At 62.0% G+C, this 57,671-nt stretch carries 50 protein-coding genes (2 of these 50 cut by a window edge); 34 read left to right on the top strand and 16 right to left on the bottom strand.

All coding sequences use genetic code 11. The features are described from left to right. The 5 genes from ilvD to ACTV8E_RS01825 form a co-directional block, all read left to right on the top strand. Positions 1 to 188 carry the 3' portion of a dihydroxy-acid dehydratase gene (gene ilvD, locus ACTV8E_RS01845; protein ID WP_443198268.1) on the top strand. Its footprint begins 1,651 nt before the window's first position, so only the last 188 of its 1,839 coding nucleotides appear in the window; its start codon lies beyond the left edge, outside the window; its stop codon occupies positions 186 to 188. A gap of 324 nt (positions 189 to 512) precedes the next feature. Continuing rightward, on the top strand, positions 513 to 1,448 hold the full coding sequence (locus ACTV8E_RS01840; RefSeq protein ID WP_251835730.1) for an LPP20 family lipoprotein: 936 nt from the start codon (positions 513 to 515) through the stop codon (positions 1,446 to 1,448). Positions 1,449 to 1,495: 47 nt separating this feature from the next. Next, a complete protein-coding gene (locus tag ACTV8E_RS01835; protein WP_251835729.1) occupies positions 1,496 to 2,509 on the top strand; it encodes a hypothetical protein in 1,014 nt (337 codons plus the stop codon). Between the two features lie 66 nt (positions 2,510 to 2,575). After that, positions 2,576 to 3,784, top strand: coding sequence for a transglycosylase SLT domain-containing protein (locus tag ACTV8E_RS01830; RefSeq protein WP_251835728.1), 1,209 nt, complete (start codon positions 2,576 to 2,578; stop codon positions 3,782 to 3,784). 71 nt (positions 3,785 to 3,855) lie between these two features. After that, positions 3,856 to 4,428: a hypothetical protein gene (locus tag ACTV8E_RS01825; RefSeq protein WP_251835727.1), complete on the top strand. Its 573-nt coding sequence runs from the start codon at positions 3,856 to 3,858 to the stop codon at positions 4,426 to 4,428. A 96-nt stretch (positions 4,429 to 4,524) separates the two neighbouring features. Here ACTV8E_RS01825 and ACTV8E_RS01820 read toward each other — a convergent pair whose 3' ends face one another. Further along, positions 4,525 to 4,833: a hypothetical protein gene (locus ACTV8E_RS01820; RefSeq protein WP_251835726.1), complete on the bottom strand. Its 309-nt coding sequence runs from the start codon at positions 4,831 to 4,833 to the stop codon at positions 4,525 to 4,527. Positions 4,834 to 5,078: 245 nt separating this feature from the next. Here ACTV8E_RS01820 and ACTV8E_RS01815 point away from each other — a divergent pair, with 245 nt between their 5' ends. Together ACTV8E_RS01815 and ACTV8E_RS01810 are read left to right on the top strand one after the other, a co-directional pair. After that, positions 5,079 to 5,450, top strand: coding sequence for a VOC family protein (locus ACTV8E_RS01815; RefSeq protein ID WP_443198267.1), 372 nt, complete (start codon positions 5,079 to 5,081; stop codon positions 5,448 to 5,450). Between the two features lie 153 nt (positions 5,451 to 5,603). Beyond that, a complete protein-coding gene (locus ACTV8E_RS01810) occupies positions 5,604 to 6,992 on the top strand; it encodes a uracil-xanthine permease family protein (RefSeq protein WP_251835724.1) in 1,389 nt (462 codons plus the stop codon). 47 nt (positions 6,993 to 7,039) lie between these two features. Here the strand turns inward: ACTV8E_RS01810 and ACTV8E_RS01805 are convergent, their stop codons facing one another. Further along, the gene (locus tag ACTV8E_RS01805) at positions 7,040 to 7,576 is read right to left on the bottom strand and encodes a dihydrofolate reductase (protein ID WP_443198266.1); all 537 of its coding nucleotides are present in this window, start codon (positions 7,574 to 7,576) and stop codon (positions 7,040 to 7,042) included. Between the two features lie 104 nt (positions 7,577 to 7,680). On the opposite strand from ACTV8E_RS01805, the gene ACTV8E_RS01800 reads away from it, so the two are divergent. Continuing rightward, positions 7,681 to 9,078 (top strand): DUF2868 domain-containing protein, encoded by a 1,398-nt coding sequence (locus ACTV8E_RS01800; protein WP_443198265.1) that lies wholly within the window; start codon positions 7,681 to 7,683, stop codon positions 9,076 to 9,078. Further along, complete coding sequence (locus tag ACTV8E_RS01795) at positions 9,071 to 10,447, top strand: GTPase/DUF3482 domain-containing protein (RefSeq protein ID WP_443198264.1); 1,377 nt, start codon at positions 9,071 to 9,073, stop codon at positions 10,445 to 10,447. The genes ACTV8E_RS01800 and ACTV8E_RS01795 overlap by 8 nt, the downstream gene beginning before the upstream one ends. 260 nt (positions 10,448 to 10,707) lie before the next feature. On the opposite strand, the gene ACTV8E_RS01790 is transcribed toward ACTV8E_RS01795, so the two are convergent. From ACTV8E_RS01790 to ACTV8E_RS01780, 3 genes are all read right to left on the bottom strand, one after another. Continuing rightward, the gene (locus ACTV8E_RS01790) at positions 10,708 to 11,502 is read right to left on the bottom strand and encodes a thymidylate synthase (protein ID WP_273538201.1); all 795 of its coding nucleotides are present in this window, start codon (positions 11,500 to 11,502) and stop codon (positions 10,708 to 10,710) included. 81 nt (positions 11,503 to 11,583) lie between these two features. Then, the gene (lgt, locus tag ACTV8E_RS01785; protein WP_273538202.1) at positions 11,584 to 12,378 is read right to left on the bottom strand and encodes a prolipoprotein diacylglyceryl transferase; all 795 of its coding nucleotides are present in this window, start codon (positions 12,376 to 12,378) and stop codon (positions 11,584 to 11,586) included. Between the two features lie 10 nt (positions 12,379 to 12,388). Beyond that, positions 12,389 to 13,171 carry a sulfite exporter TauE/SafE family protein gene (locus ACTV8E_RS01780; RefSeq protein WP_443198329.1) on the bottom strand — a complete coding sequence of 261 codons (783 nt, stop codon included), beginning with the start codon at positions 13,169 to 13,171 and terminating at the stop codon, positions 12,389 to 12,391. 157 nt (positions 13,172 to 13,328) lie between these two features. Here ACTV8E_RS01780 and ACTV8E_RS01775 point away from each other — a divergent pair, with 157 nt between their 5' ends. From ACTV8E_RS01775 to ACTV8E_RS01765, 3 genes are all read left to right on the top strand, one after another. Continuing rightward, the gene (locus ACTV8E_RS01775) at positions 13,329 to 14,075 is read left to right on the top strand and encodes an NRDE family protein (protein ID WP_251835717.1); all 747 of its coding nucleotides are present in this window, start codon (positions 13,329 to 13,331) and stop codon (positions 14,073 to 14,075) included. 326 nt (positions 14,076 to 14,401) lie between these two features. Continuing rightward, positions 14,402 to 14,584, top strand: coding sequence for a hypothetical protein (locus ACTV8E_RS01770; protein WP_443198263.1), 183 nt, complete (start codon positions 14,402 to 14,404; stop codon positions 14,582 to 14,584). Positions 14,585 to 14,753: 169 nt separating this feature from the next. Further along, the gene (locus ACTV8E_RS01765; protein ID WP_443198262.1) at positions 14,754 to 15,959 is read left to right on the top strand and encodes a diguanylate cyclase; all 1,206 of its coding nucleotides are present in this window, start codon (positions 14,754 to 14,756) and stop codon (positions 15,957 to 15,959) included. Here the strand turns inward: ACTV8E_RS01765 and ACTV8E_RS01760 are convergent. From ACTV8E_RS01760 to hslO, 7 genes are all read right to left on the bottom strand, one after another. Next, on the bottom strand, positions 15,956 to 17,266 hold the full coding sequence (locus ACTV8E_RS01760) for an NTP/NDP exchange transporter (RefSeq protein WP_251835714.1): 1,311 nt from the start codon (positions 17,264 to 17,266) through the stop codon (positions 15,956 to 15,958). The two genes, ACTV8E_RS01765 and ACTV8E_RS01760, sit on opposite strands and share 4 nt — an antisense overlap. Positions 17,267 to 17,305: 39 nt before the next feature. Then, positions 17,306 to 18,226: an aldo/keto reductase gene (locus tag ACTV8E_RS01755; protein ID WP_443198261.1), complete on the bottom strand. Its 921-nt coding sequence runs from the start codon at positions 18,224 to 18,226 to the stop codon at positions 17,306 to 17,308. A 125-nt stretch (positions 18,227 to 18,351) separates the two neighbouring features. Beyond that, a complete protein-coding gene (dsdC, locus tag ACTV8E_RS01750) occupies positions 18,352 to 19,293 on the bottom strand; it encodes a DNA-binding transcriptional regulator DsdC (RefSeq protein WP_443198260.1) in 942 nt (313 codons plus the stop codon). A gap of 64 nt (positions 19,294 to 19,357) precedes the next feature. Continuing rightward, entirely contained in the window at positions 19,358 to 20,710 is a 1,353-nt protein-coding gene (gene dsdA, locus ACTV8E_RS01745) for a D-serine ammonia-lyase (RefSeq protein WP_443198259.1), read from the bottom strand. A gap of 212 nt (positions 20,711 to 20,922) precedes the next feature. Then, a complete protein-coding gene (locus tag ACTV8E_RS01740; RefSeq protein ID WP_443198258.1) occupies positions 20,923 to 22,857 on the bottom strand; it encodes a RecQ family ATP-dependent DNA helicase in 1,935 nt (644 codons plus the stop codon). 115 nt (positions 22,858 to 22,972) lie between these two features. Beyond that, positions 22,973 to 24,514: a phosphoenolpyruvate carboxykinase gene (locus ACTV8E_RS01735; RefSeq protein ID WP_443198257.1), complete on the bottom strand. Its 1,542-nt coding sequence runs from the start codon at positions 24,512 to 24,514 to the stop codon at positions 22,973 to 22,975. A gap of 188 nt (positions 24,515 to 24,702) precedes the next feature. After that, complete coding sequence (hslO, locus tag ACTV8E_RS01730) at positions 24,703 to 25,596, bottom strand: Hsp33 family molecular chaperone HslO (RefSeq protein WP_251835708.1); 894 nt, start codon at positions 25,594 to 25,596, stop codon at positions 24,703 to 24,705. A gap of 336 nt (positions 25,597 to 25,932) precedes the next feature. Here hslO and ACTV8E_RS01725 point away from each other — a divergent pair, with 336 nt between their 5' ends. Genes ACTV8E_RS01725 through ACTV8E_RS01660 form a run of 14 tightly spaced genes read left to right on the top strand, consistent with a single transcriptional unit; the run spans position 25,933 to position 41,887 of the window. After that, a complete protein-coding gene (locus tag ACTV8E_RS01725; protein WP_251835707.1) occupies positions 25,933 to 27,285 on the top strand; it encodes a UDP-glucose dehydrogenase family protein in 1,353 nt (450 codons plus the stop codon). Then, a complete protein-coding gene (locus ACTV8E_RS01720) occupies positions 27,282 to 28,352 on the top strand; it encodes an NAD-dependent epimerase (protein WP_251835706.1) in 1,071 nt (356 codons plus the stop codon). Before ACTV8E_RS01725 ends, ACTV8E_RS01720 begins: the two co-directional genes overlap by 4 nt. Positions 28,353 to 28,366: 14 nt before the next feature. Beyond that, positions 28,367 to 29,113 carry a sugar transferase gene (locus ACTV8E_RS01715; RefSeq protein WP_251835705.1) on the top strand — a complete coding sequence of 249 codons (747 nt, stop codon included), beginning with the start codon at positions 28,367 to 28,369 and terminating at the stop codon, positions 29,111 to 29,113. Between the two features lie 37 nt (positions 29,114 to 29,150). After that, a complete protein-coding gene (locus ACTV8E_RS01710) occupies positions 29,151 to 29,822 on the top strand; it encodes a CpsD/CapB family tyrosine-protein kinase (RefSeq protein ID WP_433962678.1) in 672 nt (223 codons plus the stop codon). Between the two features lie 23 nt (positions 29,823 to 29,845). Further along, positions 29,846 to 30,844, top strand: coding sequence for a polysaccharide biosynthesis/export family protein (locus tag ACTV8E_RS01705; protein WP_251835704.1), 999 nt, complete (start codon positions 29,846 to 29,848; stop codon positions 30,842 to 30,844). 2 nt (positions 30,845 to 30,846) lie between these two features. Continuing rightward, positions 30,847 to 32,439, top strand: coding sequence for a GumC family protein (locus ACTV8E_RS01700; protein ID WP_251835703.1), 1,593 nt, complete (start codon positions 30,847 to 30,849; stop codon positions 32,437 to 32,439). Next, positions 32,412 to 33,518, top strand: coding sequence for a glycosyltransferase family 4 protein (locus ACTV8E_RS01695; protein ID WP_251835702.1), 1,107 nt, complete (start codon positions 32,412 to 32,414; stop codon positions 33,516 to 33,518). Before ACTV8E_RS01700 ends, ACTV8E_RS01695 begins: the two co-directional genes overlap by 28 nt. A 2-nt stretch (positions 33,519 to 33,520) precedes the next feature. Next, positions 33,521 to 34,891 carry an O-antigen ligase family protein gene (locus tag ACTV8E_RS01690; protein ID WP_251835701.1) on the top strand — a complete coding sequence of 457 codons (1,371 nt, stop codon included), beginning with the start codon at positions 33,521 to 33,523 and terminating at the stop codon, positions 34,889 to 34,891. Further along, complete coding sequence (locus tag ACTV8E_RS01685; RefSeq protein ID WP_251835700.1) at positions 34,888 to 35,853, top strand: glycosyltransferase; 966 nt, start codon at positions 34,888 to 34,890, stop codon at positions 35,851 to 35,853. Before ACTV8E_RS01690 ends, ACTV8E_RS01685 begins: the two co-directional genes overlap by 4 nt. Beyond that, entirely contained in the window at positions 35,846 to 36,982 is a 1,137-nt protein-coding gene (locus ACTV8E_RS01680; RefSeq protein ID WP_251835699.1) for a glycosyltransferase family 2 protein, read from the top strand. The genes ACTV8E_RS01685 and ACTV8E_RS01680 overlap by 8 nt, the downstream gene beginning before the upstream one ends. 9 nt (positions 36,983 to 36,991) lie before the next feature. Next, entirely contained in the window at positions 36,992 to 37,996 is a 1,005-nt protein-coding gene (locus ACTV8E_RS01675) for a polysaccharide deacetylase family protein (protein ID WP_251835698.1), read from the top strand. After that, the gene (locus ACTV8E_RS01670) at positions 37,993 to 39,315 is read left to right on the top strand and encodes a lipopolysaccharide biosynthesis protein (protein ID WP_251835697.1); all 1,323 of its coding nucleotides are present in this window, start codon (positions 37,993 to 37,995) and stop codon (positions 39,313 to 39,315) included. The genes ACTV8E_RS01675 and ACTV8E_RS01670 overlap by 4 nt, the downstream gene beginning before the upstream one ends. Further along, on the top strand, positions 39,294 to 41,216 hold the full coding sequence (locus ACTV8E_RS01665) for a hypothetical protein (RefSeq protein WP_251835696.1): 1,923 nt from the start codon (positions 39,294 to 39,296) through the stop codon (positions 41,214 to 41,216). Before ACTV8E_RS01670 ends, ACTV8E_RS01665 begins: the two co-directional genes overlap by 22 nt. Next, complete coding sequence (locus ACTV8E_RS01660) at positions 41,213 to 41,887, top strand: GNAT family N-acetyltransferase (RefSeq protein ID WP_251835695.1); 675 nt, start codon at positions 41,213 to 41,215, stop codon at positions 41,885 to 41,887. Before ACTV8E_RS01665 ends, ACTV8E_RS01660 begins: the two co-directional genes overlap by 4 nt. A gap of 13 nt (positions 41,888 to 41,900) precedes the next feature. Here ACTV8E_RS01660 and ACTV8E_RS01655 read toward each other — a convergent pair whose 3' ends face one another. Beyond that, positions 41,901 to 43,070 carry a GNAT family N-acetyltransferase gene (locus ACTV8E_RS01655; RefSeq protein WP_443198256.1) on the bottom strand — a complete coding sequence of 390 codons (1,170 nt, stop codon included), beginning with the start codon at positions 43,068 to 43,070 and terminating at the stop codon, positions 41,901 to 41,903. A 358-nt stretch (positions 43,071 to 43,428) separates the two neighbouring features. On the opposite strand from ACTV8E_RS01655, the gene ACTV8E_RS01650 reads away from it, so the two are divergent. Together ACTV8E_RS01650 and ACTV8E_RS01645 are read left to right on the top strand one after the other, a co-directional pair. Beyond that, on the top strand, positions 43,429 to 44,553 hold the full coding sequence (locus ACTV8E_RS01650; RefSeq protein ID WP_443198255.1) for a GNAT family N-acetyltransferase: 1,125 nt from the start codon (positions 43,429 to 43,431) through the stop codon (positions 44,551 to 44,553). Then, a complete protein-coding gene (locus ACTV8E_RS01645) occupies positions 44,550 to 45,320 on the top strand; it encodes a ChbG/HpnK family deacetylase (RefSeq protein ID WP_443198254.1) in 771 nt (256 codons plus the stop codon). The genes ACTV8E_RS01650 and ACTV8E_RS01645 overlap by 4 nt, the downstream gene beginning before the upstream one ends. Here ACTV8E_RS01645 and ACTV8E_RS01640 read toward each other — a convergent pair. Then, on the bottom strand, positions 45,314 to 45,706 hold the full coding sequence (locus ACTV8E_RS01640) for an RNA-binding S4 domain-containing protein (RefSeq protein WP_251835691.1): 393 nt from the start codon (positions 45,704 to 45,706) through the stop codon (positions 45,314 to 45,316). The two genes, ACTV8E_RS01645 and ACTV8E_RS01640, sit on opposite strands and share 7 nt — an antisense overlap. A 253-nt stretch (positions 45,707 to 45,959) precedes the next feature. On the opposite strand from ACTV8E_RS01640, the gene rimB reads away from it, so the two are divergent. After that, complete coding sequence (gene rimB, locus ACTV8E_RS01635) at positions 45,960 to 46,427, top strand: retropepsin-like aspartic endopeptidase RimB (protein ID WP_443198328.1); 468 nt, start codon at positions 45,960 to 45,962, stop codon at positions 46,425 to 46,427. Further along, the gene (gene rimK / locus ACTV8E_RS01630) at positions 46,424 to 47,329 is read left to right on the top strand and encodes a 30S ribosomal protein S6--L-glutamate ligase (protein ID WP_251835690.1); all 906 of its coding nucleotides are present in this window, start codon (positions 46,424 to 46,426) and stop codon (positions 47,327 to 47,329) included. The genes rimB and rimK overlap by 4 nt, the downstream gene beginning before the upstream one ends. Positions 47,330 to 47,343: 14 nt before the next feature. Here rimK and ACTV8E_RS01625 read toward each other — a convergent pair whose 3' ends face one another. Continuing rightward, on the bottom strand, positions 47,344 to 48,657 hold the full coding sequence (locus ACTV8E_RS01625) for an ATP-binding protein (RefSeq protein ID WP_251835689.1): 1,314 nt from the start codon (positions 48,655 to 48,657) through the stop codon (positions 47,344 to 47,346). Positions 48,658 to 48,742: 85 nt separating this feature from the next. Beyond that, positions 48,743 to 49,480, bottom strand: a complete 738-nt coding sequence (gene ompR / locus ACTV8E_RS01620; RefSeq protein WP_251835688.1) for an osmolarity response regulator transcription factor OmpR — start codon at positions 49,478 to 49,480, stop codon at positions 48,743 to 48,745. Positions 49,481 to 49,699: 219 nt separating this feature from the next. Here ompR and ACTV8E_RS01615 point away from each other — a divergent pair, with 219 nt between their 5' ends. The 4 genes from ACTV8E_RS01615 to putA all read left to right on the top strand — a co-directional run. Then, positions 49,700 to 52,033, top strand: coding sequence for a Tex family protein (locus ACTV8E_RS01615; protein WP_443198253.1), 2,334 nt, complete (start codon positions 49,700 to 49,702; stop codon positions 52,031 to 52,033). Between the two features lie 2 nt (positions 52,034 to 52,035). Beyond that, the gene (locus tag ACTV8E_RS01610) at positions 52,036 to 52,425 is read left to right on the top strand and encodes a PaaI family thioesterase (RefSeq protein ID WP_251835686.1); all 390 of its coding nucleotides are present in this window, start codon (positions 52,036 to 52,038) and stop codon (positions 52,423 to 52,425) included. Positions 52,426 to 52,578: 153 nt separating this feature from the next. Beyond that, positions 52,579 to 54,162 carry a glutamate--cysteine ligase gene (gshA, locus tag ACTV8E_RS01605; protein WP_443198252.1) on the top strand — a complete coding sequence of 528 codons (1,584 nt, stop codon included), beginning with the start codon at positions 52,579 to 52,581 and terminating at the stop codon, positions 54,160 to 54,162. Positions 54,163 to 54,370: 208 nt separating this feature from the next. Beyond that, on the top strand, positions 54,371 to 57,671 hold the 5' portion of the coding sequence (gene putA, locus ACTV8E_RS01600) for a trifunctional transcriptional regulator/proline dehydrogenase/L-glutamate gamma-semialdehyde dehydrogenase (RefSeq protein WP_443198251.1). 671 nt of this gene lie beyond the right edge of the window; 3,301 of the gene's 3,972 nt are visible here — the first part of the coding sequence; it begins with the start codon at positions 54,371 to 54,373; its stop codon lies beyond the right edge, outside the window.

The raw sequence follows: 57,671 nt of genomic DNA, 5'->3' as shown, positions 1-57,671 counted from the left end.
AGCGCTCCATCAACCTGCTGGTTTCCGATGAAGAGCTCGCCGCCCGCCGCGTCGAGCAGGACAAGAAAGGCTGGAAACCCGCCGCGCCGCGCGCGCGCAAGGTAACCACCGCCCTCAAGGCCTACGCCCTGCTGGCCACCAGTGCCGACAAGGGCGCGGTGCGCAACAAGGCGATGCTGGACGGCTGATTCACTGGTCCACCTCTAAAAGGCCCGCTCCGGCATCTCCCGGAGCGGGCCTTTTTTGTTCCTGATCATCTTGATTGAGCCGCTATAAACCGCACGGCATCAAGCGTGGATTACTCATAAAAAATGGACATGCGTCACACTTTTGTGATGATATTTCGCCACCACGGATGTTATCGATACGGCAAAAAGCCGCAATGGATCGCCGGTGCCGCGTACCGCATGGCGTTCCCGCAGCATACGGATGGCACATTAATAGATTTGGAGCATGCGGGAATGGCAGTCTCTTCCAAGCGCACGGCAGGCCGATTCGTTTCTGGCTTGGCAATGTATTTCTCTCTTCTGGGCGCCTTTCTCACTTCTGCCTGCGTAGCAGCGCCGCTGCCCAGCTGGGTCAGTTCCCCGCCGCAGGATTCCCTCGTCGCCCTCTATGGCATCGGCGAAGGTCCATCCCTCAATGAATCAACCCAGCAGGCGCTGCGCTCGATTGCCGGCAAACTGAGCACGCGCATCCGCAGCGACGCCGTTTCCCAAGGCGGTATCTCCGGTGGCACCGTCACCCGCAGTTACCAGGAAACCGTCGAGGCTTATATCCAGGACATCAAATTATCCGCTTATAACGTGCGCCAGACCGAACTGGTCGGTGGACGCTATTTCTCGCTGGTCGAAATGTCCCGCGAAGATTTTGTCCGCGACACCCAGCTGCAACTGGACAACCTCGAGGCGGAGCTGAAGCGCAAGCTGGATTGGCAAACCGTGGCGCGTCCGTTTGAACGTTTCCTGGCCTGCCAGAACACCTCCCCGCTCATCGAACAGGGTCGTTTGCTGACGCTGGCGCTCTCCACTACAGCCCTTGAGTTCGATGCGAGCACGCCGCTGCGCCGCTTCGACGCTTACCAAAATCAATGTGATCAGGTGCTGCAGGGCGTGACGGTGCATCTCCAGGCCGAACCCGAATTCGCCCCGCTAGCCGAAGCCCTGGGCCGCGAGCTCACCGTGCGCACCGTGTCGCGCGGTCGCGCTGACGGCCGCCTGGAGCTGAGCGCAAAAGTGACCAATCGCGAGATGTTTGGCAGCAAGAATGCCGTCATCGACCTTTCCATCGCCCTGCTGGATGACCGCAACAGCGCAATTGCCCGGCAGAGCTACCGACTGAATGGCGTATCCATGATCGGTTACGAGGCCGCGCTGGACGACGCACTGCGCAAGTTCCTGGCCGCCGATGGCGTAGAGCGTGTCTTGCGCGATTTGAGTCTTCGGTAACGTCTGCGAAGCGTTTTTTGGCTGGTTTGGCCTAGATGGGGAGTTATATGAAAAAAGTTGCACTACTCAGCGTTCTGGCGCTGGCAATGACTGGCTGCGCAGGCACCAGCATCAAGAACTTCGACGCGATGGCTCCGGTAAGCCTGCAGCCCAGCGAGATCATGCCGAGCAAGGCGGAGCTGGCAGGCAGCAAGCCTCGCGTCGTGGTATTCGAAGCTGACCACGGTGAGATCACCCTGGCCAAATCGGCCCGCGTGGGCGGCACCATCGCCGGGGAGCTGGAAAAGCATTTGGGTGCCACCCATAGCGAGCTGGTCGACCGCAAGCTTGCCACCCGTCTGCAGAAGGAGCTGGCGCTGGCGGAAATGCACGGCAAATCCGGCTACACCGGCCCCGAAGTTGCCGATATCGCGATTGTTGGCGTGGTCACCCAAGCCTCCGCTGGATCCTCGTTCACCGAAGCCCAACGCTGGCAGGACAAGAACGGCAAATGGTACGAAAGCGCGGCCAAGTGCAACTACAGCGGCGAGATCGCTGGCAGCATCCGGGTATATCAGATGCCGGAAATGCAGCCGGTGAAGTCCCTGGAACTGAAGGGCAGCGCCAGCAGCAGCCAGGAAACCCGCAACAGCAACTGCCCGCTGAGCGAGAACGGTGCACAGCGACTGGTACAAGCTGCCGCGAGCCGCGGCGTCAATGCCCTGCGGGTCGATCTGCAGAACATTTTCGCGCCTCGTGGCTATGTGATCGAACACCGCTCCGGCAACGGCCAGAACATCATTAAGGTCAGCATGGGCAGCAATCATGGCTTGAAGCCGGGCAACAGCCTGGAAATTCTCAATCTCACCCATTCGACCAACCCGCTGACCAACAAAACCTCGGTCGACGTCTTCAAGCTTGGCACCGCGCGGGTGTCCGACCAAATTGGCAGCGACACCTCCTGGATGATCATCGACAGCGAGATTGCCGACAAGATTCGCCTTGGCCAACCCGTGCAGATGCAGTTCAAGAAGAGCTTTCTTGAGCAAGTCGGCTTGGACATGAGCAGCCTGAGTCTCTAAGCCCTCTGCCGCCAGGTGACTCCGGCCGCGCGCCGGTGTCACCCGCGCCGTCACCCCGGTGGCCACATGAAAAGACGTGTTTTTTTAACGACTTCGCTCGGCACGTTGGCCGGCCTGGCATGGACCAGCGCGCGCGCCGAAAGTGAATTCGAAGCGTATCGCCGCTCGCAACTGGCTGCACAGCAGAGGTTCCGCGATGGCCGCTCCGCCGAGTTCGATATCTATCAACGTGATTTTGCAGCGGCCTTCGACACCTACCGCAGCAGCTACGCCGACGCGGTAAAAGCACGGCAACAGGAACTCGCCGCTTACTGGCGCAATGCCGAACTCAGCAGTCAGACCCGTTGGGTGGAATACAGCGACAACAAGGCCATTCAGCGCATCGTCGACTTCGATGCCAACCAGATTACCCTTCGCTTGCGACCCGAAGCCGGGACACCGAACCAGGCGCTGATCCGTCGCGAATTGCACACCCTGCTGTCAACCGATTTGGCCAGCGCCTTCAACAACGATCCGGTATCGCAGACGGTCGAAGAGGCCGTGGCGAAAGCCGCCCCCGGTCTCGCTGAACAGACACCGGTCAAGCACGCCCTGGTGCTTGGCGAACTGTTCGACAGTGCTCGTCCCTCGCCCGCCCAGGTCGAACAGGTTGCCCAGCAACTGGCAACCGGCGCCGTGCACAGCACCTCCGCAGCCGAAGGTGTTGTCACGATTACCGTTGCCCTGCCTGCCGAACGCCCGGCGCGCAAGGCTCAGGACTTTCTGGCGGAGGTAAACGCCTCTGCCCGAAAATGGCAGGTGGAGCCCGCCCTGGTGCTGGCGGTCATGCACACCGAGAGCGCTTTCAATCCGCTGGCACGCTCGCCGGTACCGGCGTACGGCCTGATGCAAATCGTACCGGGCTCCGCGGGTAAAGATGCTACCGAACTCGTCTACGGCAAGGCTCGGGTGGTGACACCGTCCTACCTGTATGACGCGGGTAAGAACATCCAGCTCGGCGCAGCCTATCTGCACATTCTGCAGACGCGCTATCTGCGCGCAATTACCCATCCGGAAAGCCGCCTCTACTGCATGATCGCGGCCTACAACACAGGCGCCGGTAACGTTGCACGCAGCTACACCGGCACCACCAACATCACCAAGGCGGCAACGCTGATCAACCAGCGCTCGCCCCAAGCGAACTACGAGCACTTGCGCATCAAGCTGCCGTACCAGGAAACACGCGACTACCTCAAACGCGTCGTTGCCCGCCTGCCGGGTTACCGCGAGCTGTAATCCATCGGCCTTCCAAGGCCGACATGCATTTCTCAGTCAGTACACGCGTTGCAATAACCAGGAGCATATGAATGAAGCGTTTCACCACATTGTTTTGCCTGTCCGCAGTCAGCATCGCATTGTTGAGCGGTTGCGCCAGCACTCCGGCCGACAAGGCCAACTCCAGCTCCGGCAGCCTGCCTGACTGGGTCATGGCGCCGATGGTTGACGGCGGCATCGCCTCCACCAGCTGCGTGCGCGACACCGGCAACTTCAGCCTGGACCGTGCCCAGGCCACCGCCAACGCCCGCGCCAGTCTGACCAAGGAAATTGGCGTCAAGGTGCAAGCCATGGATAAGGAATACATGCGCAACTCCACTGGCGGCGGCCAAAGCGAACAGGGCGGCACCTTCGAGTCGGTGTCACGCCAGGTGGCGAACGAGTTCATCGTGGGCTCGCGTCCCGCCAAGGTGGATTACGTCAACATCAACGATCAGCGCAACCTGTGTGTCATGGTGGCCATGCAGCCTGAAGCGACCAAGGGCCTGTTCGAAAGCATCATGCGCCAGAGCAAGCGCAAGCTGTCGCCGCAAAACGAAGAAATCCTCCTTGAGGAATTCCGCGCCGCCAAGGCCCAGAACGAGCTGATCGAAGCGACTCGCTGATCGCCATTGACGCCGTGAAGAGGCGATAAGCCTCGCTATATAACGCCGTTTCTCTTCAAGGGGAAACGGCGTTTTTCGTGGGAGGTCCTGCCGTGATCAGGACTGTTCCATGTCTAGATCCATTTTCCGGTCCAAATCCTCCCCGGGCAGTTGCTCGGTGCCGGGCATGTCCGCATCCGGTACGCCGTCATGATCGGTGTCGGGCGGCAGCCCCTCACGTCCTCTGTCCTCACCGCGGCGGCGCGGATCTTCGCCGGAGCTGCCCGGCCCGCCATCCAACGGCGGTGAAAGAGCCGGCCCCTGTTCATCGATCGGATCGGCGGGCCCTGGGGTTTGCGCCTGCACTAGCGGCATGGCCATAAGCAGCCCACCCAGCATGGCTCCGGTCAACGTTGCCTTGTTCATGGGGTTCTCCCGAATCGGTGGCGGTATGGGGTTGAGTCCGCGCATGGCCGTTTGGTGCCCGTCGCACGATATCCGGTTCTGCCGATCAGCTAAGGCCTTTCATCCGATCCCTTTGGCTCTCTGGAGCAAAGGGTGCTTGCCTGAACACGGCCCAGGCTTGAGCGGCTATCGAGCCGTTTGATGGCGCTCCCTGGTCACCTCACTACAACCGGCTCTCGGAAGACCGCGAGCCGTGGGAGACCGCCATGAAAAATAATCCAGTAGTCTGGTTCGAAATCCATGTGCAGGATCTGCAACGGGCCAAAGCCTTCTATGAACAGGTATTCCAGACCCAGCTCACCAATCTGGGTGACGAGACCATGGAATACTGGACCTTCCCCGGTGACATGGAAACCAGCGGCGCCGCCGGCGCCTTGGTAAAAGAGGATGCCGTGCCGCCCGGCGGCAACAGCGTGACCGTCTATTTCAGTTGCCAGGACTGCGCCGTGGAGGCTGAGCGCGCCAAAGCCGCCGGCGGTCAGATCCGCGAAGCCAAGATGGCCATCGGCGAGCACGGCTTCATCAGCCTGGTGACCGACACCGAAGGCAATGTGATCGGCCTGCATTCGATGCAGTAGCCGTGATCCAGGTGAGGCATGTCAGCCGGCAGGTTGCATTGAGCGCAGCGAAAGCCCCATCGCTATTGGTTGGAAAAACCGCCCACGCACGCAATCAGTGGGCGGCATTCTTCGCTCGCAGTAGAATCGCGGTTTTTTCGCGGACATCCCTCCATGAGTTCACTTGATAACACGCCTGCCAGCGAGGCACCGCCGGATCTGGTGCTTGGCCTCAACGACCGCCCACGCCCCTGGGTCGCCTTTCTCGCCGCCGTGCAGCATTTGTTGGCGATCATTGTGCCGATCGTCACGCCAGGCCTTTTGATCTGCCAAGCCATTGGCGTGTCGGCGCGCGACACCAACCTGATCGTGTCCATGTCGCTGGTCATCTCCGGCATCGCCACCTTCGTTCAGTGCAAGCGCTTCGGCCCGTTCGGCGCGGGTCTGCTGATCGTGCAGGGCACCAGTTTCAACTTCGTCGGCCCGCTGATTGCCGGCGGCGTGTTGATGGTCGGCCAGGGCACGCCGGTCGAGTCGGTAATGGCGGCCATCTTCGGCGTGGTGATCGCCGGCTCGTTCATCGAGATGGGCGTGTCGCGCATCCTGCCGTTCGTCAAACGCCTGATCACCCCGCTGGTGACCGGCATCGTGGTGCTGATGATCGGCCTGACCCTGATCAAGGTCGGCCTGATCAGCATGGGCGGCGGCTACGCGGCCATGGGCGACGGCACCTTCGCCAACGGCGAGAACCTGTTGCTGTCCGGCGTGGTGCTGGCCGCCATCGTCATTATCAACCGCCTGCCGGTGGTGTGGATGCGCAGCTGCGCCATCATCATCGCCTTGGCCATCGGCTACGCGCTGGCCGCCTATCTGGGGCGCCTGGATTTCACCGGCATGCGCGAGGCCGAGCTGTTCCAGGTGCCGATGCCGCTGCACTTCGGCCTGGGCTTTTCCTGGGGCCTGTTCATTCCGCTGGTGGTGATCTACCTGGTCACCTCGCTGGAAGCCATCGGCGACGTCACCGCCACCAGCCAGCTCTCGCGCCAGCCGGTCGTCGGTCCGCTGTGGATGCAGCGCATCAAGGGCGGCGTGCTGGTCAACGGCGCCAACTCGCTGCTGGCCGGCGTGTTCAACACCTTCCCCAGCTCGGTGTTCGCGCAGAACAACGGCATCATCCAGTTGACCGGCATCGCCAGCCGCTACGTAGGGATGTGGATCGCCGCCATGCTGGTTGTCCTCGGCCTGTTTCCGGCCGTGGCGGGCGTGCTGCAAGCCGTGCCCGAGCCAGTGCTCGGCGGCGCCGCGCTGGTGATGTTCGGCGCCGTGGCGGCGGCCGGCATCAACATCCTCGCCGGTATCCAGCTGGATCGCCGCGCGCTGCTGATCATCTCGGTATCGCTGGCCCTCGGCCTGGGCTTCTCCCAGGTACCGGAATTCCTCGCTCACCTACCGGCTGGACTGCGCAGCGTGTTGGAATCCGGTGTGGCCACCGGCGGCATCTGTGCCCTGGTAATGAACTGGTTCTTGCCGGAAACCCCGAAGAGCACCGAACAGACGCATTGATCAGCGTGGCGAGTAGCGCGGCCTCGAACCGCGCTGCTCGCCAGCAATCAAGCGCGTACCCAGGTCTCGAACGTATAAGCAGGTGCCGGCTCAACGGCGTCATGCTCCTCCCGCTCAGTGAGCTTCCACTCGGCGGCAATCCGCTCCGGGAAGAACGCATCGCCCTGCGGTTCCAGCTCGATGCGCGTCAGGTACAAGCGCTCGGCCAGCGGCAGCGCCTGGGCGTATAGCTGTGCGCCACCGATCAGCATCAACTCGTCAACGCCCTGCGCGCGCGCCCACTCGTCAGCGCGTACCAGCGCCGCTTCCAGCGAAGCGAAGACTTCGGCGCCTTCGAGCTGTAGGTCGGGCTGGCGGCTGATGACCAGATTGAGCCGTCCCGGCAGCGGCCTACCCAAAGAATCCCAAGTTTTGCGGCCCATGATGATCGGCTTGCCGAGCGTCTTGGCCTTGAAGTGCTTGAGGTCCGCCGGCAGGTGCCAGGGCATGCTGTTGTCGAGGCCGATTACGCCGTTGCGGGCAAGAGCGGCGATCATCGCGAGGGGGAGATAGGTCGTATTCATGGGCGCGAGAATAACGTCCATTGCGGCTGGCTGGAATCCCAACAGAGTCACCCGCTTGTACGCCTTGAGCGCTCTTCGCGGCTTTTCCGTTATCCTCTTCAGGCCCCCTGGCCGTGAGTATTGCCGTGAGCTCAACCCCATCCGCGTCCAATTTATCCCATCTTGATCGTCTGTGGCTGTGCGAAGCCATTCGCCTGCGCGAGGAACAGGCCGGTCCTCTGGAAGACGGCGAAGCCATCCGCCGTGCTCGCCAAGCCGGCGAGAGCCTGGAACAACGCATCGACGCCCGCGCCCTGTTGCTCGCCGAGCGCGACGGCCAGCTTGCCGCGCTGCGCCACTGGCACCAAGGCGCACGCCTGGCGTTGATCGTCCTGCTGCTGCTCGCCCTGTTCAGCGGCGCCGGCCTGGCGTTTGCCGCCCTGGGCGATGGCCAGCGCCCGGTCAACGTGTTCTGGGCCCTGGGCAGCCTGCTCGGCTTGCACCTGCTGACTCTACTCGGCTGGGCGCTGGGCTTGCTGCTGACCGGCGACAGCGGCGGCGCGCTGGGCCGGCTGTGGCTGTGGCTCAGCGAAAAATTTGCCCGCGATGCCCAGGCCGCGCAGCTCGCGCCGGCCCTGATGCTCCTGCTGCAGCGCCGCCGCCTGGCCCGCTGGGGCCTGGGCGCCGTGGTGCACGGTCTGTGGCTGCTGGCGTTGCTGGCCGCGTTGGTCCTGCTGCTGGCGATGCTGTCCACGCGCCGCTACGGCTTCGTCTGGGAAACGACCATTCTTGGCGGCGACAGCTTCGTTGCCCTGACCCAGGCGCTGGGCGCCCTGCCGGCGCTGCTCGGTTTCAGCCTGCCGGACATTGAACAGATCCGCGCCAGTGGCACTGCTGCTCTGGCCGAGGAAAGCGCCCGCCAGGCCTGGGCCGGCTGGCTGCTCGGCGTGCTGCTGGTGTATGGCCTGCTGCCGCGCCTGCTGCTCGGCCTGTTTTGCCTGTGGCGCTGGAAGCACGGCGTTACTCGCCTGCATCTGGACCCCGCCGCCCCCGGCTACGCGCTGTTGCGCGAACGCCTGAACCCGCCCAGCGAACGCCTGGGCATCAGCGACGCGGCGCCAGACTCCTTGCCGTTGGTCCACGCCGGCAGCCATCCCGAACACGCCGACGGCGCCGTGCTGGTGGCCGTCGAGCTGGATACCAGCCGAGCTTGGCCGCCCGCATTGCCAAAGGGTGTCGCCGATGCCGGCATACTCGACGACCGCGAACAGCGCCGGCGCCTGCTCGACCAACTGACCCGATTTCCACCGGCGCGCCTGCTGATCGCCTGCGACCCACGCCGCTCGCCGGATCGCGGCACCCTGGCGCTGCTGGGCGAACTGTCGCGCTGCGCCGCGATGACCCGTGTCTGGCTGCTGCAGGCACCGCCCGGCGAAGCGCTGGACAGCCTGCGCCTGGCTGACTGGCACACGGCCCTCGAACAGCTGGGCCTGCCCCATGGCTGTGCCGCACCGCTGGCCTGGCTGGAGACCGGACATGACTAAACCGCTGAAACTCGCCGTGGTCGGCCACACCAATGTGGGCAAGACCTCGCTGCTACGCACCCTGACCCGCGATGTCGGCTTCGGCGAAGTCTCCCACCGCCCGAGTACCACCCGGCATGTCGAGGGCGCACGCCTATCCGTGGATGGCCAGGCGGTGCTGGAGCTGTACGACACCCCCGGCCTGGAAGATGCCATCGCCCTGCTGGACTACCTGGAGCGACTGGAACGCCCCGGCGAACGCCTCGACGGCCCGGCACGCATTAGCCGCTTTCTCGACGCCGCCGAGGCACGCCAGCGCTTCGAACAGGAAGCCAAGGTGCTGCGCCAACTGCTGGCCAGCGACGCGGGGTTCTACGTCATCGATGCCCGCGAGCCGGTGCTGGCCAAGTATCGCGACGAATTGGCGGTGCTCGCCGATTGCGGCAAGCCTCTGCTGCCGGTGCTGAACTTCGTGCGCGACGCCCAGCAGCGCGAAGAGGAGTGGCGCACCGCCCTGGCCCGTCTCGGCCTGCATGCTCTGGTGCGCTTCGATACCGTGGCGCCGCCGGAAGACGGCGAGCGGCGCCTGTATGAAAGCCTGGCGCTGCTGCTGGAGTCAGCCCGCGCGCCGCTGGAGCGTCTGATCGCCGACCGCGAAGCCCAGGCCGAGCAACGCCGACAAAGCGGTGCGCGACTGATCGCCGAACTGCTGCTGGACGTGGCCGCCTGCCGGCGCAGCGTGGAAGCCCAGCCGGAACGGGAACAGGCCGCGATCGGTGCACTGCACGACGCCGTGCGCCAGCGTGAGCAGCGCTGCGTCGATGCGCTGCTGCGCCTCTATGCGTTTCGCCCCGAGGATGCCGCGACCGGCGCACTGCCTCTGCTGGGCGGGCGCTGGGGGGACGACCTGTTCAACCCGGAAACCCTCAAGCAGATGGGCGTGAAGATCGGCAGCGGCATGGCCGCGGGTGCTGCGGCCGGAGCCGGCGTCGACCTGTTGGTGGGCGGCATCACCCTGGGCGCCGCCGCCCTGCTCGGCGCACTTGCTGGCGGCGGCGCGCAAACCGCCCGCCATTACGGCAATCGCCTGCTGGGCAAATTAAAAGGCCAGCGCGAACTCACCGTGGACGACGCCGTGCTGCGCCTGCTCGCCCTGCGCCAGAAACAGCTGCTCGATGCCCTGCACGCGCGCGGCCATGCCGCGACCACGGCGATCCACTTGAAAAACCCGCAGGATATAAACTGGCGCGAAGGCAAGCTGCCCGAGGCCCTGCACAAGGCCCGCGCTCACCCGGAATGGTCGTCGTTGAACAGCGGCGCGAAGTTGCAGGAGGAAGAGCGTCAGACGCAATTGGCCGCCTTGAGCAACACACTGGTGGATGCCACGTAAGATGGATTGATGCGCTTCTTCGTTATGCGTGGTAAGCAGCCTTGGTAGGGGTCAGATTGCTGGCGATGTTTTGATGCCGTGATCGCCAGTACGCACGCCTACAGAAACGGATGCCAGCAACGCAGGGTAGTAACGATACGTAGGGTGGATCGCGCTTCATCGATCCACCGGGGGGCGATCCACGGGGTGGCGGCCCACCGAGCGGAGCCAGGGTGGATGTAAAAAACGACATCCACCCTACAAGCGTCCGAACGCCGCGACTACACCGCGACCGGTGCCTTGATGTGCGGGTGGCTCTGGTAGCCCACCAGTTCGAAGTCCTCGAACGTGAAATCGAACAGGTCCTTCACCTGGGGATTGAGCTTCATCTGCGGCAGCGGCAGCGGCTCACGAGTGAGTTGCAGGTCGGTCTGCTCGATATGGTTGGCGTACAGGTGGCAATCACCGCCGCTCCAGATGAACTCGCCCGGTTGCAGGCCGGTGACCTGCGCCACCATCAGCGTCAACAGTGCGTAGCTGGCAATGTTGAAGGGCACGCCGAGGAAAATGTCCGCCGAGCGCTGGTACAGCTGGCAACTGAGCTTGCCGTCGGCGACGTAGAACTGGAACAGCGCATGGCACGGCGGCAGGGCCATCTGGTCAACCAGCGCCGGGTTCCACGCAGATACGATCAACCGACGCGAGTCCGGGTTGGTCTTGATCATCTGGATCAGCTTGGCGATCTGGTCGATGGACTCGCCATTGGGCGCCGGCCAGCTGCGCCACTGGTAGCCGTACACCGGGCCCAGTTCGCCGTTCTCGTCGGCCCACTCGTCCCAGATACGCACGCCGTTTTCCTGCAAGTACTTGATATTGGTATCGCCCTGCAGGAACCACAGCAACTCGTGAATGATGGATTTCAGGTGGCACTTCTTGGTGGTGACCAGCGGAAAGCCATCAGCCAGGTTGAAGCGCATCTGATGGCCGAACACGCTGTAGGTGCCGGTGCCGGTGCGGTCGCTCTTGAAGGTGCCGTGTTCGCGCACATGGCGCATCAGGTCGAGGTACTGTTTCATCGTTGACTCGTAAAAACGTGGCTGGGGCGCATGGTATCCCATGTGCCCCGGTTACGGCTTGAGCGGGTTAACGCCAACTGATCAGGCGTAGCGTGCGTCGCGTTTGTAAGCCCAGAGCATCATGCTGCCGCCCAGCAGGATCATCGGAATACACAGTACCTGGCCCATGGTCAGCCAGTCGAAGGCCAGATAGCCGAGCTGGGCATCCGGCACGCGGACAAACTCGACGATAAAGCGGAAGATGCCGTAGCACACCGCAAACAACCCGGACACCGCCATGGTCGGCCGTGGCTTGCGCGAATACAGCCAGAGGATGACGAACAGCGCCACGCCTTCCAGGGCGAACTGGTACAGCTGCGAGGGATGGCGCGCCAGTTGCTGCGGATCGGTGGGGAAGATCATCGCCCAGGGCAGATCGGTGGCCTTGCCCCAAAGCTCAGCATTGATGAAGTTGCCAATGCGTCCGGCACCCAGGCCAATCGGCACCAGCGGAGCGATGAAGTCCATCAGCTCAAAGAACGACTTGCCGTTGCGCCGGGCAAAGATCCAGCTGCACAGCAGCACGCCGATCAGCCCGCCATGGAACGACATGCCACCCTTCCACACCTGCAGGATCAGGCTCGGATCGTTCAGATAGGCCGCCAGGTCGTAGAACAGCACGTAGCCCAACCGCCCGCCGACGATCACCCCCATGGCCACCCAGAACACCAGGTCGGAGAGCTTCTCCTTGTTCCACTCTGGGGCGAAGCGCTGCACCCGGCGCGAGGCCAGCCACCAGGCGCCACCGATGCCAATCAGGTACATCAACCCGTACCAGTGGATTTTCAGCGGGCCGAGGGCGATGGCCACCGGGTCGATCTGCGGGTAAGGCAGCATGCAAGACTCCTTAAATCAGAAAACTGATGCCAACGGACAGCAGTAGTAGGGCAAACAGCCGCTTGAGCAACTTCGGCGACAACCGGTGCGCCAGCTGCGCGCCGAAACGGGCAAAGAACATGCTGGTCAGCGCGATGCCGAGCACAGCCGGCAAATAGACGTAACCGACACTCCACTCGGGGAGAGGTTCCACGTTCCAGCCCAGCACCATGAAACTCAGCGCACTGATCAGCGCGATCGGCAGGCCGCAGGCCGCCGAGGTGGCCACCGCCTGCTGCATGGGTACGCTGTTCCAGGCCAGGAAGGGCACGGTCAACGAACCGCCGCCGACGCCGATGATTGCCGAAACCCAACCAATCACCCCGCCGGCGGCGGTCAGTCCGGGCTTGCCCGGTACCTCGCGGTGGGCCTTGGGGCGCAGATCGAAGCCCATCTGGATGGCGATGCAGATGGCGAACACGCCAATGACCTTTTGCAGCAGCGGACCTTGCAGCGCCAAGGCGGTCAGCGCACCGAATACGCCGCCGACCAAAATGCCCAGGCTCAGCCAGACGAAGATCGGCCAGCGCACCGCGCCACGGCGGTGGTGCTCGCGAATCGAGCTGATCGAGGTGAACGCGATGGTGGCCAGCGAGGTGCCGACCGCCAGGTGGGTGAGCACTTCGGGTGCCACGCCCTGGGCGGTGAAGCTGAAGATCAGCACCGGGACGATGACCATCCCGCCACCGACCCCGAACAGGCCGGCCAGCACACCGGCGCAAGCACCAAGTACGAGATAGAGCGCGAATACCATGACAGCCCCCACGACGAAAGCGGCATGGTAGCGAACCCATGACGGGCTGACCACGCGAATGAAGAGATAGAAGGTTAATCCGCCCTGAGCGCGAACGCGCTTGCCGGCACGCCTCGGCTGCCATAGCGTGTAGGCGTCTCTCACACTGGAACCTGTCATGTGCCTGATCGTATTCGCCTGGCGCCCCGGCCATGCCTTGCCGTTGCTGGTCGCGGCCAATCGCGACGAATTCCATGCTCGTCCGAGCCTGCCCCTGGCCCGCTGGGAAGACGCGCCGAGCGTGTACGCCGGGCGCGATCTGGAAGCCGGTGGCACCTGGCTGGGGATCGGCGCTGGGGGTCGCTTTGCCGCGCTGACCAATATCCGCGACCCCGACCAGCCACAGGGGCTGCGCTCGCGCGGCGAATTGACCGCCACGTTCCTGAAGGGCGACCAGTCGCCGCTGGACTATCTGAACGGCTTGGCACGCCAGGCCACCCAGTACTCCGGCTTCAATTTGCTGGTCGGTGATCCTCGGCAATTGTGCTATTTCAATTCCCGCGAGGGCGAACCCCGTGTGTTGCCGGCCGGCATATACGGCCTGTCCAATGCCCGCCTGGACACGCCCTGGCCAAAACTGCAGCGTGCCAAACAAGCCCTGACCGAGTGCCTGGATGCTGCCGATAGCGAGCAGCTGTTGAAATTGCTGGCCGATCCACAGCCCGCTGCCGACGCCCAGTTGCCAGACACCGGTGTCGGCCTTGCCACCGAACGCTTGTTATCCAGTGTGTTTATCGCTGGCGCTCACTACGGCACGCGGGCCAGCACCACCTTGCTGGTAGCTGCCAACGGCCAGCGGGAAATGCGTGAGCGCAGCTTTGGGCCGGCTGGCGCTCACCTGGGTGAAGTCCGTCTCCAGCTGTAGGCCCCCGCGCAAGAAGCCTCAGCAGTTACCAACAGTTTTCCGGGAGAAATCTGTGGATAAGCTGTTGGATAAGCCCTTCAGGGCAGCGCTCATGCGGCCTCGCTGGCCTTAGGTCTTTTTCAGCCAACCCGTTGGTGCCTATGTTTCTCCATAACCTGGGCAAAAGCTGTGGGCCAGCGGTCAGCGCAGCGCTGTAGCCCTTGATTCCATCGGGTTACGACGGTGCGATGAGTTTTGACCCAGGTGGCGATTATCCCCTCGCACGCGTGATACAGGCCCGGTACGCGCCTGTTGGCAAGCCATCCCCAGAAGCCGTGGATCACCCTGTGGATAAGCTGTTTGTGGGCGGGCGAAATGCAGTCATCACGCAGTCTGGCGGTCACTGGTGGGGAATTGACCAGCCGCTCGACCAGGCCCGGAACACAGTTGAACAACATAACCGTCAAGCGCTCGCCGGATTAACCGCGAAGAAGCCAATGGCGGATGGTTGCAGTAATTATCAGTATTGATCTGGAGCAGTAACCGGCCCGCACAAACATGCCAAGGTTCTCCCCCTCTTCACACGTAGACCGGGCAACGCGGAACGTTCGCGGCATGCGCACCTGCAATTGAGCAGCATGCTTTGAGCAGGCTCCGGCAGCCCACATTACCTAGGGATACCTCGGGTCAATAACAATAATGACGACTCTTTTTGTGGCGCTTAGCAAGCGCTTGTCTTCGCTACTTCCCAGCGAGCTTCATGCGAGCGAAACGCCTCAGTTGCTCCTGCCACAACGGCATTCGCTGTTACTCAGCCAGCGCCGTGCAATGATGATCATCAATCGGGTACGGCTGTTCGCCTTTTTGTTCGCGGTACTCACGCCATTGTGGAGCATCGTCGACTTCATGGTCTTCAGTTACCCGTTATGGACCGGCCTGGCCATGTTCCGCCTCCTGGCCTGCGGGGCCTTTGCCAGCCTGTTGTTTATGTATCGGCCCAGCGGCCGTCTGACAGATGCCTACCTGGCCATCGCCATTCTGTTCGCCATCCCCACCTTGTTTTACATCGCCTCGCATACGTTGCTGCGCGGACACGAGCTGACCCAGTTCTCCGCAGCAGTGGCCACCGGCTACGCATTCTTGCCCTTCGTGCTGATGGCGGGATTGGCAATATTCCCCCTGACGCTGCTGGAAAATCTGCTGCTTGCCACCCTGCTGCTCATCGCCCAGGGGGTGGCCGGCTATATGAACTGGTCGACGTTGAACTGGCCGTCGTTTGCGGGTGGTTTCTGGCTGCTGATATTGATCGCCGGGGTGACGGCCTTGGCATCCATGAGCCAGTTGGCCTTCATGATCGCCCTGGTGCGTCAGGCCATCCGCGATCCGCTGACCGGCATCCTGTCCCGCGGCAGCGGAGAAGAAATTCTCGACCTGCAATGGAACCTCGTTGATCGCAGCAATGGCACCCTGGCGCTGGCCTTCATCGACCTTGACCATTTCAAGAGCATCAATGACACCTATGGCCATGAAGCCGGCGACCGCACCCTGCGCAACTTCACCGAGACCTTGACCGCCAAGCTACGCAGCTCCGACAGCCTGCTTCGCTGGGGAGGTGAAGAGTTTCTACTGCTCATGCCCAATACTGACCTTGCTCAGGCCAACCGTGCCTTGCAGCGCATCGTGAGCAACGGCCTTGGTCAGCGACCCGATGGCAAGCCGCTGACCGCCAGCATCGGGTTGGCCGAGCGCTGTCATGACCGTATCCGGACTCCTCAGGAGTTGCTCGAACGGGCCGACCAACGCATGTACTTGGCCAAAAGCAACGGGCGCAATCAAGTGGTGTGCAGCGACTCGCCAGAGACACAGCAGGCAACCGACGCACCTGCGCTCACCGCCAGCGTCTAACGGGCTACGGTTACAGCCGCCTTGCCCGCCGTGCGATCGGCACGCCCACCCAGGTACCAACCCAGCACGCCCCATACCGCCGCACACACCGCACCGACCAGGGCGATCAGTGTCGTGCCCTGGCCCAGCGTATCCAGCGCGCTCTTGACCCAGGCACTGAGCACGTCACCGCCGCGATAAACCACGGTGTCGATGACGTTTTTCGCCTTGTACTTGCTCTCGGCGTCCAGCGGTGCGAAGAGCATTTCCCGACCGGGTCGGATAAAGGCGTATTCGCCGATGCGCCGTACAATCATCAGCCCCGCCAGCATGGCAAATACCGGCGCCAGCGCCAGACCGAGAAACCCCAGGCACACCAGTGCCGGCACGGCCGTCAGCAGCACCCTGATGCCCAGCTGCTGGGCAACCCGTCCGGTAACGAACAGCTGTGCCAGTAATGCACCGGCCTGGACAGTGAAATCAATGGCGCCGAACACCCGCACTTGGGTATCCCGCTCAGGGAACAATTCAGCCACCAGGCGTGCCTGCTCGAAATACAAAAACGTGGTGACCGTGGCCAGCAGGATCACGAAGCTAGAGATACCCAGCAAGTAGCGCGAGCCAAGCACGCGAGTCAGGCCACTGAACGGATTGCCCGGCACCGGCTTGCGGGTATGTTCCGTCTGGGGCGCACCCGGGCGCCCGGCGCCGCCGCGCTCTCGCCACCCCATCAGGTAATGCTTGAACCCCACCGCCAGGAGCAACAACGCGGCAGCCAGGGCCATCAGCCCGGCTTCGCCCAGCGCGCCGATCAGCAGCGCGCTGAACGCCGGCCCCGCCAGCCCGCCGACACTCGCCCCCGCGGCAATGAACGCAAACAGCCGCTTCGCCTGGCGAGCGTCGAACACATCGGCCATCAGGCTCCAGGCCACCGACACCACGAACAGGTTGTACACCGAGATCCACACGTAAAAGGCGCGCGCCAGCCAGACGCTGTCGCGCAGCACGGCGAACAGCCCGGCAAACAGCAACAGGTTCAGGCCGAAGAAGCCGTACACCCAATCGATGTAGTGAATGCGCGCCACCGTCGAGTTGAGCCAGGCAAACACCGGCACCGCCAGCAACATGGCCACGAAGGTGGCGGTAAACAGCCATTGCAGGTTTTCCACCCCACCCTGAATGCCCATGGATTCGCGGATCGGCCGCAGCATGAAATACCCGGCGAACAGGCAGAAGAACAGTGCAAAACCCGCCAGTGCCGGCCAGAACTCACCCGCTTCGGCGTTGATCAGACGCGCCAGGCGTGATGGTGACGTAGCGTCAGGCATGCAGTCGCTCCCAAAGCCTAGCGGTCAGTGCGTGGCACCTTATGCAAACGCCTCGACGATCCGCGCCCGCTGCTGTGCATCCGGCAAGCGGCCCTGGCCGGCCAGCAGGTTGTCGGCCATGTAGCGCGGAGTAGACGTGGCCGGGATGACCGCGGTGACCGCCGGCTCGGCAAGGATGAATTTGAGCAGCAGCTGCGCCCAGGAGGTGGCATCGATCTCGATGGCCCAATCCGGCAGCGGACGGTCCCTGACCCGCGACAGCAGATTGCCGCGCGTAAAGGGTCGGTTGATCAGCGTGGCGATGCCATGGTCCGCGCAATACGGCAGCAGGCGCTTTTGCGCATTGCGCTCGGCAACCGAGTAATTGACCTGCATGAAATCGATACCCGGCTCGCGCTGCAGCACGGCCAACAGCTCATCATGGGCCGACTCGCTGGAATGGGTAATGCCCACATAGCGCACGCGGCCTTGCTCTTTGAGTTCGCGCAGCATCTGCAGCTGAGTGGCAGTGTCCTGCAGGTTGTGAACCTGGATCAGGTCGACCTTATCGGTCTGCAAGGCCTTGAAGCTCGCCTCGACCTGCCGGCGTCCGGCCTCGCGCCCCGTGGAGGACACCTTGGTGGCGAGAAATACCTTGTCGCGCGCCGCCATTCGCTGCACCAGCTCGCCCGTCACGCGTTCGGCGTTGCCGTAGCTGGGCGCCGTGTCAATCACCCGCGCCCCGCCGTTGACCAGGGCTTGCAGCACCTCGATCAGCGGTTGCAGGTCGTCATCATCAAGCCCGACGTTATGGGTGCGCGAGGTGCCCAGGCCGATCACCGGCAGCATCTCGCCTGACGAGGGAATCTTGCGCTGCAACAGGCCCTGCCCGGGCACTGTGGCGGCTGCCAACCACGGCGGCAGGGCGGCCAGCGCTGCGGCAAGGGCGCTGTACTGGAGAAAGTGACGACGCTTGTGCATGGAAACCTCCGGTGTGTGGCCCACGGACTCCTCGCAGCCCGTCCAATACAGCACCGACACACGTGCGCGCGTAGCGTTCCGTGAGCCGTTAACTCACCGGAAAAACACCCGACCCGTTGCGCCATTTATGCAGTAGCTTCTGCGCATTTCTTCAGCCAATCAATTACCACCTGCACCCGCTTGGGCATGGGTTCGCGGTGCGGGTGGACGAGGAAATACTCGTAGCGGCCCGGCTGGGTAAAACCGCCCAGCGGAAGCACCAGCTCGCCGTGATCCAGATGCTGTTGCACCAGGCGCTGTCGACCCAGTGCGATTCCGGCACCGTGCATGGCGGCGCTTACGCACAGGTCGGAGCGATCAAAGGTCAGGCTTTTGGCAGGCAACCCATCCAGCTGGCCGTTATGGTGTGCCCATAAGCGCCACTCTGCATCGAACGCCGCATTTTCCCAGGCCTGAGAATCGTGCAGCAGTGTGCAGTCACGGAGATTTTCGGGTTGTTCCAGCAGGCGGTGCTTGCGAGCGTATGTCGGGCTACAGATCGGCGCGATACGCTCATCCATCAGCCTGTGGCTGACCAGGCCTGGGAACTCGCCGTTGGCATACAGCAAGAGCAAATCGACCGTCTGCGTACGGAAATCAATGCTGTCGTTGCCGACACGGATATCCAGTGCGATCTGCGGGTAGCGCTCGTGAAAGTCGGCCAAGCGGGGAACCAGCCAGCACGCCGCGACCGACGGGTGAGAATACAGCGCGACCGAACCGGACACCTCGGAGCCCGGGGACTGCTGCACGGCCTCGCTCAGCTGGTCGATGACCCCTTGCAGGATCAAGAAGACGCGCTCCCCTTCCTCGGTGAGCCGCACCTTGCGTGTCAACCGCTCGAACAGGCGCAGCGACAGGGCCTGCTCAAGCCGACGGATGCGGTGACTGACAGCGCTTGGCGTAAGACACAGCTCCTGGGCGGCCAGTGAAAAGCTCAAATGTCGCGCGGCCACCCAGAACGTATGCAGGTTGGCGAACTGCGCACTGTTGAGACTCGCGCCCAATCGGGGAGGCAGGTTCAGCATCGCTTGAATTCTCCGCTAGCGGCACGTGCGATCCCGTACGCAGGGGCCAAGCCGGACGATGAAGTTACCGCTCAGCCAGAAGTGCTCGGCCCTTTTCCAGGTAGGCGTTCATTTCCTCGCGAGGCACCATGCTGCCCCCGGTTCCCCAGATCAGGTGAGTGGCATTGGCCAGACGGCGCTCGGATAGCTGCAGGCGTTCCCGGTAGCCCTGCCGCTCCGTTAAAACCCGAATCATTCCCGGCACGCCGGCCACCGCAGAAGGCTCCAGCCTGATGCCTTCGGTCGACTCGAGCAACGCCAGCAGGCGGTACAACTCATCGTCGTCAACGGTGTAGTAGCCATCGATCAGGCGCTGCATGGATCGGCCCACGAAGCCGGAGGGGCGGCCCACCGCCAGACCATCGGCAGCCGTGAGGTTATCGATGCCGAAATCGTACACGGACACGGCATCATGCAACCCGGTATAGACGCCCAGCAGCATGCAAGGCGAGTGGGTCGGCTCAGCAAAGATGCAGTGCACGGCGTCGCCAAAAAGGTGCTTCAAGCCGAAGGCGACGCCTCCCGGGCCGCCACCGACACCGCAGGGCAAATAGACGAACAACGGGTGCTCTTCATCGACGCGTACGCCTGCGGCCGTCAGTTGCTGCTGCAGACGTTCGGCCACGACCGCATAGCCGAGAAAGAGGTTGACCGAGTTTTCGTCATCCACAAAGTGGCAACGCGGGTCGGCTTCGGATTGCTTGCGGCCCTGTTCAACCGCCACGCTGTAGTCGGACTCATATTCCATGACGGTCACGCCGCGCGCGCGCAGTTCGTCCTTCTTCCATTGTCGCGCGTCAGCCGACATATGCACCGTGGCCTGAAACCCCAGGCGCGCACTCATGATCCCGATCGAGAGCCCGAGATTGCCGGTCGACCCGACCGCAACGCTGTACTGGGAAAAGAAATCCCGCGCTTGCTGGCTGTCCAGTTTCGCGTAATCGTCGCCAGGTTTGAGCAGGCCGGCGGCCAGTGCCAGATCCTCGGCGTGCTTGAGCACTTCATAGATACCCCCGCGCGCCTTGATCGAGCCGGAGATGGGCAACTGGTTATCGGCCTTGAGCCACAGCGCGCCACCTGACGGCACGTCATGGCCGGTCGTCAGCGCGGCCTGCAGCGTGGGCAGCGGAACCAACGGGGATTCGATGATGCCCTGGTGTTCACGGGTTTCCGGAAATACGGAACGGATATAAGGCGCGAAGCGTTTCAGCCGAGCGCTGGCGTCTTCGATATCGGCGGCGCTTACCGGCACATCGGCCAAGGCATCGGCGCTGGCTGCCAGTGCGGGGTTGAACCACGTGGTTTCTTGCAGGTTGATCAACTCGGCGATCAGGGGATGGCTTTGGCACCATTGAGCAATCGTTTTATCCAGGATCATGAGGGGTACTCCAGACAATTAAGTTGGCCTTCATATCACCGGGCCGGAAACGTTATTCTGGCGCAGGATTTCACCCGGTGACGGTCGATGCAGGCGATTAAGCACCGCGGACTCGCCCGTTACAAACGATGTTTTTAGACCCCTATGGATGATCCAGCGTCATCCGTAGACCTGATTGCCCAAGGAAATGTTCTACTGTTTCAGGCTGACGTTTAATCCCACTGCAGCTTTTCTACCGCTTCCCGCACCTGCGCGTAGGGGTAGTTCTCCAGTGCTCCGAAGCCCGCGATTCCCTTGGCCTTGAGCGTGGTAAACAACGGCACGCTGATGCCGACGAGAAAGCGGGTCAGGCATTCGCTGCTGGGCTCACCGCCTTTCGCGGCCTGATAGCGCGTGCGGAACGGGCCGCTCACACTGGGCAGCGCGTAATCGCTCAGCGGCTGCAACGGGGGCGGCTCCGGCAAGTGCGCAATGTGCCCCTGACACACTGAACAGTGCCCACAGTGGTGCGGTGCGGCCAGATCGCCAAAATAACCAGCCAGACGCTGGCTCAGGCACTGCTCGCTGGCGAACAGATCGAGCATGGCGCGAATACGGTCGATTTCGCTGGCTTCGTGTTGTTTGAAATACGCATGCAGCTCGCCACTCAATGCAGCGGTATCGAAACGGCTGTCGAGCACGGCGTAGACTTCGGTCATCTGCTTGCTTTCCAGCTCGATCCAGCCCTTCTCCTGAAACCAGTCCAGCGCCTTGACCACACGACTGCGTTCAGCGCGATGTAGGTTGTAGAGCTGCTCGAAATCCACCGTGCACCAGGTGCGTGCCCGCTGCGAGGTGTTAACGATGGCCTCGACGAACTGCCGGCGCTCGCCGTCGAAGTTGGCCAGCAGCGCCTCGGCGTCGATCAGGTACTTGAACCGGTAGTCGGCAAAGTAGGCGTAACGCGGGGTAATGATGCCGCGCAGCTCCAGCTGAACCAGCAAGGTTTTCAGCGGCAGCAGGCGGATATTGCTCTGGGTGGAAAGCGTGTTGAGCATCAGCTCCCACTCGCCGTCCGACGCAGCGCGGCGAATCTCTTCCAGCACGAACTGAATGCCCTCGCGCTCCGGCGTATCGCCATAGACGAAGTTCTCCAGCACGTTCAGGCTGTCGCGGTTGGCCAGTACCAGGCACTCGGACGGCAAACCGTCGCGCCCGGCGCGGCCGATTTCCTGGCTGTAGTTTTCGATGGATTTGGGCAAGTCGAAATGCACCACGTTGCGGATATCGCTCTTGTCGATACCCATGCCGAACGCGATGGTGGCCACGATGCAGCGGCTCTGTCCGGCCATGAAGCCGCGCTGAATCGCCTCGCGCCGCTCGTGGGGCAGGCCCGCATGGTAAGCCTGGGCTGTGATGCCTTGCTGGCTCAGGAACTCGGCCACCTGTTCCGCGGTTTTTTGTTGAGTGACGTAGACGATACTCGCTTGTTCACGACGTGCCGACAGCCAGTGGCCGAGCCAGGACAGCTTGGCGCGGCCGGCCAGTGGCTCGATGCGCAGGTTGAGGTTGGGTCGGTAAAAACCGGTGGTGACCACGTCCGCCTCAGCGATGGCAAATTTGCCACGCATGTCGGCAATCACCGGTGGCGTGGCGGTGGCGGTCAGCAGCAGCACCTGGGGTATGGCGAACTGACGCTGGTAGTCCGGCAATTTGAGGTAATCGGGGCGAAAATTATGGCCCCATTCGGAAATGCAGTGCGCCTCGTCGATGACGAGCAAGGAGATCGGCACCTGCTGGATAAAACTACGGAAGCGCTCGTTCTTGAGCCGCTCGACCGAAATCATCAGGATCTTCAGCTCACCGGCCTTGGCCTTGGCCATGGTCTCGCTGACCTGTTCGCGGCTTTGCGCCGAATCGATGCTGGCCGCACTGATGCCGTGCCTGCGCAAAAAAGCCAGTTGGTCCTGCATCAGGGCCAGCAAGGGCGAGACCACCAGGGTCAGGTGCGGCAGGCGCAACGCCGGCAACTGGTAACACAGCGATTTACCCGAGCCTGTGGGGAAGATAGCTGCCGCCGAGCGACCTGCCAGCACCGCACCGATCGCGGCTTCCTGGCCAGGGCGAAATTGCACATAACCGAACACGCGCTCAAGCGTTTGATACATAGCTGTCACTCCGAGGACTCAACGAGGCCGATGACCATAGCCCAGGGTGTGGTCCTGAGAGGCTGAAACGCAAAAGCCGCCCGAAGGCGGCCTTTGCGGAGCGCGAAAATCACGCTTAGAGCTGCGGACCCGCTGCCTTGATGGCGTCGCTGACGTCGAACTTCTTGAAGTTCTCGGTGAACAGCTTGGCCAGGGACTTGGCAGCTTCGTCGTAGGCAGCCTTGTCAGCCCAGGTGTTGCGCGGGTTGAGCAGGGCGGTTTCGACGCCGGCGACAGCCTTCGGCACGTCCAGGTTAATGATCGGCAGGTGCTCGGTCTCGGCATTCACCAGCGCACCGCTCTGGATCGCTGCGATCACCGCACGGGTGGTGGGGATGTTGAAGCGCTTGCCAACGCCGTAACCGCCGCCGGTCCAGCCGGTATTGACCAGGTACACCTTGGAGCCGAAGGCCTGGATACGCTTGATCAGCAGCTCGGCGTAGACGCCGGCCGGACGCGGGAAGAACGGCGCGCCGAAGCAGGTGGAGAACGTCGACTTGATGCCGGCGCCCGAGCCCATTTCGGTGGAACCGACCAGGGCGGTGTAGCCGGAAAGGAAGTGGTAAGCCGCCTGCTCGTTGTTGAGGATCGACACCGGCGGCAGCACGCCCGTCAGGTCGCAGGTCAGGAAGATCACTGCATTGGGCTCGCCGCCCAGGTTCGCTACAGAACGCTTCTCGACGTGTTCCAGCGGGTAGGCGGCGCGGCTGTTCTGGGTCAGGCTGTCGTCGGCATAATCCGGCTCGCGGTTTTCGTCGAGGACGACGTTTTCCAGCACAGCACCGAACTTGATCGCCTTCCAGATCACCGGCTCGTTCTTCTCAGACAGGTCGATGCACTTGGCATAGCAACCGCCTTCGATGTTGAACACCACACCTTCGCCCCAGCCGTGCTCGTCGTCGCCGATCAGGAAGCGGCTTTCGTCGGCGGACAAGGTGGTCTTGCCGGTGCCCGACAGACCGAAGAACAGGGTGACGTCTCCCTCTTCGCCAATGTTGGCGGCGCAGTGCATGGGCAGCACGTCTTTTTCCGGCAGCAGGAAGTTCTGCACGGAGAACATGGCCTTCTTCATCTCGCCGGCGTAACGCATACCGGCGATCAGCACTTTTTTCGCTGCGAAGTTGATGACCACGCAACCGTCGGAGTTGGTGCCGTCACGCTCGGGCACGCACTCGAAATTGGAAACGTTCAGCACCTGCCACTCGGCTTTGCCGGTCGGGTTGTAGGTTTCCGGGTTGATGAACAGCTGGCGGCCGAACAGGTTCTGCCAGGCAGTGGCAGTGACCATCTTCACCGGCAGGTAGTGCTCTTCGGCAGAGCCGACATGCACATGGGATACGAAGTGATCCTGAGCATTGTTGAAGGCTACAACGCGGTCCCACAGGGCATCGAACTTGTCGGCCGGGAACGGACGGTTGATGGCGCCCCAGGCAATCTGGTCCTGGGTGCTCGGCTCTTCAACGATATAGCGATCAGCCGGGGAACGACCAGTACGGTGACCGGTGCGGACAACCAAAGAACCATTGGCGGCCAGTTCACCCTCGCCGCGGCGAAGGGCTTCTTCGACCAGCTGCGCAGTACTAATGGCGGTGTACACGGTATTGTTGGTTTGCGTCATGTGTCTTTGTCGGCAAGCGCCGAGCCCTCTCTATGCATTATGTAGTGGACCCCGAGACCCACTACAGAGAAAAAAGTGCGGTGGATTATGCCAGACATGCAGCATTTTAGGGAGCGCCCAGCTGTGCACGCACTCCTGCGACCCTGGCTGACAAGATCCCCAACACCAGCCTGGCCTACCTGCCCCAATCAGTGACGAGTATCTGACGGCGCCTGACTGCCTCCGCCGGCAAACAGCTGGGCGAGGTCGGCGGCATCGAAGACATAATGCTGGTTGCAAAACTGACAATCGATCGAGACCTGTCCGCCCTGCTCCTCGATCAGCCGGCGCAGATCCTCTTCGCCCAGGCTGATCAGTGCCTTGGCCGAACGCTCACGCGAGCAACTGCACTCAAAGCGCAACGCGTTTGGCTCGAACACGCGCACGGTTTCCTCATGATAGAGGCGATGCAGCAAGGTTTCGTTGTCCAATCCGAGAAGCTCCTCGGTGGTCAGTGTATCCGCCAAGGTGGTCAGGTGCTGCCAACTGTTGGTCCGTGCCTCCGGATCCTTCAAGCGGTCGGCCGGCAGTGCCTGCAACATGAATCCGCGCGCACGGCGTGTATCGGCCTTGAGCCAAAAACGGGTCGGCAACTGCTCAGAATTGGCGAAATAAACGCTCAGGCACTCCGCCAGATCAGCACCTTCAAGGGCAACGATCCCCTGATAACGCTGACCTTCGCGGGGGTCGACTGTCATGGCCAACACACCTTCAGGCATCAATTCGCGCAGGCCCACATCAGGCTCGATCTGATCGGCGTGAAAACGTGCAATACCGCGTATCTCGCGCTCGCTGGAGCACTCCACCATCAGCAGCGGCACAGCGCCGGAAGAACGCGCCTGCAGCACCAGCAAGCCGTCGAACTTCAAAGTACCCACCAGCAGTGCCGCCGCTGCCATCAGCTCACCGAGCAGGAGTGCAACCGGCTCCGGATAGGCATGCTTGGCCAGCACATGCTGATAGCTGTCGTTCAGGGCAACCATCTCGCCGCGAACATCGGTGTCATCAAACAAAAAACGTTGACTGAAATCTGGATCGTGCATACGGGCCACGCGAAAAAGGGCAGCGACCAGCGCTACGCGATGAACTTGAATCAACAGCAAAGTCACGCCGTTGGAGAAACGTGAATTCTAGGGAGAAATTCCCATGCTTCCAAGCGGACGCCGACCCGAGATCGCTCGGTTACCGCCTGTCGGAACTCAATTCGAGAAAATACGCCCCAAATCGGGAACTGACTGGCTAGATCCGGCTTTTTTGCGTCCCAGTCAGCCTGCGAGGAGAAATTTAAGTGCGCGAAACCCAGGGGCTTCCTTGACAGGTTCAGGGACCTATCGCCTATACCTGTACACGCAACAAACCTGCCGAAGGGGCGCTCTAACATGGATGTAAGCGTTTTCGGTACCGGCTACGTGGGATTAGTCCAAGCCGTTACCATGGCCGATGTCGGCCACCGTGTCGTATGTGTCGATATCGACGCGAACAAAATCAAACAGCTGCAACGCGCTGTTCCCACCATTCACGAACCCGGCTTGTCCACTCTGCTCGAGGACAACCTGAAGGCTGCTCGCCTGTCCTTTACCACTCAGGCCAGCGACGCGGTCGCCCATGGTTCGCTGATCTTCATCGCTGTCGGCACGCCTCCAGACGAGGACGGCTCAGCGGATTTGCATCATGTCCTCGACGTAACACGCACCATCGTCGGGCTGATGAACGAAGACCGCACATTGGTGATCAAGTCCACCGTGCCGGTGGGCACCGCACGGCAAGTTGAACAAACTGCACGCGAAGAGCTCTCCCGCCTGGGCAAGGCGCACCTTTGCGTGCGCGTCGTTTCCAACCCCGAATTTCTCAAGGAGGGCAGCGCAGTCAGTGACTGCATGCGTCCCGACCGGATCATCGTCGGCACCGAGGACGAGCTTGCGCGAAGCCAACTGGCTGAGCTGTACGCCCCGTTCTGCCGTAATCACGACAAGCTCATGCTGATGGACAACCGCAGCGCCGAGCTCACCAAATACGCTGCCAATGCGATGCTGGCGACCCGCATCAGCTTCATGAACGAGCTGGCCAATCTGGCCGAGATACTCGAGGCCGACATCGAAGCGGTGCGCAAGGGAATAGGCTCCGATCCGCGCATCGGCTATCACTTCATCTACCCCGGCTGCGGCTTTGGTGGTTCCTGCTTCCCCAAGGATATACGCGCCTTGCTGCACACCGCCGAGCACAACGGTCTACCGCTGCGCCTGCTGCAGACCGTCAGCGACATCAACGACGCTCAGCGCCATGTGCTGTTTCGTAAGCTGCAGCAGCACTTCCCAGATGGCCTGGCCGGCAAATCCATCGCCGTTTGGGGGCTGGCCTTCAAACCCAACACCGACGACATGCGCGAGGCGCCCAGCCGCTACCTGATGGAGGCCTTGTGGCGCGAAGGTGCCACCGTGCGCGCCTATGACCCGGAAGCCATGTCTGAATGCCGCCGTCTCTATGGTTACCGCGAGGACCTGGTGCTCTGTCCGACGCGCGATGACACCCTGCTCGATGCCGATGCCCTGGTGATCTGCACCGAGTGGAAAACCTTCCGTGTGGTCGACTTCGACTGGCTGGCCAGCAAGCTGCGCGCTGGCCTGGTCATTGATGGACGCAATCTGTACAACCCGCAACAGCTCGCCAATGCCGGACTGCTCTACCAGGGCATCGGTCTGCCGCAGATTGCGCCGCAAGCGAGCCAATCATGAAAATCCTACTGACAGGCGCCGCCGGTTTCATCGGTGCGCATTGTGCCTTGCGCTTACTGCGCGAGGGACACCGGGTAATCGGCGTAGACAATTTCAATGACTACTACGATCCGACTCTGAAAGAGGCGCGGCTTGACTGGGTACGCCAGGAGGCAGGCGACTTTCCGCTGCTGCGCCTTGACCTGGCTGATGCTGAGGCCGTGACGTCGGTCTTTGAAGACAGTCGGCCCGACGTCGTCATTCACCTTGCAGCGCAAGCCGGTGTGCGCTATTCGCTGAGCAACCCGCGCGCCTATGCCAGCAGCAACATCGACGCCTTCTTGAATATTCTCGAAGGTTGCAGGGCTTACCCGGTGCAACACCTGCTGTACGCCTCGTCCAGCTCGGTGTACGGCGCCAACCAACGCACCCCGTACTCGTTGCGCGATAACGTCGACCACCCACTGTCGCTTTATGCCGCAACCAAAAAAGCCAATGAACTGATGGCTCATACCTATAGCCATTTGTTTGGTATTCCCTGCACGGGGCTGCGCTTTTTCACGGTATACGGCCCTTGGGGCCGTCCGGATATGTCGCCCATTCAATTTGCCCAGGCCATCGTCACGGGAGAGCCGCTGCAGCTGTTCAATCATGGTCAGCATCAGCGCGACTTCACCTACATCGATGACATCGTCGAAAGCCTGGCCCGCCTGCTGGACAAAGCTCCACTGCCCAACCCGGACTGGGATCGCGAACACCCTGATCCGGCTACCAGCATGGCGCCTTGGCGTCTGTACAACATCGGCGGGCAATCCCCGGTGGAGCTGCGTGACTATCTCGCCGTGCTGGAAAAGCACCTCGGCCAACGGGCGCGAATCGAGTTGTTGCCTCTGCAGGCCGGCGATGTATTGGCTACCTGCGCGGACGTCAGCGACTTGCAACGAGACATCGGTTTCCACCCCCGAATTAGCCTGGACGAAGGCATTGCCCGCTTCGTTGCCTGGTTCCGCGATTACTACCACAGGGATCCATCAGCGGCGCAACAGGAAGTATTGCCCATGCAGATGACCTTCCCCCTACCCAGCTAAGGAGATTGATCGGCATGACCGCTTCTCATAGCAACTCGTTCCAACAGGGAATGACACGGGAGAAACGCCTGGACCCGCTGCTGCGGGGCCAGATAGGTGAGCATTTGTGGGTGCAAAATCGAGGTTGGATAACCAAGCGGCCTGGCGGACGGCCCTGGAATCTGTCGCGCAGCAAACGTTGCCTGGATGCCATCGGTGCCCTTTGCTTACTGGTCATCCTTTCGCCGTTATTGCTGGGTATCGCGCTGCTGATCAAGCTCGCCAGTCCCGGGCCTGTGCTGTTCGTCCAACAGCGCACCGGCTATCGCGGCCGCCGTTTTGGCATGTACAAATTCCGCAGTATGGTGACCAACGCCGAAGCGCTCAAGGAATCGCTACGCCACCTGAACAAGCACGGCGCCGACGCGGTGGATTTCAAAATCGACAACGACCCTCGGGTCACGCCTATAGGTCGCTGGCTGCGGCAAACCAGCCTGGATGAGTTGCCCAACCTGATCAATGTCGTGCTCGGTGACATGCGTCTGGTCGGCCCTCGTCCCACCTCCTTCAATGCCGCGCGCTACCGCCCCCATCACCTGGGGCGCCTAAGCACCTATCCCGGAATGACCGGCCTCTGGCAGATCTCCGGACGCAGCGATGTCGACTTCGACGATCGCGTCACGCTGGACATGCAGTACATCAAGCAACAGGGGCCGCTGCTGGATCTGATGATCCTCATCAAAACCCCCGTCAAAGTGCTCTCCGGCCACGGGGCCAGCTAATCCTGGCAATGACCTCTTTCTATTTGGAGTAGCCGTAATGAACATGTTCCGCGTCAACCAGATCGGGCTTCTCCTGGAGCGCGACAAACAGATTCTTGAGGCCAGTGAGAGCAATCTCACCACCACGGTTCTCAACCCGGAATGCCGCACCCTGCTGATTACCGGTCCCAGCAGTGGATGCGGCACCAGCACCAGTGCCCTGTCACTGGCCCGGCAACTGACCCTATCGAGCGCAGGCAAGGTCTTACTCGTGGATGCCAGCCCCTCCCCGCAGGGTTTGACCGCTTCATACAAGATGGGTGGCGCTCCGGGATTGCTCGACCTGCTGGTCAGCTCAACCCCCCACGAACAGCTGTCCGAATGTGTACAACAGCACCCCGACCTGCCCTTTGATCTGCTGCCGCTGGGCCTTCCGAGCAGCCAGAGCAAATACTTGCTTCATGAGCAGATCCAGCGGCTCTTCGAAGCCCTCGGCCATCATTACCGCTTCATCGTGATTGATGGCGAGGCCGTCTATTCGAGCAGCTATAGCCTCAGCTTGGCGGCCATGGTTGACGGCGTGATCTTGGTGGTGCGCGGCGAACAGACCCGCTGGGAAGTTGCCCAGGCCGCGGTGCAACGTTTGCGCCAGGCCAACGCCAACTTGCTCGGCAGCATATTCAACGCGCGCCGTTACTACACGCCAAAATGGCTCTACCGCTACCTCTAATGGAACGACCAAGGATGATTGCCATGAGAAGCCTGACCCTTCTGTTGCTGGCGGTTCTGGCGGGTTGCAGCAGCAACTCTGAACGCTCCATACCTGCCCGCATTCTGACCGCGCCGGACGCTCTGGCCGGACGCACCGAAATCCTGCCGGTCCAGCAAGTGCTGCGGCCCATGGATGTGCTGGAAGTGATCTATCACATCGATCTTGACTCGGACGCCGCCTACCGAATCCAGAACGGCGACCAACTGGAGCTCAACTTCGTCACCGCGCGCGGCCTGAACAGTTCCAAGACGGTCATGCCCGACGGGACCGTAAACCTGGAATATGCCGGCACGGTGAAAGTAGCCGGCCTGACGGTCAAGGAAGCCGAACAGAAAATCACCGAGTTGTATTCGCAGACCCTGCGCAACCCGATCATTTCCGCTTCGGTACCCCGCGCCCAAAGCAATCTGCAAAGCCTGCGCGATACCTTGTTCAGCCCGGGCGGCGGCATGAGCAGGGACATCACTATTGGCCCCGATGGCCGCGCCACCTTCCCGATGCTCGGCAACATGCCGCTCACGGGCGTCACCCTGCAAGAACTGGAAAAGGCCCTCAACCAGCGTTATGCCAGGGAAGTGGGGCCTCTACGAGTCGATGTGCTGCTCAAGAGCAGCATGCCAAACGAAGTGTTCATCCTCGGTGAAGTGGGCCAGCCGGGCGCTTATCCAGTGCGCCGGCCAATTTCGGTCCTTGAGGCACTCACTCTGGCGCGCGGCCACACCCCGCGTTCGGACTTGCGTGAGGTCATGATCGTCAACCGTCAGGGCGATCAAGTTGTCGCCCGCACCTACAACATCAAGGCCGTACTTGACGATGACGCCAGTAGCCTCGCCTACCTGCAACCGGATGACCTTCTTTTTATCCCCAAGACCGGGCTAGCCAAGGCCGGCGACACCATGAAGCAACTGGCTGATGTAATTCTCTTCGGCGGCTTCAACTTCGGCTTCAGCTATCAAGTCGACAGCAAGGACAGCAATTGACCATGAACCAGAGCGAAAATTACCTGCATGAGTTTTTCCGAATTTTTTTCGCCAATCGACAGCTGATCAAGCGAGTCTTCTTGCTGTTTGCCGTACTTACATTGCTGATCCCCGTGTTCGCCAAGCAGACCTTTGAGATCACTGCAGAAGTTCTCGTGCAATCCAAAAAGTTGCCCCAGGTGGATGCCAGTGGTGGGGCATTGGCTCCGCTGAACGACGTCTTCGTGCCGTTGACACTGATCGACATGGAGACCGAAAGCAACATCCTGCGCTCGCCCGCGCTCATTCGGCGCACCGTTGAGCAACTGTATGCGGAAGGCTTTTGGCAGGCCGAAGAAACCTTTCTGCAACGCATGATCACCACGCCACTGCGGATCCATGTCATCGACCCACTGCGTGAACATGTGATCTATCCGGCCCGCGAACTGCTCGGTCTGGAAGTCAAGCCGGTGCGCGACACGACGCTCGATGCCCTGACCCTGCAGATTCTTGAAGACCTGGAGATCCAGACGATTCCCGGCTCGAACGTCATCTCGGTGGTGTACACGGCCAAGGACCCGGCCCAGGGCACCTTGCTGACCAACCGGCTGCTCGATACCTACCTGGTGCATCGCCACGACTTGCAGTCCAACGATCTGCCCGAGGGCTTTTACGAACAGAAGAAAGCTCAATATCAGGAACGCCTGAACACCCTGGAACAACAACGCCTATCGCTGCTGGGAGGGGCCAAAGCGGCCAATCCCGATGAGGAAATCACGTTTCACTTGAACGCCATCAATCAGGAAGAACAGGCGCTCAACCAGTACCGGGACCGTGAACTTGAAGGCAGGCGCTGGTTGGAATACCTGCATAACAGCCTGGAGGTGGCACGTAATGCCAAACTCAACGACTACAGCTTCCCCTATACCTTTTCCAGCACGTTGGAAAACACCACATACGATGACCGCGAGATTCGTCAATTGGGTGATCGACTGATCGAACAGGTCAGCCAGTACGGTCTGGAAAGCGATATTTTCCAAGCCGACAGCGCCCCAATGCAGACGCTGCGGGCGCAAATTCAGCGTACCCGGCAGCAGTTTTTGCGCGTAGTGGGCAATCGCATCAGCGAGCGGGAAAAATCTCAGGAAATCATTGCCGGCGTGATCGCACAGAAGTCCGCGCGCATCGACGAATACAAAGAGCGCATTCGCCAACTCCAGGGCATCCAATCAACGCTGCGCCAGCTCAATACCGAAACTGAAGCCCTGCACCAGGCATTTTTTGCCTATACCCAGCGCTTCGAGGAAAGCCGCTCCAGCGACCTGCTCGGCGCCCTGTCCAACGCACGCATCCTCAGCCGCCCTATCGAACCCACAACGGCCAGTTTCCCCGTGCCCAGCAAGGTAATTCCTCTGGGTCTGCTCACGGGCCTGCTGCTGGCCATAGCATTGGGTTATATCCGGGAATTTTTCGATCATCGCTTCAAGCATCCGGCCCAGATCTCCCAACAGCTTGGTCTGCCGGTACTCATGACCATCGACGCGGATAATCCCGACCTCGCCAACCCGCACAAGACAGGAAGTCTGCCATGGATTCGGCACTGGGCTACCAACTGACGGGAACCCAGGAAACGCCGCTGCAAATTCTTCATCTACTCAGCAGCGGCGGCTTCTACGGATTGGAAAGAATGCTGCTTGATCATTGCCAACACACGCCCGGCCACCATCAGGTGCTCCTGCTGGATGGCCCGCAGAGTCTTGCCGACCGATTCCTTGACGCCGGCGTGCAACTGCACCGCAGCCCGGACCGACGCAGCCTGTGGCGGCGTCTTCAGTCTGCTGAAGGTCCGCTGCTGATCAATGGGCATGGTTTCAAGGGACTCGTCTTGGGCTGGCTGGCGGCCTTGCGCTTTGGCGTGCCGATGATCACCACACAGCATGGTTTCACGCCAAGCAACCGCAAGCAGCGCCTGTATACCTGGCTCAGTCTGCAACTCTGCCGCACACCCCAGGTGCGCGCCGTAGCGTGTGTCGCCGAAAGCATTGCCCGCCTGCATCAACAGGCCGGCGTGGCCCGGCACAAGTTGCATGTGCTCCCCAATGGACTGCCGCCAGCGCAGGTGCCCACCCTTGTGCGCCCCGCCTCAGCCCCGGCGGCGCCAGTGATCGGTTTTGTCGGCCGCCTCAGCCATGAAAAAGGCCCGGATCGGTTTGTGGAGCTGGCCATTCAATTGTGTCGCCGGCATCCCGAACTCTCAGCAGTGATGCTCGGTGAAGGGCCTATGCGAACCGAGCTGGCCGCTCGCATCGAGGCCTGCGGCCTGCAGGAAAAAATTCTCCTGGCTGGTTACCAGGCGCAAATGGATGGCTGGTTGCGCAGTCTCGATGTCCTGGTGCTGAGCTCGCGCACGGAAGGCACCCCCATGGTGCTGCTCGAAGCCATGCAGGTCGGCACGCCGATTGCCAGCTTCGCCGTGGGCGGCATTCCCGATGTGCTTTGTCATGAAGACTCCGCCTTGCTCAGCCCTGCTGACGATCTCTCCTGCCTGACCCTTCAAGTCGAACGGCTGCTGTTGGATCCAGCCCTGCGCCAACGGCTCATTATGCGGGCGCAGCAGGTACAGCTCGGGCGCTATCACTTGCCATCCCAGGCCGAACACTGGCGTCAGCTTTATTGCCGTGTGGCAGGAGATTAACCATGCCGCTGATCATTCCCTTGTCCCTTCTGCTGGGGCTCGCCGGGCTATTGCTCCTGGCCAGTCCGCTTCCTTACCTTGCGCCGTTGATCGCACCCGCCATCATTGCTCTAGGGGTGCTTTACCGATATCCCGCCTGGGGGATCCTGGGCATCCTCGCCATGGTGCCGGTTGAGGGCTTGTTCCCCGCCGGCAGCGCCATCACCGGCGCCAAGCTGCTGGGCTATGCGCTGATTGGTGTGGTCGCCCTGCAATTACTGTTGCGCCAACTTCCGGAATACCGTTTGCGCAGCAACCTGTGGAAATTTTTGCTGCCTTTTCTGCTGTGCTACCTGCTGAGCATGATGTTCAGTCGCCACGTTCCGCTGTCATTTCACGATCTGCGCCAGTTGGCTGTCGGCCTGTCCCTGTTCGGTCTGACCCTGTTGCTGTACCGCGAGCTCAGCCTGCTCTGGTTAGCTCGGCTGCTGGTTCTGGCCGTGGCCTTCAGTGGCGTGATCGCCCTCGACAATATCGATGCCACCACCGGCCGCTCCATGGGCTTGCTCGCGGATCCCAACTATTTCGCCATGCTGTTGACCGCTGTGATCCCCCTGGCGTTTTGGCTGGCCTTGCAATCTCGCGGCTGGTTGCTGCGTCTGTTCTGGCTCGGCATGCTGGGCTTTCTAATGTTCGGCGTGATCAAGACAGGTTCGCGCTCCGGTTCCGTGATTGTGATGGTGTGCATTGCCGGCACGCTCTGGCACTTTCGTGACTATCGCAAACATTTGCAGCCGCGGCATTTCGGTTTCGTGCTACTCAGCCTGATCATCGGCCTGCCCGTGCTCTTCGCCGCCCTTCCGGATGAATACGTGGCTCGGGTGCAGTCATTGGTGATTCTCAAGGAAGGGGCCCGCAATTTTGAAGACCCTTCCCTGGGACGACGCTCCTCCTATGTGGTGGTCGGCACTGACATCATTAAAAATTCCCCGCTGTTCGGCTCAGGCCCCGGCACTTTCCCCCTTGAATACGCACAACGTCCGTATTCGGTGGCCTATTCGCTGAGCGCCAACGACCCCAATCTATTTCGCGTGGCGCACAACACCTATCTGGGCATGCTCAGTGAAACAGGCCTGCCTGGGGGCCTGCTCTTTATAGGGCTGGTGGTCTTGGGCCTGAAAAATTATCTGGCCAGCCGCGCCATTTGGCTTAACCGCGGCAATGAACGACAAGCCCAACTGGCGGCTTTTTTCGGCCTGTCCTATGCAGCCGTCGCTCTGTTTCTGCTGTTCCTGAGCATCCCCAACAGCAAACTGCTGTGGATCATGCTGGCCATATCCAGCGGCATGCGCCTGCAGGCCGAAGAGCAACCAGCTCTGGAGACACGCCCATGACGCGTATCAGCGTGATCATTCCCATGTACAACGAGGCACGCCACATCGGCCGCACCCTGGAATCGGTGCGACGCGCAGCGCTTCGCGCAGGCTGTGACTGGGAAATCATCGTGCCGGACAATGGCTCCGACGACGCCGGCCCGCAGATCGCCCGCGAACACGGCGCTCAGGTGCTGCACTGTCCCGGCATCAGCATCGGAGCCCTGCGTAACCGGGGTGCCGCTCAAGCGCGGGGTGAATGGCTGGCCTTTCTCGATGCCGACATGCAGGTGCCCGAAGACTGGTTGGAAACCTGGCGCCAGGTACACGAGCAAAACCGCGCCGAAGTCCTCGGCCTGGCCCACCTGCCCCCGCCCCAGGCGCCCTGGTATGCGCGCGCCTGGCTGCAGCGTGTCGGGAACACGCGCGACCAGACCGGTCTGCGTGACTGGCTGCCCACCGCCAACCTGTGCATGTCACGCAGCTGGTTTGAGCGCGTCGGCGGGTTTGATGAGAGTCTGCGTACCGGCGAGGACAAGGATCTCAGCCTGCGCCTGGGCCATGCCGGAGCACGCCTGCTCAGGCTGTCGCGCCCCACTGTCTGGAACTGGGGCTTCGAGGACAGCTGGGGAGAATGGCTGGGCAAAGAGCTGTGGCGCCAGTGCAGTCATATCCAATTGCTGCGCAAGAACGGCCTGAGTCTGCGGTTGCTGCGCTTCCCCTTGCTGGCCTGCGGGATCTGGTTAGCCGACCTGCTGGCCCTGCTCGCGCTGGCTCAGCATCAGTGGCCTGTCGCCCTCGCCCTGTTCGCCCTGGGTCTGGCGCCAGCCCTGGGCCTGGCCCTGCGCGAAACCTATCGTCGCTTTACGCCGCGCCTGACCGTTCAGCTGTGGTTGCTGCACTGGCTACGCCTGCATGTGACCGGTGCCGGCCTGCTGTTTGGACTGTTCAATTTCACCCCACGGAGGCCCGCTCGTGGCTGAGTTCGTTTTTTGGCTGTGCCTGTTGCTGCCCGTCTATGCCTACCTGGGCTATCCCTTGCTGATTGGTCTGATCGCCCAGTTCAAGCCAGCTCCTTTGCGACCGGCAGAACAGACACCGAGCGTCACCATCATCATCGCCGCGCATAACGAGGCCGAACACATCGGCGCAAAACTGCAGACGTTGTTGCAGCAGGATTACCCCTCCGAACAGTTGCACATCATCGTAGCCAGCGACGGCTCCTCCGATGCGACCGTGGCCGAGGCACAGGCCATCGCCGATCCACGCATCGAGATTCTCGACCTGCCCCGCCAGGGCAAGGCTCACGCCCTGAATGCCGCCGCAGCGGTCGCCCGTGGCGACATCCTGGTGTTCACCGACGCCGATAACCGCTGGGCCAAGGATTGTTTGCGTGAATTGTTGCGAGCCTTCACCGACCCACAGGTCGGTGCGGCCGGCGGGCACATCGACATTCCCCACAGTGGCGCGCACCTTGGGCTCGGCGATCAGTTGTATCGTCGTTACGAATCCTGGCTGCGCCGGGCGGAAAGTCGTGCCGGCTGCCTGGTTTCGGTAGATGGAGCCCTGCTGGCGCTGCGCCGCGAGCTGTTTCAAACGATTCCGGCAGACGTCACCGATGACTTTTACATCAGTACCAGTGCCGCCGTGGCGGGCCAGCGCATTGTCTTCGTCGACACCGCCCAGGTTTTCGACCAAGGGGTAGACGATGCCGACAAGCAATTCCGCCGTCGGCTGCGGGTCACGGTGGGTGGCTTACAAAGCCTCGCTCAGCGTCGTGAGCTTCTTAATCCCCTACGGTACGGCAGCTACGCACTGGCCTTGATCAGCCACAAACTGATACGCCGTCTGGCCCCGTTGCTGTTGATTCCGCTGCTAATCAGCAATTTCTGGTTGTGGCCGGACAGCGCCTTTTACCGCTTCACTTTGCTCGCCCAGCTGGCTGCCTACCTGCTCGCCTTGGCCGGCTTGTTCGACCGCCAACGCCGCTTGCCCAAACCGTTTCGCCTCGCAGCCTTCCTGCTGGTCACCCTGGCCGGAATGAGTCTTGGGCTTTGGCAATTTTTGCGCGGGCAGCGTTACAGCCTGTGGAACCCCCAACAGAATCGCTAAGGGCTGGACATGAAACTGAAACAGGCCTTAAAGGCAGGTGCCGGCTGGCTTTACCTGCACACCCCCGTACCGCACCGCCTGCATGCCGAGGGCGTTATCCTCATGCTGCACCGGGTCATCGCCGATGACCGGGCCGCTGCCCTGCCACACCGCAACGAGCTGTGCCTGGGCAGTGCCGCGTTTGAACGACTGTTGCGCTGGCTGCGCCGCAATTTCGACTGCGTGCCGCTGATGGAACTGCTGGATCCCCATGCCGCTCCCGGCGACCGCTTGCGCGTGGCACTAACCTTTGATGATGGCTGGCGCGACAACGCCACCCAGGCCTTCCCGCTGCTGCAGCGTTACCAAATGCCGGCCAGCATTTTCCTCTCCACCGATTTCATTGGCAGCCAGCGTTCATTTTGGTGGGAAAGCATCGGTGAAACGTTGTGGGGCACATTTGGCCCCACCGCCCGCGACGCTCTATGCGCACAGCTCCTGGAAGCCGGAGCCGAAGTCCCGGCGGCTATCTTCGGCAAACACGACCCCTACCGTCGCAGTCTTGTCCTGGCGCAGTATCTGCAGCGCCTCAAACAGCTGCCGGCCGGGCTATTGCAGGCCTTGGCAGATCAGTGCCCCGACAGCGCCGAGCCCCAAGCCCTCGATTGGCAACAGGTACGCCAGTTGGAGGATTCCGGCCTGGTGCGCTTCGGCCCCCACGGCGCCAGCCATGCGATTCTGACTGGGCTCGACCACGCGCAGCTGGAGCGTGAGCTGCACGACAGCAGCCGCTTGCTGCGACAGCGCTGCCGACGGCCCCTGCCGGTGTACTGCTACCCCAACGGCGACCATGACGAGCAGGTGCGCCGGCAACTGGCCCAGCACCATTATTACCGCCACGCCCTGAGCACCCGGCCAGGCCTGTTCCGCGGCCGTGGCGACAACCTGGCCTTGCCGCGCATCGGCGTCAGTCAGCATACGGCCCAGCGTCCGGAGCTGCTGGCCTGGCGGATGCTGTCGAGTGGCAGCCAATGAGCCGTTCAAGTTTTATGCGCCATATGCTGCAAAGCGTGGGCACCAGCCTGGCGATGCTGGTGCTGCGCCTGTTGCGCAACATATTGCTGGCTCGCATTCTCGGCCCTGCCGACCGTGGACTGTTCGCGCTGCTCAGCGCCATGCCGGAAATGATCAGCGCGGCCACCAGCGGCGGCCTGAACACTGCGCTGAGTTATCAGTCGGCCCAGCAGCGGCCCATGGGAGCCCTACTGTCCCAAGTGCTGATCTACGGCTGCCTCTTCTCGGCCGTGGCCACCTGCCTGGGCGTTTTTTTGCTGCAGCAGTTCGGCCAGAGCCTGGAAATTACTCAGGAACTCGGCTCGCTCGCCTGGCTATTGCTATTGGTGGTGCCGCTGTTCGTCATGAAGAGCGCCCTGCTCAATCTGCACAATGCCGACGGCAAGGTCGGCGCGTTCAACAGCCTGCGCCTGATTGAGTCGCTGGTGCCGCTGTTGCTGTTTCTAAGTTTATTTTTGATGTGGCAACGCTTCGCCTTGGAAGCGGCGTTGATCAGCTGGATCGGCGGCTTGCTGCTGGTGGCCGTCGTCGGCCTGTGCCTGCTGGGCCGTTATCACAGCATCCGCCTGCGCTGGGACCGGGACAGCCGCAGCGAGATGCTGCGTTTTGGTGGCAAAAGCCATCCAGACATCCTGTTTCAGCAGATTCTCATGCGCTCGGATTACCTGTTGATCGGTTTGCTGCTCGACAGTGAAGCGCTGGGTTATTACGCCATGGCCAGTGCCGCTGCCGAATTGCTGATCATCGTCCCCGAGGCGGTGACCACTCCACTGATGAAGCGTTTGCTACAACAGGGTGAAGGCATTGATGAACTGACCCCACTGGCCCTGCGCCTGACCGGAACCGCCATGCTCGCCGCCTGCCTGAGCATGGCGGTGGTCGGCGAGTGGCTGATCGTGCTGCTGTTCGGCAGTGCCTACCAGCCCGCTTATCCGGCCCTGGTGGCCTTGCTGCCGGGCATCTTCAGCCTGTGTTACGCCAGCATCCTCCATCTTGACCTGCTGGGCAAACGACGTCCCGGGGCCCTTTCAGTGATGGCCGGCGTGGCCGCGGCAATCAACCTGAGCCTGACGTTCTTCCTGATTCCCCACTGGGGCATCGTCGGCGCGGCCTATGCCTCATCGCTGGCCTACAGCCTGCTGGCGCTGGGCATGTTGTGCTTGTATTGCCGCCTCAGCGGCGTGGCGTTCGCCAACACCCTATTGATCCTGCCCAGCGATCTGCGTTTTCTGTTCAATCACCTGCGACGGAGACCGGTATGCGAAGCCGATGGGCTCTAGCCTGGCTACTGATTGCCAGCCTGCCACCTCTCGCCCACGGCCTGGAATGGTCGGGCATTCGAGACGGTGCGCTGCACCTGAAACCTGCTGTGGACGAGCCTCTGCTGATCGCCTGGGAACCGGCCTGGCAGGCAGATGCCAACGAGGAACGGCTGTATTTGCAGGACAGCAGCGGCCAGTTGTTACAACGCTTCGAGATTCCCGCCCGCGAGCAGCGCGGCACGCGACAATGGCCGTTACGCGCCGCAAGCAGCGGCTATCGTCTGGAAATCCCCGGCTACAGCTTCCGGCTTTACCAGGTCCGGCATGGCGATAAAACCGCCTCGCTGTTCGAACCGGTAAAAACGCATTTCAGCATCGAGGCCAGCCGGGATCAGACACTGTATTTTCGCGTCCCGGCCGGGGTTAACGCGCAGCTGGGAGGCAAACACCATGGCGGTGTCCATGCCCTGACCGCCGAGCGGCTGAGCGACAGGCACCAGGTGCACTTGAAATTGCAGCGCCATACCCTGTATCCGCGCAGCGACCTGGTCAGCCTGCCGGTATCGGCTGAGGAACAGATCTGGCGCTTGCACCTGCAGGGCAAAGGCAAGGCCGCCTTCTGGCTGGACGGCACCGACAATCTCTTTGCCCAGCGCCCGGAGCATCTGTACCAGCCCATCCAGAAACCGGGCCGGGTCGGCCTGTCACTGCACGACAAGGTGCTCGGCCCTACGGCAAAACTCGGCGTGGCGCTGCCTTACAGCCTGCCGGAGGACGCCACCTTGCTGGGCACGCTTAGCCCTCAAGCAGGCGGCCATTACAGTTTCGTCAATGTCATGGCCCGCAACCCGCAACATGAACAACGCTTTCGCCCACTGTTTCGGCACAAATACGGCATTGCCCACGACATCACCTTATTGGCGAAAACAGGGCGGGTGGCTGATCTGGACTTTGATGCCACCAGTCGCGCAGGCCTGCAGGCCTGGCTGGACAGCACGTCGAGCCTGGGCGCCGGCGGCATTCATTATTTGTCCATGGCCGACGAACCCAATCTCAACTACTCCAGTTATCCCCGTTTTGCCGACTACTTCCGCGCCATGGCCGAACGGGTACGCGCTCACCCTGGCGCCCACGCTGCCGGTATCCGCATCGCCATTCCGGCCTCCTCGCGGTTGGTCAATGGCCCGACTATGACCGATGCCCGAAACCGGCGAGGGATTGACTGGGCAAAACGCCTGTTGGACGAGCATGAGCCCCTGATCGACGCGCTGGCCTGGCATGAATGGATGATTCGTGACCTGCGGGCTACCGACTGGTATCGCTACAGCGTGCGCCAGGCTGCCGACCTGGTGGGTCTCGACAAACAGGGCCGGCCGCGCAAGGCGCTGCTGATCGATCAGACCAACCTGTCCAGCGGTAACACCATCAGTCATTACGAGCAGGACACGCAATTCGCTGCGCTGTGGTGGGCATCCGTCGCCATACAGTCTTCTGCGGATGGGTTGCTGGACATGCTCAACTGGTTCCTGTTGGCCGATGACGACGGTCATTTCAAGGGCATGCTGCGCCTTGATTCTGCCGGTAATTACAGCCTCAGGCCGGTGGGGCACGCGATGAATTTCATGCAGCGCTACTGGGGCGAGGATGTCCTGCTGCTAGACAACGATGCGTTTGAAGTCGATGCATTGGCCAGCCGCTCCGGCAAGCATCACAACCTGCTGGGCGTCAACAAGGTCGATCGCCTGCAGCAGATACGCTTTACAGCCGCCAATACGACCTGCTCCGGGCTCGACCCTCCCCAGCTGGATTTATTCAGCGCTACGCCCATTTTGCCTGGGGCGGTGAACTGCGTGTCAGGCGCCTGGCAGTTCGAGGTTCCCGCAGAGTCGCTGTTCGCTCTCACTTGGGAGCAGCCATGAGCATTCGTCAGCTATACAGCAAACTTCAGCGCAAGGGATTGATGGGAAGTCTGCGCTTGTTCACCGAGCGTTACCTGTATGCCCATCATCAGCTCATCTGGTTTGCCCGTGAGCTGCATGGCAATCCGCTGTCCTTGCCCCGTCGACACGCCTGGGAGTATGTGGATACACGAAGCGAGCTGCTGCCGGCGTTTGCAAAGCATTTCCCCGGGCAGATCGGCGTGATGCGTGACCTGCTGGCCCAGCCCGACCTGCACGGCTATGTCGCGCTGAACCAGCAAGGCGAGGTGTGCGCCTACATGTGGATCAGCCCACGGGATTATTATGACGCTCATTACTTCCGTGGCTGGTTTCCAGTCGCTGCCGGGGATGCCTACCTGTTCGCCCTGGAAGTGGCGATGGCCCATCGTGGCAGCGCGGTGTTTCTCGGCGGCCAGAACCATCTATGGCAACTGTTGCAAAAGCGTGGCTATCGACGGGCGGTGGCAGTGGTCGACGCCCACAACCACCTTATGCTGCGCCTGATCCGGCGCCTCGGTTTTCAGCCGGATGGACGCATTGTGCACGCTTATACCTTGTTCGGCTGTATCCGCTACACGCGCCAGCCTGCTGTTCCAATCCTGCATAAACAGGCCGCTGGGAGCGAGCCAGGGTTGGCCCGCTCCAAGTGATATCGCGCGTCGTTCAGAGGCGTTTTATGCGTTGCTGCAAACGCTTCAGCCAAGGCAGGCGCGCCACGTACAGATTGGCCAAGGCATGCCCGCTACTGATGGTCAGATTGCACAATGTGCGGCGTTCCAGATACAGCCGATTGAGCAGCTCGTTATCCGGTGCCGAGCAGGAATCCAGCCAGCGCAGGCCGCGGGCCTGGCGGGCATGGGCTCGACAGATATTTTCCAGCTCCAGCAGCACACCGGGCGCATAGCGCGCATAGGCTTCGTCATAAGCCGATTTGAAAGCGAAGGACCCTGGCGAAGCGATAAGATCACACACCATGGCCACCGGCCGGCCATCGAGGGTCATCGACAGCATGGCCAACTGCCCGCGATGATGAGCCTCATGGGCGATCTCCTCGAAGAAACGCCGGCAGCTTGAGCGGCTACCCAATGCGGTTTGTTCCTTGCCTTTCCAGCCCTGGAGTTCCAGCTCGACGAACGCATCGAGCCAGGATTGCAGGTTCGCATCCCCCGGCTGTAATTCGTGGATTTGCAGATTGCCTCGCTCCGCCAGACGCTCGCGTAGACGGCGGTACTCCTTGCGCTTTTTACTTGGCAGAGCACGTTGCAGATAATCCTCAGGATCATCGCCATGCACCAACAGCGCGCGCTGTACCAGGGACGTCTGCTGAAAGCGCATGCCGCGCAGCGGCAACTGTCGGCGCAACGCCTGTACCCATGCACTATCAGCGGTTACGGTGTTCAGCATAAGCAGCGGATAACGATAACGATGGCTCCGCAGCCAAAGGGCGAAGCTGCAGGCCACGTCAACCTCACGCCCACTTTTTAGCCAGGGGGCGGTAGAAAAACAGTACCGATGCCGCAGGTTTTGCAGGCCGAAAATCGGCAGGTAGTGGCAGGCACGCTTGACCAGTAACGGCAGAACGCCATCCAGATCGCTGCCACCTTCACGCACAAAAAATAACAACTTGATTGTCTTGTCCCGGCACAAATGTTCCAGCGCCGGACGCAGGGCCCAGGGAGCGTAAAACACATTGGCCTCGGAGGGGTTTTCCGCCAACCGCTCCCAGCGCTCAAGAAAAGGTTCGGCCTGTGAAAATGATGAGACTTCGACGACACGGTGACTGACCGCTGTGGAGAGCGGCATGGCTGCAGAAAGTGAAGCGAGGTTATCCATGTGTGCATCCCTGCAAAAACCAAAGCGGAAGCTGCCCAAGGGGACAGAAGAGTGAGTCGGCCCCGGTTCGCTTGATGACATGCCTGTCACCGGCCTAACCACTCCTTTGGTTAGGGGGCGCTCGATGCTGTTGCGAACTTTAGCCGAAGAAACAAACCCGACCCGGCAAACGGACCAATGCCCGCCTACTCTTGGCCATCAATATGTTTCTTGCTTTGTCAGTGCGCCAGCCTTGGCAAAGCCTGCTATACATCCCTGCAGTCAATGCGGCAGCAGGACGTCGCCGCACTGGTAAAAACCCCGCCAAGTGCGCCCTGGTGCGCGATTCGTCTTACCTTTCAGCCTGAGCGACTCGGTCATGGATTACCGCTTCCAATGGTGTCATTCCCTTTCCGCCACCGAATTTCCACTGCATGCCTACAACCAACTGTGCAACCGGCTGCCGCATTGCACCCCGTTCAATCACATCGGTTGGCTGATTGCCGCCGAACAAGCCCTGGAGCCGAATCAGCAACTGCTTATTTTGCTGGCTTGGGAGGGTGATCAGCTGCGTCTGTGCCTCCCGCTGATGCAAATGCGCGACGCACGATTTGGCTTTTCCTGGCGCGTACTGCGCCACCTTGGCTATCCGCTGAGTGACCGCTTGGCACTGGTCTGCCAACTGGATGAAACCGGGCTAACCCGAGCATGGAAGGAAATCGGCCGGCGCCTACCCCATAGCGTCATGCAGCTTAACGAGCTGACCACCGATCAGAACACCCAGCGCAGCATGCAGCATTGGGCACGCCTGAGCTCAAGCCATCATTGTCATTTGAGTTGCCGCGCGCCGTTTCATCGGATTACACCCGAGGATCACAAGGAACCTAACCGTGACCTGCGTTACAAGTTGCGCCGGGCTCGCAAGCGCAGTGACGAACGCGGCGCAGTAATCCGCCGCGTGGTGCCAGACGCCACCAACATCGGTGCTGTGCTGGACAGCCTTGCCGCCGTGGAGCAGGTCAGCTGGAAAGGCCAGGAAGAAGTCGGCATTTTCTCCGGCACGCGCCGCAGCTGGATGATCCAGGCATTTACCGCATTGGCGGCCAATGACCTGGTCCGCGTGGTCATGCTTGAACACGAAGGCCGTTGCATCAGCTACCGACTGGCCCTTTTGCATAACGGTCGCATTTATGACTACAACTTGGCGTTTCTGCCGGAATATGCTGACCTGGGCAGCGGTCGCCTGTTGCTGGATGAGTGGATACGCTGGGGCCTGGAAGAGGGCTGGCAGTGGATCGACGCCTCGCGCGTCAGCCGCAGTGGCTCAACCCACCAGTTGCATGAGCGCATGAGCGGACAGGTCGAACACCTGCGCTGGAGCTTCTATTCCTGGAGTCCTACGGGAATTTTGCTCGGCCTTGGCCATCGCCTGTGGGAGTGGCGCAAGCAACGCCAGGTTGTCCCGGCTTCAGGCTCCGGCAAGTTGCAGGAGGTAAGCCGATGATTGCGCGCGTCATTATCAATGCCGATGATTTCGGCCTCAGTTCTGAAGAAAACCACACCATCATCAGCGCGTTCGCACAAAACCTGATCAGCTCGGCCACTCTGATGGCCAACATGCCCGGTTTTGTCGAGGCCTGTGAGCTGACCCGGCAACATCGCCTACAAGGCAAGATCGGGCTGCATTTCAACCTCACTTATGGTCGCCCGCTGAGCCAGCCGATTCAGGCCGAACGGCGAGTGTGCAGCCCGAGTGGCGACTTTGACCTGCAGTTTCGGCAGCATCAGCTGTGGCTGCCAAGGCGCACCCGCCAGGCCATTGAAGAGGAGTTGCGCAGTCAATGGCAGCGCTGCCTGGAGCATGGCGTGCGCCCTAGCCATATCGACTCGCACCAGCATGTGCACAACATCTGGCCAATCGGCGAAGTGGTGGCCCGCTTTGCTCGCCGCCAGGGCGTGCCGCTGCGCCTGGCACGCAATTTGGGCCGCAACCTGACCTTGCCCAAGCGCGTCTACAAGCGCTTGCTCAACTGGCGACTGCGCACGCTTGGCCACGCCAGCGCCGACCATGTGTGCACACCGCTGGACTTGCACCACGGCGCGTTGCCCAGCGGCGGGATTCTTGAGGTCATCGCGCATCCCAGTCGTCTGGACGACGATTTCGGCGATGCCTACCTGGAGCAGAACCAGTCATTGACCGAACTGCTGGCGCGGCGTCTGGCCAACGTGCCGCGCATCGCCTATTCCGCGCTGCCGGGCGTCGTTCAGTAATCGTCATGCAGACGATGAATTTGTCGGCGCTGCTTCTTGCTCGGCCGCCCCTCGGTGGTGATGCCCAGGGCGCCCGCCTTGCGCAAAGCCGCCGCCTGCTCGCGCTTGGCAATGCTTTCGTCGGTTTCCCGATACAGCGCTTGCGCTTCAGTCGCGCCGCGACGCACCGCGGATAGGGCCAAAATGACCACGGTGCGCTCATCGAAGCCGGTGCGCAGAGTCAATTCATCACCGCATTTAGGCTCCTTGGCAGGCTTGCAGCGTTCGCCGCGGCAATGCACCTTGCCGCCTTCGATCGCCGCCTTGGCCAAGGCACGTGTCTTGAAAAAACGTGCAGCCCAGAGCCATTTATCCAGGCGGATCTTGTCAGTGTCTTTGTCGTTCATCAGTCTCTCTTCCAGGCCCGGTCGGGGATCGTGCCTTCTCAGCGTACAACAGATGCAGTTATTGCCGGGGCGCTCTAGAATGCGCGCCGCGCGGCCCGCTCCGAAGAGCGGCAGCGCCGTCGAGTTCCAACAGACTCACGACGTACGCACAACGGCCCCCCGACTGAAGCTGTTTATCCTTCATATCAACAGTTGCGAGGCGCGCGGCCAGACACCTATAACGGGGAAAGCCCACATTCGGGGAGCGCCCGCCTTGAAAACCTTTGACGACCTGAGCGCGATCGGCCTGCGCGAGTGGATTGCCTTGCCCGAACTGGGGTTGAGCGGCCTGCGTGCCAAAATCGACACGGGCGCCGGAACCTCCGCCCTCCACGCCAGCGATATTGAGCCGTTCCAGCACGAAGGCGAGGACTGGGTTCGCTTCACCGCCCATCTGGGCGCGCTCATGCAGCGCCGTCGGCGGTGCGAAGCACCCTTGGTCGCGGTGAAAAAAATCAAGAGTTCCAACGGCCTGACCCAGCTGCGTTACATGATCCGAACTGATTTGACGCTGGGTGATCGCACCTGGCCGGTGAACTTCACCCTGACCTGCCGCAAGGCCATGCGGTACCGGGTATTGCTCGGCGCCAAGGCGCTGATCGACGGTCAATTGGTCGTCAATCCGGCTCTTTCCTATATCCAGGACAAACCCGTGCTCGCCAACCTTGAAGGTGAATCATGAAGATCGCCATTCTGTCGCGCAACCCGCGCCTGTACTCCACTCGCCGCCTGGTTGAGGCCGGTCAGCAACGCGGCCACGAAGTGGTAGTGATCGATACCCTGCGCGCCTATATGAATATCGCCAGCCACAAGCCGCAGATCCATTATCGCGGCAAGCCGCTGGAAGGCTTCGATGCGGTGATTCCGCGTATTGGCGCCTCGGTGACCTTCTACGGCTGCGCGGTGTTGCGCCAGTTCGAAATGATGGGGGTGTTTCCGCTCAACGAATCGGTGGCGATCAGCCGTTCGCGGGACAAGCTGCGCTCGCTGCAGCTGTTGTCGCGCAAGGGCATCGGCCTGCCGGTCACCGGCTTTGCCCACTCTCCGGACGATGTGCCCGACCTGATCCAGATGGTCAGCGGCGCGCCGCTGGTGATCAAGGTGCTGGAAGGTACTCAGGGTATCGGCGTAGTTTTGTGCGAAACGGAGAAGGCCGCCGAATCGGTGATCGAGGCGTTCATGGGCCTCAAGCAGGACATCATGGTGCAGGAATACATCAAGGAAGCCGGCGGCGCCGACATCCGCTGTTTTGTGGTCGGCGATAAGGTGATTGCGGCGATGAAGCGCCAGGCCAAGCCTGGCGAGTTCCGCTCCAACTTGCATCGCGGAGGCTCTGCTAGCCTGATCAAGATCACCCCCGAGGAGCGCATGACTGCCTTGCGCGCCGCCCGAGTCATGGGCCTGAATGTCGCCGGGGTGGATATCCTGCGCTCCAATCACGGCCCACTGGTCATGGAAGTCAATTCCTCACCCGGCCTGGAAGGCATCGAAACCACCACCGGCAAGGATGTGGCCATTCTGATCATTGAGTATTTGGAAAAGAACGCCGCCCATGGCCTGACGCGCACCCGCGGCAAGGGTTAATTCAACCTTTACGGTTAGGCCGCGTCTCGCGGCAACAACAGCCCCAGCGGCAAGCAGACCCGCGCTTCCAGGCCGCCGCCCTCGCGGTTGCGCAACTCGACGCTGCCGCCATGCAGCGCCGCGATGCGCTTGACGATTGCCAGGCCCAGCCCGGTGCCGGTACCGCCACGGGCACGATCGCCACGTATAAAGGGATTGAAGATTTCCTGCAGCTCCGACTCCGCCAACCCGGCGCCCCGATCCAGCACGCTGAGCACCACATAAGGCGCGCCCTGATCACCGGCCACGCTGGCAGCCACCTCGACCTCGCCACCGCCATAGCGCAGGGCATTTTCGATCAGATTCACCAGCAGGCGCTTGATCGAGATGCGCCGCAAGGGCATTGGCGGAATGTTCTCGAGATGCAGAAATACCCGCTCGTGCTGCTGGTTGTACGGCACCGCCACATCCCGCACCAATGCGCCGAGGTCCAGGGCCTCCACCGGCTCGTCGCGGCCATCGCGGATGAACGCCAGGAACTGATCGAGAATTGCATCCATGTCCTCAATGTCGCGGATCATGTCCTCGGTCAGCTCGGCATCGCTTGGCAGCAGCTCAAGGGACAGGCGCAAGCGCGTCAGCGGCGTGCGCAGGTCATGGGACACGCCGGCCAGCATCAGCTCGCGCTCGCGGGCGGCCTGTTCGACGTCCTCGGCCATCTGGTTGAAGGCCCCGTAAACTTCCGTCAGTTCGCTCGGGGTCTGGCTCACCGGCAGGCGCACGCTGCGCCCCAGGCCCAGTTGCCGTGTAGCCAGAACCAGGCGATTGAGCGGCGCATTGAGCATACGCACGAAAATCCAGGCCGCCGCGGTGGACAGCAAACCAATGCCGAGGAACCAGCCGAGCACGCTCCAGATGCGCTGGCCGCGCAAGGGGTAGGGGTACATTGGTACACGCAGCCAGTCATCGCCAAGGCTCGGCGCATATACCCACAGCGCGGGGGAATTCAGTGCGCGCAGGCGCACCTCGGTTTCCGGCCCCAGTTCATCCTGCATCTGCCGGGCGAAGATATCGCTGTAGGGCCAGTGGTACTCACCCGAGGGCACCCGCTCGCGCGCCTCGACGCGCAGCCCGGCCGCCTCGGCAATGCGCGGACGGTCTTCTTCGGGCGCCGCCCAATAGGCGCGCACGGTGAGTGCTGCGCCGTGACTGTATTGACGATCGAACAGCACGTCCTCGTTCATCATCAGGTACACCAGGGTCAGCACCTTGGAGAACAGCACGACGATGAGCACCATCCACAAGGTGCGGGCGAAGAAGCTTTGCGGGAACCAGAACGGGGTCTTCATAATTAAAAGCCGAAATAAAGCGCTGGAGGCTGAAAAGCTGGACGAAAAAGCGTAAAGCCTCCAGCTTTAAGCGCTTTATCGGCCTTCAGCCCTTATTCCCATCCGGTACGAACACATAACCCACGCCCCACACCGTCTGGATATAGCGCGGCTTGGACGGGTCCGGCTCGATCAATCGGCGCAGGCGCGAAATCTGCACATCGATGGAGCGCTCCAGGGCGTCCCATTCGCGGCCTCGCGCCAGGTTCATCAGCTTGTCGCGGGTCAACGGCTCGCGGGCATGCTGGACCAGCGCCTTGAGCACGGCGAACTCACCGGTGGTGAGCATCTGTACCTGATCGCCCTTTTTCAGCTCACGGGTCGCCAGGGACAGCTCATAGTCGCCAAAACTCACCGTTTCGTCCTCGCTACCCGGCGCGCCGGGTACCAGGGGCGCCTGACGACGCAGCACCGCCTTGATGCGCGCCAGCAGTTCGCGAGGATTGAACGGCTTGGCCAGGTAATCGTCGGCGCCTCCTTCCAGGCCCTGGATCCGGCTGCCCTCGTCGCCCTTGGCGGTGAGCATGATGATCGGCACCTGGTTATTACCCTCGCGCAGCCGGCGGCAAGCGGACAGGCCATCCTCGCCAGGCAGCATCAAGTCGAGCACCACCAGGTTGAACAGTTCGCGGGCCAGCAGACGGTCCATCTGCTCGACGTTTTCCACGGTACGCACCCGGTAGCCCTGCTCATCGAGGAAACGCTCAAGCAAGCGCCGCAGGCGCGCATCGTCGTCGACCACCAGGATCTTTTCGCCTTCGCTGAGTGATGCACTGCTGGTCATGGAAACTCCCCGAAAAATGATGTCGCGCATTATCGCGCAGCGACCTTTTATACACTGCCAGGCATTGTTAGCAGATTTTTCGGCCAGCGCCCTGCGCCAATCCGACCGCCAAGCGTTACCCGCGGTACGTGAAGCTTGCCGCTGGCCGCCTGGCGCTGCTTTAATCCCGCCCTTTCGCGCAGGCTCGGCCTGCATGGCTCGACTGACCCAGGTAACCACATGGACAGCATCAATTCCCGCATCGCCAACGAACTGGGCGTGCGCCCCCAGCAGGTGGCCGCCGCCGTGGCGCTGCTCGACGAAGGTTCCACCGTGCCTTTCATTGCCCGCTACCGCAAGGAAGTCACCGGCAGCCTGGACGATACCCAACTGCGCACGCTGGAAGAGCGCCTGCGCTACCTGCGTGAACTGAACGAGCGCCGCGCGGCGATCCTGGCCAGCATCGAGGAGCAGGGCAAGCTGACGCCGGAACTGGCCCGTGAGATCAACCTGGCCGACACCAAGACTCGCCTCGAAGACCTCTACCTGCCCTATAAGCAGAAGCGCCGCACCAAGGGCCAGATCGCTCTGGAAGCCGGTCTTGGCGATCTGGCCGACGCGCTGTTCGGCGACCCGACGCTGAATCCCGAGAGCGAAGCCGAACGTTTCGTCGATGCGGAAAAGGGCTTTGCCGACGTCAAGGCTGTGCTCGAAGGCGCGAAATACATTCTCATGGAGCGCTTCGCCGAAGACGCCGACCTGCTCACCAAGCTGCGCGGTTTCATGAAGGACAACGCCACGCTCAGCGCGCGTCTGGTGGCCGGCAAAGAAGCCGAAGGTGCCAAGTTCAGCGACTATTTCGAGCACGATGAAGTGCTCAAGAACACCCCCTCGCACCGCGCCCTGGCGATTTTCCGCGGCCGTAACGAAGGCGTGCTCAGCGTTAGCCTCAAGGTTGGCGACGAAGCGCCGGGCGTCGCTACGCCGGGCAGCATGCACCCGGGCGAGGTCATGATCGGCGAGCGCTTTGGCATCACCAACCAAGGCCGCGCCGCTGACAAGTGGCTGGGCGAAGTAGTGCGCTGGACCTGGAAGGTGAAGCTCTACACGCACCTGGAAACCGACCTGCTCGGCGAGTTGCGCGAAGCCGCCGAAGACGAGGCGATCAGTGTGTTCGCCCGCAACCTGCACGATTTGCTGCTCGCCGCGCCGGCCGGCCCCCGCGCCACCCTGGCGCTCGACCCCGGCCTGCGCACCGGTTGCAAGGTCGCCGTGGTGGATGCCACCGGCAAGGTGCTGGACACCGCCACCGTCTACCCGCACGCACCCCGTAACGACTGGGACGGCACTTTGGCGATCCTGGCCAAGCTGTGCGCCCAGCACAACGTCGACCTGATCTCGATCGGCAACGGCACCGCCAGCCGGGAAACCGACAAGCTGGCCGGCGAGCTGATCAAGAAACTGTCGAGCCTGAAACTCACCAAGGTGATGGTCAGCGAGGCCGGCGCCTCGGTGTATTCGGCCTCCGAACTGGCCGCTCGCGAATTCCCCGAGCTGGATGTGTCCCTGCGCGGCGCAGTGTCCATCGCCCGCCGCCTGCAGGACCCACTGGCCGAGCTGGTGAAAATCGAGCCGAAAGCCATCGGCGTCGGCCAATATCAGCACGACGTGTCGCAACTCAAACTGGCGCGCTCGCTGGACGCGGTCGTTGAAGACTGCGTGAACGCCGTGGGCGTTGATGTGAACACCGCCTCGGCCGCGTTGCTGGCACGCATTTCCGGCCTCAACGCGACCCTGGCCAACAACATTGTCCAGTACCGCGACGCTAATGGCGCTTTCAAATCCCGCGCCGAGCTGAAAAAGGTGCCGCGTCTGGGCGATAAGACCTTCGAGCTTGCCGCCGGCTTCTTGCGCGTGATGAACGGCGATAACCCGCTGGATGCCTCGGCCGTGCACCCGGAAACCTACCCGCTGGTGACCCGCATAGCCGCCGACACCGGCCGCGATATCCGCACGCTGATCGGCGATTCGAGCTTCCTGAAGAAGCTTGACCCCGCCAAATTCACGGACGAAACCTTCGGCCTGCCGACGGTGACCGACATCCTCAAGGAATTGGACAAGCCCGGCCGCGACCCGCGCCCGGAGTTCAAGACCGCCGAATTCCAGGACGGCGTCGAGACGCTCAAGGACCTGGTGCCGGGCATGGTGCTGGAAGGCGTGGTGACCAACGTCACCAACTTCGGCGCCTTCGTCGACATCGGCGTGCATCAGGACGGCCTGGTGCACATCAGCGCGCTGTCGGAGAAGTTCGTCAAAGACCCCTATGAGGTGGTCAAGGCCGGTGACATCGTCAAGGTCAAGGTCATGGAAGTGGACATCCCGCGCGCCCGCGTCGGCCTGTCCATGCGCATGTCCGACACGCCTGGCGAGAAGGCGGAAGGCGCACGCAGTGGCGGCGGCAAGCCACGCGGCAACTCGCCGCGCAGCGAGCGTCACTCCAGCCAGGACAAACCCGCACCGGCCAACCCCGGCATGGCCGCGCTGTTCGCCAATGCCAAGAGCCTGAGGAAGTAATCGTGAACGTGCAAGAAGAAGCCATCGGTAAAAGCAGCGCCTTCGGGCGCCTGCTCGGCCTGGAAATCATCAAAGCGGAAAAGGGCGAGGCGCTGCTGCGCCTGAGCATGCATGACGGCCTGCGCAACCTGCATGGCAAGCTGCACGGCGGCGCACTGTTTTCGCTGATCGACACGGCCATGGGCCAGGCCAGCCACAGTCTGTTCGACGGCGCCCCAGGCAGCGTGACGCTGGAGTGCAAGATCAACTACATCCGCCCCGTCTCCGACGGCGATATTCTCTGCCGCGCCTGGGTGGTCCATGCCGGCCGACGCACGCAGGTGATCGAAGCGGAAGTGCACCAGGGTGAAAAACTGGTGGCCAAGGCGCAATCAACATTTGCCTGTCTATAAAAGCGGCCCCTCGCGTAACGCGGGAAGGCTGTTCTTGATCCTGAACCAGGCAGGCCACCCGGCTCGCCTGTTAGGCTGTAGCCTGCATCCCCCTTGTAGTCCGTGTTGTCCAACCCCATATTGGGGCGACTCACGCGCGTAGGAATTCTGAACTTGAGCGATCTTCTCACCCGCCGCCTGGCCTTGCTCGGCGAGCCCGTCCACCTTCCACTGCTCACCCAGACCTTGCACGGCATTGAGCGTGAAGGCCTGCGCGTCGATACCCGCGGGCACCTGGCACAGACCCCGCACCCTGCGGCCCTGGGTTCTGCACTGACCCACGCGCAGATCACCACGGATTATTCCGAAGCCCTGCTGGAGTTCATCACCGGCACCGCCAATGACCCGGCAGACACGCTGCAGGAACTGGAAACGATCCATCGCTTCACCAGCAGCCAGCTCGGCGATGAGCTGCTGTGGAGCCCGTCGATGCCCGGTCCGTTGCCGGACGAAGCGGACATTCCCATCGCACGTTACGGCAGTTCTCATGTCGGCCAACTCAAGTACGTGTACCGCAAGGGCCTGGCTGTGCGGTACGGCAAGACCATGCAGTGCATCGCAGGCATTCATTACAACTTCTCCCTGCCGGAAGCCCTGTGGCCCCTGCTCAAGGCTGTCGAGGGCGACAGCCGCAGCGACCAGGATTATCAGTCGGCGCGTTATATCGGCCTGATTCGTAATTTCCGCCGCTACAGCTGGTTGCTGATGTACCTGTTCGGGGCGTCTCCTGCGCTGGATGCCAGCTTCCTGCGCGGCCGTTCGCACCAGTTGCAGCAACTGGATGCCGACACCCTGTACCTGCCGTGGGCCACCAGCCTGCGCATGAGCGACCTGGGCTACCAGAGCAATGCCCAGGCCAGTCTGACGCCCTGCTACAACGACCTGTCCAGCTACACCGAAAGCCTGCGCACGGCGGTGTCCACGCCGTACCCGGCTTACGAGGCCATTGGCACTAAACAGAACGGCGAATGGCTGCAGCTGAATACCAATGTGCTGCAGATCGAAAACGAGTATTACTCGAACATTCGTCCTAAGCGCGTCGCGCGCAGCGGCGAGCGCCCACTGCAAGCCTTGTTGGCCCGTGGCATTCAGTACGTCGAGGTGCGCTGCCTGGACATCAATCCCTTCCTGGCGCTGGGGATCGATCTCACTGAGGCCCGTTTCCTGGATACCTTCCTGCTCTACTGCGCCCTGCAGGACAGCCCGCTGCTGGCCGATGGCGAATGCCAACGCTGCACCAGCAACTTCCTGAAAACCGTCAAAGAAGGCCGCCGTCCGCAGCTACACCTGCAGCGCGGCGAGGAACAGGTGCCGCTAACCCGCTGGGCTGCCGAACTGCTCGATGCCTTGGAGCCTGTCGCCACGCTGCTTGACCAGGCCCATGGCGAGCCGGTGCACCAGGCTGCCTTGCAGGCCCAACGCGCCAAGGTCGATAACGTTGAACTCACGCCCTCCGCTCAGGTACTTGCCAGCTTGCGCGAACGCGGTGAATCGTACACGGCGTTCGCTCTGCGCCAGAGCCGTGAGCATGCCCGCTATTTTCGCGCGCACCCGCTGGAGGCCAGCGAACAGCAGCAATTCGAAGCGCTGGCCCGCCGTTCGCTGGACGAACAGGCGCAGCTTGAGCGTGAGAACGACAACGATTTTGACGCCTACGTCGCCGCCTACCAGGCGAGCCTGCTGAACCTGGTGGTCTGACAGCCGCAGGACTGCCGGGGGATCGTGCAACGCGATTTACCCGGCGAGTCCTGAGTCACCCCCTCGGCCGCCGGCTTGCACCTGAAACACTGCAAAACTTCCTCGCGGTCTCACCTGCTTGGTCCCTCGCGGCCGTGCGCGAAACGGGAACAGACCCTAGTCTTATTCAGTATCTGTACACGATCCGTATCGGCAGAGGACTGCATCAATGGCGACCACCACCCTGGGTGTGAAGCTCGACGAAACCACCCGCGAGCGCCTGAAAAACGCCGCCCAGCAACTCGACCGCACCCCGCACTGGCTGATCAAGCAGGCGATCTATAGCTATCTGGAACATCTGGAAAGCGGCACTCGGCCGAACGAATTAGCGGGGCATGCAAGCAGCCCGACTCAAGAGGCTGCCGACGATGAACCGCTGGACGAACCCGTCCATCAGCCGTTCATCGAATTTGCCGAAAGCATTCTGCCGCAGTCCGTGCTGCGCGCGGCGATCACTGCTGCCTACCGGCGTCCCGAGCCGGAAGTGGTGCCGATGCTGCTGGAGCAAGCCCGCCTGCCGGCGGAAACTGCCGTCGCGGCCAACAAGCTGGCCTACCGCCTGACCGAAAACCTGCGCAACCAGAAGACCACCATCGGCCGAGCCGGGCTGGTGCAGGGGCTGTTGCAGGAGTTTTCGCTGTCGTCCCAGGAAGGCGTGGCACTGATGTGCCTGGCCGAAGCCTTGCTGCGCATTCCTGACCGGGGCACCCGTGATGCACTGATCCGCGACAAGATCAGCACCGGCAATTGGCAGCAGCACCTGGGTCAGAGCCCGTCGATGTTCGTCAATGCTGCCTCGTGGGGATTGCTGTTTACGGGCCGGCTGGTGGCCACCCATACGGAAACCGGGCTATCCAGCTCCCTCAACCGACTGATCGGCAAGGGCGGCGAACCGCTGATTCGCAAGGGCGTGGACATGGCTATGCGCATGATGGGCGAGCAGTTCGTCACCGGCGAAACCATCGGCGAGGCGCTGGCCAATGCCGCCAAATTGGAAGCCAAGGGCTTTCGCTATTCCTATGACATGCTTGGCGAGGCGGCGCTGACAGATGAGGATGCACAGCGCTACCTGATCTCCTACGAGCAAGCCATCCATGCCATCGGCAAGGCGTCCCACGGACGCGGCATCTACGAAGGGCCGGGCATCTCCATCAAGCTCTCCGCGCTGCACCCACGCTACAGCCGCGCGCAGTACGAGCGCATGCTCGACGAGCTGTACCCACGCCTGCTGAGCCTGACCCAACTGGCCCGCCAGTACGATGTGGGCATCAACATCGACGCCGAGGAAGCCGACCGCCTAGAAATTTCCCTCGACCTGCTCGAACGCCTGTGCCACGAACCCTCGCTCAAGGGCTGGAACGGCATCGGCTTCGTCATCCAGGCCTACCAGAAGCGCTGCCCCTACGTGGTCGACTACCTGATCGACCTGGCCCGACGCAGTGGCCACCGGTTGATGATCCGCCTGGTCAAGGGCGCCTACTGGGACAGCGAAATCAAACGCGCCCAGCTCGACGGGCTGGAAGGTTACCCGGTGTTTACCCGCAAGCTGTACACCGACCTGTCCTACATCGCTTGCGCACGCAAACTACTGGCGGTGCCGGATGCGATCTTCCCGCAGTTCGCCACCCACAACGCGCAAACCCTGGCCACCATCTACCAACTGGCCGGGCAGAATTACTACCCCGGCCAATACGAGTTCCAGTGCCTGCACGGCATGGGCGAGCCGCTTTATGAGCAGGTGGTCGGTAAAACCGCCGACGGCAAGCTGAATCGCCCGTGCCGCATCTACGCACCGGTCGGCACCCACGAAACGCTGCTCGCCTACCTGGTGCGTCGCTTGCTGGAGAACGGCGCCAACACCTCGTTCGTCAACCGCATCGCCGACCACTCCATCTCGATCCAGGAACTGGTGGAAGACCCGGTCGCCAGCGCCGAGACCATCGCCCACTCCGAAGGCGCTCTAGGCCTGCCCCATCCCCGTATACCCTTGCCACACGAGCTCTACGGCAAGACGCGCGTCAATTCGCAGGGTATCGACCTGAGTAATGAACATCGCCTTGGCTCGCTGTCCAGCGCCCTGCTGGCCGGCAGCCATGTCAGCTGGCAGGCACGCCCGCTGCTGGGCTGCCCGGTCGAAGAAAGCATCAGCGAAGCGGTTATCAACCCGGCAGAGCACCACGACCAGGTCGGCCAGGTGCAGAACGCCACGCTGCGCGATGTGGGCAATGCCCTGCAAGCCTCATTGCAGGCCGCGCCGCTCTGGCAGGCAACGCCACCGACCGAGCGGGCTGCCGTGCTGGAGCAGGCCGCCAACCTGCTCGAAGATGACATCCAGTCCCTGATGGGCCTGCTGGTCCGTGAGGCCGGCAAGACGTTTGCCAACGCCATCGGCGAAGTGCGCGAAGCCGCCGACTTCCTGCGCTACTACGCCGCCCAGGTGCGCGCCGACTTCAGCAACGACACCCACCGCCCACTGGGTCCGGTGGTGTGCATCAGCCCATGGAACTTTCCCCTGGCGATCTTCACCGGCCAGATTGCCGCTGCCCTGGCCGCCGGCAACACCGTATTGGCGAAGCCGGCTGAACAGACCCCGCTGATCGCTGCCCAGGCGGTGCGCATCCTGCACGAGGCCGGCGTACCGGCAGGCGTGTTGCAACTGCTGCCAGGCAGCGGCGAGGAGATCGGCGATGCGCTGGTGCGCGACGAGCGCGTCAAGGGCGTGATTTTCACCGGCTCCACCGACGTTGCTCGGATGATTGCCGGCAACCTGGCCGGCCGCCTCGATGCCCAGGGCCGACCCGTGCCGCTGATCGCCGAAACCGGCGGGCAGAACGCAATGATCGTCGACTCCTCGGCCCTGGTCGAACAGGTGGTCAACGACGTGGTAATTTCCGCCTTCGACAGTGCCGGACAGCGCTGCTCGGCGCTGCGCGTACTCTGCGTACAGGAAGATGTCGCCGAACGCGTGCTGACAATGTTGCGTGGCGCCATGGCCGAATACCGTCTGGGCAATCCAGATAACCTCAGCGTGGACATCGGCCCGGTGATCGACGCCGAGGCCAGGAACAATCTTGAACAACACATCCAGGCGATGCGTGACAAAGGCCACAGCGTCTATCAGGTCGCGCGCCGGCCCGGAGAAAGCCTGCAACGCGGCACCTTCTTGCTACCGACCCTGATCGAGCTGGACAGCCTCGCCGAGCTCAAGCGAGAAGTGTTCGGCCCGGTATTGCACGTCCTGCGCTACCGTCGTGAGGAGCTGGATAAACTCATCGAGCACATCAACGCCACCGGCTATGGCCTGACCTTTGGTGTGCACACGCGCATCGACGAGACCATCGCCCAGGTGGTCGATCAGGCCCAGGCCGGCAACCTGTACGTCAACCGCAACATGATCGGCGCTGTGGTCGGTGTGCAGCCGTTCGGCGGCGAAGGGCTGTCCGGCACCGGGCCAAAGGCAGGCGGACCGC

This window comes from Pseudomonas sp. B392_1p, assembly GCF_052245235.1.
GTDB classification, from domain to species: domain Bacteria; phylum Pseudomonadota; class Gammaproteobacteria; order Pseudomonadales; family Pseudomonadaceae; genus Serpens; species Serpens gallinarum.
Note: the sequence above shows the minus strand (reverse complement) of the source record. Positions and strands in the feature narration are given on the sequence as shown.

Coding starts and splice junctions, on each gene's coding strand:
- ACTV8E_RS01685 (WP_251835700.1), top strand. CDS start 34,888: ATGACGCGTATCAGCGTGATCATTCCCATGTACAACGAGGCACGCCAC.
- ACTV8E_RS01740 (WP_443198258.1), bottom strand. CDS start 22,857: ATGTATCAAACGCTTGAGCGCGTGTTCGGTTATGTGCAATTTCGCCCT.
- ACTV8E_RS01650 (WP_443198255.1), top strand. CDS start 43,429: ATGGATTACCGCTTCCAATGGTGTCATTCCCTTTCCGCCACCGAATTT.
- ACTV8E_RS01825 (WP_251835727.1), top strand. CDS start 3,856: ATGAAGCGTTTCACCACATTGTTTTGCCTGTCCGCAGTCAGCATCGCA.
- ACTV8E_RS01695 (WP_251835702.1), top strand. CDS start 32,412: ATGGATTCGGCACTGGGCTACCAACTGACGGGAACCCAGGAAACGCCG.
- ompR (WP_251835688.1), bottom strand. CDS start 49,480: ATGACCAGCAGTGCATCACTCAGCGAAGGCGAAAAGATCCTGGTGGTC.
- ACTV8E_RS01775 (WP_251835717.1), top strand. CDS start 13,329: ATGTGCCTGATCGTATTCGCCTGGCGCCCCGGCCATGCCTTGCCGTTG.
- ACTV8E_RS01780 (WP_443198329.1), bottom strand. CDS start 13,171: ATGGTATTCGCGCTCTATCTCGTACTTGGTGCTTGCGCCGGTGTGCTG.
- ACTV8E_RS01710 (WP_433962678.1), top strand. CDS start 29,151: ATGAACATGTTCCGCGTCAACCAGATCGGGCTTCTCCTGGAGCGCGAC.
- ACTV8E_RS01735 (WP_443198257.1), bottom strand. CDS start 24,514: ATGACGCAAACCAACAATACCGTGTACACCGCCATTAGTACTGCGCAG.
- ACTV8E_RS01615 (WP_443198253.1), top strand. CDS start 49,700: ATGGACAGCATCAATTCCCGCATCGCCAACGAACTGGGCGTGCGCCCC.
- ACTV8E_RS01840 (WP_251835730.1), top strand. CDS start 513: ATGTATTTCTCTCTTCTGGGCGCCTTTCTCACTTCTGCCTGCGTAGCA.
- ACTV8E_RS01665 (WP_251835696.1), top strand. CDS start 39,294: ATGCGAAGCCGATGGGCTCTAGCCTGGCTACTGATTGCCAGCCTGCCA.
- ACTV8E_RS01815 (WP_443198267.1), top strand. CDS start 5,079: ATGAAAAATAATCCAGTAGTCTGGTTCGAAATCCATGTGCAGGATCTG.
- dsdA (WP_443198259.1), bottom strand. CDS start 20,710: ATGATCCTGGATAAAACGATTGCTCAATGGTGCCAAAGCCATCCCCTG.
- ACTV8E_RS01760 (WP_251835714.1), bottom strand. CDS start 17,266: ATGCCTGACGCTACGTCACCATCACGCCTGGCGCGTCTGATCAACGCC.
- ACTV8E_RS01810 (WP_251835724.1), top strand. CDS start 5,604: ATGAGTTCACTTGATAACACGCCTGCCAGCGAGGCACCGCCGGATCTG.
- ACTV8E_RS01690 (WP_251835701.1), top strand. CDS start 33,521: ATGCCGCTGATCATTCCCTTGTCCCTTCTGCTGGGGCTCGCCGGGCTA.
- rimK (WP_251835690.1), top strand. CDS start 46,424: ATGAAGATCGCCATTCTGTCGCGCAACCCGCGCCTGTACTCCACTCGC.
- ACTV8E_RS01675 (WP_251835698.1), top strand. CDS start 36,992: ATGAAACTGAAACAGGCCTTAAAGGCAGGTGCCGGCTGGCTTTACCTG.
- ACTV8E_RS01670 (WP_251835697.1), top strand. CDS start 37,993: ATGAGCCGTTCAAGTTTTATGCGCCATATGCTGCAAAGCGTGGGCACC.
- ACTV8E_RS01805 (WP_443198266.1), bottom strand. CDS start 7,576: ATGGACGTTATTCTCGCGCCCATGAATACGACCTATCTCCCCCTCGCG.
- ACTV8E_RS01655 (WP_443198256.1), bottom strand. CDS start 43,070: ATGGATAACCTCGCTTCACTTTCTGCAGCCATGCCGCTCTCCACAGCG.
- lgt (WP_273538202.1), bottom strand. CDS start 12,378: ATGCTGCCTTACCCGCAGATCGACCCGGTGGCCATCGCCCTCGGCCCG.
- ACTV8E_RS01835 (WP_251835729.1), top strand. CDS start 1,496: ATGAAAAAAGTTGCACTACTCAGCGTTCTGGCGCTGGCAATGACTGGC.
- ACTV8E_RS01700 (WP_251835703.1), top strand. CDS start 30,847: ATGAACCAGAGCGAAAATTACCTGCATGAGTTTTTCCGAATTTTTTTC.
- ACTV8E_RS01725 (WP_251835707.1), top strand. CDS start 25,933: ATGGATGTAAGCGTTTTCGGTACCGGCTACGTGGGATTAGTCCAAGCC.
- ACTV8E_RS01660 (WP_251835695.1), top strand. CDS start 41,213: ATGAGCATTCGTCAGCTATACAGCAAACTTCAGCGCAAGGGATTGATG.
- ACTV8E_RS01625 (WP_251835689.1), bottom strand. CDS start 48,657: ATGAAGACCCCGTTCTGGTTCCCGCAAAGCTTCTTCGCCCGCACCTTG.
- ACTV8E_RS01755 (WP_443198261.1), bottom strand. CDS start 18,226: ATGCACAAGCGTCGTCACTTTCTCCAGTACAGCGCCCTTGCCGCAGCG.
- ACTV8E_RS01640 (WP_251835691.1), bottom strand. CDS start 45,706: ATGAACGACAAAGACACTGACAAGATCCGCCTGGATAAATGGCTCTGG.
- ACTV8E_RS01790 (WP_273538201.1), bottom strand. CDS start 11,502: ATGAAACAGTACCTCGACCTGATGCGCCATGTGCGCGAACACGGCACC.
- hslO (WP_251835708.1), bottom strand. CDS start 25,596: ATGCACGATCCAGATTTCAGTCAACGTTTTTTGTTTGATGACACCGAT.
- ACTV8E_RS01705 (WP_251835704.1), top strand. CDS start 29,846: ATGAGAAGCCTGACCCTTCTGTTGCTGGCGGTTCTGGCGGGTTGCAGC.
- dsdC (WP_443198260.1), bottom strand. CDS start 19,293: ATGCTGAACCTGCCTCCCCGATTGGGCGCGAGTCTCAACAGTGCGCAG.
- ACTV8E_RS01795 (WP_443198264.1), top strand. CDS start 9,071: ATGACTAAACCGCTGAAACTCGCCGTGGTCGGCCACACCAATGTGGGC.
- ACTV8E_RS01820 (WP_251835726.1), bottom strand. CDS start 4,833: ATGAACAAGGCAACGTTGACCGGAGCCATGCTGGGTGGGCTGCTTATG.
- ACTV8E_RS01720 (WP_251835706.1), top strand. CDS start 27,282: ATGAAAATCCTACTGACAGGCGCCGCCGGTTTCATCGGTGCGCATTGT.
- ACTV8E_RS01765 (WP_443198262.1), top strand. CDS start 14,754: ATGACGACTCTTTTTGTGGCGCTTAGCAAGCGCTTGTCTTCGCTACTT.
- ACTV8E_RS01645 (WP_443198254.1), top strand. CDS start 44,550: ATGATTGCGCGCGTCATTATCAATGCCGATGATTTCGGCCTCAGTTCT.
- ACTV8E_RS01830 (WP_251835728.1), top strand. CDS start 2,576: ATGAAAAGACGTGTTTTTTTAACGACTTCGCTCGGCACGTTGGCCGGC.
- ACTV8E_RS01715 (WP_251835705.1), top strand. CDS start 28,367: ATGACCGCTTCTCATAGCAACTCGTTCCAACAGGGAATGACACGGGAG.